Source organism: Streptomyces sp. NPDC004667 (genome assembly GCF_040609475.1).
Taxonomy (GTDB): Bacteria; Actinomycetota; Actinomycetes; order Streptomycetales; family Streptomycetaceae; genus Streptomyces.
In genome coordinates, this window is sequence record NZ_JBEXKC010000045.1 from 8230 (window position 1) to 65460 (window position 57231).

Annotated in this window: 45 protein-coding genes and 1 pseudogene (1 of these 46 only partly in view); 27 read left to right on the forward strand and 19 right to left on the reverse strand. The window is 75.0% G+C overall.

Features of this window, described 5'->3' with window-relative positions:
• Positions 1 to 152: 152 nt before the first annotated feature.
• Positions 153 to 584, reverse strand: coding sequence for a VOC family protein (locus ABZW32_RS23860; protein ID WP_356218997.1), 432 nt, complete (start codon positions 582 to 584; stop codon positions 153 to 155).
• A gap of 242 nt (positions 585 to 826) precedes the next feature.
• Between ABZW32_RS23860 and ABZW32_RS23865 the strand changes: the two genes are divergently transcribed.
• The 3 genes and pseudogenes from ABZW32_RS23865 (at position 827) to ABZW32_RS23875 (ending at position 3825) form a co-directional block, all read left to right on the forward strand.
• Positions 827 to 1363: a hypothetical protein gene (locus ABZW32_RS23865; RefSeq protein WP_356219000.1), complete on the forward strand. Its 537-nt coding sequence runs from the start codon at positions 827 to 829 to the stop codon at positions 1361 to 1363.
• A 120-nt stretch (positions 1364 to 1483) separates the two neighbouring features.
• A pseudogene (locus tag ABZW32_RS23870) lies at positions 1484 to 2136 on the forward strand (M15 family metallopeptidase).
• 180 nt (positions 2137 to 2316) lie between these two features.
• Positions 2317 to 3825 (forward strand): glutamate synthase subunit beta, encoded by a 1509-nt coding sequence (locus ABZW32_RS23875; protein WP_356219002.1) that lies wholly within the window; start codon positions 2317 to 2319, stop codon positions 3823 to 3825.
• A 155-nt stretch (positions 3826 to 3980) separates the two neighbouring features.
• On the opposite strand, the gene ABZW32_RS23880 is transcribed toward ABZW32_RS23875, so the two are convergent.
• The 4 genes from ABZW32_RS23880 to ABZW32_RS23895 all read right to left on the reverse strand — a co-directional run bounded on the left by ABZW32_RS23880 (position 3981) and on the right by ABZW32_RS23895 (position 8194).
• Positions 3981 to 4457 carry a hypothetical protein gene (locus tag ABZW32_RS23880; protein WP_356219004.1) on the reverse strand — a complete coding sequence of 159 codons (477 nt, stop codon included), beginning with the start codon at positions 4455 to 4457 and terminating at the stop codon, positions 3981 to 3983.
• A 113-nt stretch (positions 4458 to 4570) separates the two neighbouring features.
• The gene (locus ABZW32_RS23885) at positions 4571 to 5833 is read right to left on the reverse strand and encodes a phosphodiester glycosidase family protein (RefSeq protein ID WP_356219007.1); all 1263 of its coding nucleotides are present in this window, start codon (positions 5831 to 5833) and stop codon (positions 4571 to 4573) included.
• Between the two features lie 87 nt (positions 5834 to 5920).
• Positions 5921 to 6838 (reverse strand): PhzF family phenazine biosynthesis protein, encoded by a 918-nt coding sequence (locus ABZW32_RS23890; RefSeq protein WP_356219010.1) that lies wholly within the window; start codon positions 6836 to 6838, stop codon positions 5921 to 5923.
• A gap of 54 nt (positions 6839 to 6892) precedes the next feature.
• Positions 6893 to 8194, reverse strand: a complete 1302-nt coding sequence (locus tag ABZW32_RS23895) for an MFS transporter (protein ID WP_356219012.1) — start codon at positions 8192 to 8194, stop codon at positions 6893 to 6895.
• Positions 8195 to 8293: 99 nt separating this feature from the next.
• Between ABZW32_RS23895 and ABZW32_RS23900 the strand changes: the two genes are divergently transcribed.
• From ABZW32_RS23900 to ABZW32_RS23910, 3 genes are all read left to right on the forward strand, one after another.
• Positions 8294 to 9220: a winged helix-turn-helix domain-containing protein gene (locus ABZW32_RS23900; RefSeq protein WP_356219015.1), complete on the forward strand. Its 927-nt coding sequence runs from the start codon at positions 8294 to 8296 to the stop codon at positions 9218 to 9220.
• A 203-nt stretch (positions 9221 to 9423) separates the two neighbouring features.
• Positions 9424 to 10884 (forward strand): basic amino acid/polyamine antiporter, encoded by a 1461-nt coding sequence (locus ABZW32_RS23905; protein WP_356219018.1) that lies wholly within the window; start codon positions 9424 to 9426, stop codon positions 10882 to 10884.
• 38 nt (positions 10885 to 10922) lie between these two features.
• Complete coding sequence (locus tag ABZW32_RS23910; protein ID WP_356219021.1) at positions 10923 to 12188, forward strand: arginine deiminase; 1266 nt, start codon at positions 10923 to 10925, stop codon at positions 12186 to 12188.
• Here ABZW32_RS23910 and ABZW32_RS23915 read toward each other — a convergent pair.
• Complete coding sequence (locus ABZW32_RS23915) at positions 12178 to 12849, reverse strand: hypothetical protein (protein ID WP_356219024.1); 672 nt, start codon at positions 12847 to 12849, stop codon at positions 12178 to 12180. The two genes, ABZW32_RS23910 and ABZW32_RS23915, sit on opposite strands and share 11 nt — an antisense overlap.
• 127 nt (positions 12850 to 12976) lie before the next feature.
• Here ABZW32_RS23915 and ABZW32_RS23920 point away from each other — a divergent pair, with 127 nt between their 5' ends.
• Complete coding sequence (locus tag ABZW32_RS23920) at positions 12977 to 13366, forward strand: response regulator (protein ID WP_356219027.1); 390 nt, start codon at positions 12977 to 12979, stop codon at positions 13364 to 13366.
• A 35-nt stretch (positions 13367 to 13401) separates the two neighbouring features.
• Here the strand turns inward: ABZW32_RS23920 and ABZW32_RS23925 are convergent, their stop codons facing one another.
• On the reverse strand, positions 13402 to 15729 hold the full coding sequence (locus ABZW32_RS23925; RefSeq protein ID WP_356219030.1) for a family 20 glycosylhydrolase: 2328 nt from the start codon (positions 15727 to 15729) through the stop codon (positions 13402 to 13404).
• A 224-nt stretch (positions 15730 to 15953) separates the two neighbouring features.
• Here ABZW32_RS23925 and ABZW32_RS23930 point away from each other — a divergent pair, with 224 nt between their 5' ends.
• Positions 15954 to 16859, forward strand: coding sequence for an alpha/beta fold hydrolase (locus ABZW32_RS23930; protein ID WP_356219033.1), 906 nt, complete (start codon positions 15954 to 15956; stop codon positions 16857 to 16859).
• 21 nt (positions 16860 to 16880) lie between these two features.
• On the opposite strand, the gene ABZW32_RS23935 is transcribed toward ABZW32_RS23930, so the two are convergent.
• Entirely contained in the window at positions 16881 to 17279 is a 399-nt protein-coding gene (locus ABZW32_RS23935; RefSeq protein WP_356219036.1) for a nuclear transport factor 2 family protein, read from the reverse strand.
• Positions 17280 to 17337: 58 nt separating this feature from the next.
• Complete coding sequence (locus ABZW32_RS23940; protein WP_356219039.1) at positions 17338 to 18789, reverse strand: MFS transporter; 1452 nt, start codon at positions 18787 to 18789, stop codon at positions 17338 to 17340.
• 101 nt (positions 18790 to 18890) lie between these two features.
• Here ABZW32_RS23940 and ABZW32_RS23945 point away from each other — a divergent pair, with 101 nt between their 5' ends.
• The 3 genes from ABZW32_RS23945 to ABZW32_RS23955 all read left to right on the forward strand — a co-directional run bounded on the left by ABZW32_RS23945 (position 18891) and on the right by ABZW32_RS23955 (position 21321).
• A complete protein-coding gene (locus ABZW32_RS23945) occupies positions 18891 to 19778 on the forward strand; it encodes a helix-turn-helix domain-containing protein (protein ID WP_356219042.1) in 888 nt (295 codons plus the stop codon).
• A 122-nt stretch (positions 19779 to 19900) separates the two neighbouring features.
• On the forward strand, positions 19901 to 20479 hold the full coding sequence (locus ABZW32_RS23950; protein WP_356219045.1) for a YbaK/EbsC family protein: 579 nt from the start codon (positions 19901 to 19903) through the stop codon (positions 20477 to 20479).
• Positions 20480 to 20658: 179 nt separating this feature from the next.
• Positions 20659 to 21321 carry a hypothetical protein gene (locus ABZW32_RS23955; RefSeq protein ID WP_356219048.1) on the forward strand — a complete coding sequence of 221 codons (663 nt, stop codon included), beginning with the start codon at positions 20659 to 20661 and terminating at the stop codon, positions 21319 to 21321.
• On the opposite strand, the gene ABZW32_RS23960 is transcribed toward ABZW32_RS23955, so the two are convergent.
• Positions 21294 to 21959, reverse strand: coding sequence for a TetR/AcrR family transcriptional regulator (locus tag ABZW32_RS23960; RefSeq protein WP_356219050.1), 666 nt, complete (start codon positions 21957 to 21959; stop codon positions 21294 to 21296). The genes ABZW32_RS23955 and ABZW32_RS23960 overlap by 28 nt on opposite strands.
• Positions 21960 to 21978: 19 nt before the next feature.
• Here ABZW32_RS23960 and ABZW32_RS23965 point away from each other — a divergent pair, with 19 nt between their 5' ends.
• From ABZW32_RS23965 to ABZW32_RS23975, 3 genes are all read left to right on the forward strand, one after another.
• Positions 21979 to 22458, forward strand: a complete 480-nt coding sequence (locus ABZW32_RS23965; RefSeq protein ID WP_356219053.1) for a DUF6463 family protein — start codon at positions 21979 to 21981, stop codon at positions 22456 to 22458.
• Positions 22459 to 22499: 41 nt separating this feature from the next.
• Positions 22500 to 23042 carry an FABP family protein gene (locus ABZW32_RS23970; protein ID WP_356219107.1) on the forward strand — a complete coding sequence of 181 codons (543 nt, stop codon included), beginning with the start codon at positions 22500 to 22502 and terminating at the stop codon, positions 23040 to 23042.
• 123 nt (positions 23043 to 23165) lie between these two features.
• On the forward strand, positions 23166 to 24719 hold the full coding sequence (locus ABZW32_RS23975; protein ID WP_356219055.1) for an alpha/beta hydrolase: 1554 nt from the start codon (positions 23166 to 23168) through the stop codon (positions 24717 to 24719).
• Positions 24720 to 24792: 73 nt separating this feature from the next.
• On the opposite strand, the gene ABZW32_RS23980 is transcribed toward ABZW32_RS23975, so the two are convergent.
• Both ABZW32_RS23980 and ABZW32_RS23985 read right to left on the reverse strand, forming a co-directional pair.
• A complete protein-coding gene (locus ABZW32_RS23980) occupies positions 24793 to 25554 on the reverse strand; it encodes a glucose 1-dehydrogenase (RefSeq protein WP_356219057.1) in 762 nt (253 codons plus the stop codon).
• A 106-nt stretch (positions 25555 to 25660) separates the two neighbouring features.
• The gene (locus ABZW32_RS23985) at positions 25661 to 26245 is read right to left on the reverse strand and encodes a TetR family transcriptional regulator (protein ID WP_356219060.1); all 585 of its coding nucleotides are present in this window, start codon (positions 26243 to 26245) and stop codon (positions 25661 to 25663) included.
• A 157-nt stretch (positions 26246 to 26402) separates the two neighbouring features.
• On the opposite strand from ABZW32_RS23985, the gene ABZW32_RS23990 reads away from it, so the two are divergent.
• Positions 26403 to 26837, forward strand: coding sequence for a CBS domain-containing protein (locus ABZW32_RS23990; RefSeq protein WP_356219062.1), 435 nt, complete (start codon positions 26403 to 26405; stop codon positions 26835 to 26837).
• A gap of 55 nt (positions 26838 to 26892) precedes the next feature.
• Here ABZW32_RS23990 and ABZW32_RS23995 read toward each other — a convergent pair whose 3' ends face one another.
• From ABZW32_RS23995 to ABZW32_RS24010, 4 genes are all read right to left on the reverse strand, one after another.
• Positions 26893 to 27555, reverse strand: coding sequence for a DUF2278 family protein (locus ABZW32_RS23995; protein ID WP_356219065.1), 663 nt, complete (start codon positions 27553 to 27555; stop codon positions 26893 to 26895).
• Positions 27556 to 27682: 127 nt separating this feature from the next.
• A complete protein-coding gene (locus ABZW32_RS24000; RefSeq protein ID WP_356219067.1) occupies positions 27683 to 29206 on the reverse strand; it encodes an alpha/beta hydrolase in 1524 nt (507 codons plus the stop codon).
• A gap of 81 nt (positions 29207 to 29287) precedes the next feature.
• Positions 29288 to 32332, reverse strand: a complete 3045-nt coding sequence (locus ABZW32_RS24005; protein WP_356219110.1) for an amidohydrolase family protein — start codon at positions 32330 to 32332, stop codon at positions 29288 to 29290.
• A gap of 321 nt (positions 32333 to 32653) precedes the next feature.
• On the reverse strand, positions 32654 to 34093 hold the full coding sequence (locus ABZW32_RS24010; protein ID WP_356219070.1) for a multicopper oxidase domain-containing protein: 1440 nt from the start codon (positions 34091 to 34093) through the stop codon (positions 32654 to 32656).
• 393 nt (positions 34094 to 34486) lie between these two features.
• Here ABZW32_RS24010 and ABZW32_RS24015 point away from each other — a divergent pair, with 393 nt between their 5' ends.
• Complete coding sequence (locus ABZW32_RS24015; RefSeq protein WP_356219072.1) at positions 34487 to 36373, forward strand: hypothetical protein; 1887 nt, start codon at positions 34487 to 34489, stop codon at positions 36371 to 36373.
• On the opposite strand, the gene ABZW32_RS24020 is transcribed toward ABZW32_RS24015, so the two are convergent.
• From ABZW32_RS24020 to ABZW32_RS24030, 3 genes are all read right to left on the reverse strand, one after another.
• Positions 36321 to 37571: an anhydro-N-acetylmuramic acid kinase gene (locus tag ABZW32_RS24020; protein WP_356219075.1), complete on the reverse strand. Its 1251-nt coding sequence runs from the start codon at positions 37569 to 37571 to the stop codon at positions 36321 to 36323. The genes ABZW32_RS24015 and ABZW32_RS24020 overlap by 53 nt on opposite strands.
• Positions 37568 to 38953, reverse strand: a complete 1386-nt coding sequence (locus tag ABZW32_RS24025; protein WP_356219113.1) for an MFS transporter — start codon at positions 38951 to 38953, stop codon at positions 37568 to 37570. The genes ABZW32_RS24020 and ABZW32_RS24025 overlap by 4 nt, the downstream gene beginning before the upstream one ends.
• A gap of 89 nt (positions 38954 to 39042) precedes the next feature.
• On the reverse strand, positions 39043 to 40449 hold the full coding sequence (locus tag ABZW32_RS24030) for an Ig-like domain-containing protein (protein WP_356219078.1): 1407 nt from the start codon (positions 40447 to 40449) through the stop codon (positions 39043 to 39045).
• A gap of 307 nt (positions 40450 to 40756) precedes the next feature.
• Here ABZW32_RS24030 and ABZW32_RS24035 point away from each other — a divergent pair, with 307 nt between their 5' ends.
• From ABZW32_RS24035 to ABZW32_RS24085, 11 genes are all read left to right on the forward strand, one after another.
• Positions 40757 to 41377 (forward strand): L-threonylcarbamoyladenylate synthase, encoded by a 621-nt coding sequence (locus ABZW32_RS24035; RefSeq protein WP_266846185.1) that lies wholly within the window; start codon positions 40757 to 40759, stop codon positions 41375 to 41377.
• Positions 41378 to 41831: 454 nt separating this feature from the next.
• Positions 41832 to 43685 carry a BTAD domain-containing putative transcriptional regulator gene (locus tag ABZW32_RS24040; RefSeq protein ID WP_356219080.1) on the forward strand — a complete coding sequence of 618 codons (1854 nt, stop codon included), beginning with the start codon at positions 41832 to 41834 and terminating at the stop codon, positions 43683 to 43685.
• A 320-nt stretch (positions 43686 to 44005) separates the two neighbouring features.
• The gene (locus ABZW32_RS24045; RefSeq protein WP_356219083.1) at positions 44006 to 46201 is read left to right on the forward strand and encodes a TOMM precursor leader peptide-binding protein; all 2196 of its coding nucleotides are present in this window, start codon (positions 44006 to 44008) and stop codon (positions 46199 to 46201) included.
• On the forward strand, positions 46191 to 48122 hold the full coding sequence (locus ABZW32_RS24050) for a TOMM precursor leader peptide-binding protein (RefSeq protein WP_356219085.1): 1932 nt from the start codon (positions 46191 to 46193) through the stop codon (positions 48120 to 48122). Before ABZW32_RS24045 ends, ABZW32_RS24050 begins: the two co-directional genes overlap by 11 nt.
• A gap of 49 nt (positions 48123 to 48171) precedes the next feature.
• Entirely contained in the window at positions 48172 to 49728 is a 1557-nt protein-coding gene (locus ABZW32_RS24055) for a SagB family peptide dehydrogenase (protein WP_356219087.1), read from the forward strand.
• Between the two features lie 41 nt (positions 49729 to 49769).
• Positions 49770 to 52568 (forward strand): lantibiotic dehydratase, encoded by a 2799-nt coding sequence (locus ABZW32_RS24060; protein WP_356219090.1) that lies wholly within the window; start codon positions 49770 to 49772, stop codon positions 52566 to 52568.
• Positions 52556 to 53635 (forward strand): lantibiotic dehydratase C-terminal domain-containing protein, encoded by a 1080-nt coding sequence (locus ABZW32_RS24065; RefSeq protein WP_356219092.1) that lies wholly within the window; start codon positions 52556 to 52558, stop codon positions 53633 to 53635. The genes ABZW32_RS24060 and ABZW32_RS24065 overlap by 13 nt, the downstream gene beginning before the upstream one ends.
• Before the next feature lie 14 nt (positions 53636 to 53649).
• Complete coding sequence (locus ABZW32_RS24070; RefSeq protein ID WP_356219116.1) at positions 53650 to 54738, forward strand: M50 family metallopeptidase; 1089 nt, start codon at positions 53650 to 53652, stop codon at positions 54736 to 54738.
• Between the two features lie 70 nt (positions 54739 to 54808).
• Positions 54809 to 55795 carry an ABC transporter ATP-binding protein gene (locus ABZW32_RS24075; protein WP_356219094.1) on the forward strand — a complete coding sequence of 329 codons (987 nt, stop codon included), beginning with the start codon at positions 54809 to 54811 and terminating at the stop codon, positions 55793 to 55795.
• Positions 55792 to 56547 (forward strand): ABC transporter permease, encoded by a 756-nt coding sequence (locus ABZW32_RS24080; RefSeq protein WP_356219097.1) that lies wholly within the window; start codon positions 55792 to 55794, stop codon positions 56545 to 56547. Before ABZW32_RS24075 ends, ABZW32_RS24080 begins: the two co-directional genes overlap by 4 nt.
• On the forward strand, positions 56544 to 57231 hold the 5' end (the start) of the coding sequence (locus tag ABZW32_RS24085) for a TOMM precursor leader peptide-binding protein (RefSeq protein WP_356219100.1). The gene runs 1262 nt beyond the window's last position; only the first 688 of its 1950 coding nucleotides appear in the window; the start codon lies at positions 56544 to 56546; the stop codon falls past the right edge of the window. The genes ABZW32_RS24080 and ABZW32_RS24085 overlap by 4 nt, the downstream gene beginning before the upstream one ends.

Genomic DNA, 57231 nt, shown 5'->3' on the forward strand with positions numbered 1-57231 from the left:
CCCGCTCGTCGTAGTGGGCCGCGTCGGGGGCGGCCCCCCCGGCCCGCTTGCGCCCGGCCCCCGGCCCCGGGGGTACTCCCCCGGGGCCGGCGCCCGTGGCGGGGTCGGGGTGGTGCGGTGCCCCGGTACGGGGGCGTGGCCCGGGACGCGCTTCAGCGCTGCGACAGCTCCGAGGGTGCCTCCTGGACCGTCCAGCCGTTGCCGTCCGGGTCCTCGAACGACATGAAGGAGTTCCAGGTCTCGCCCTTGCCGTCCGCCCAGCCCGTCGCGCCGATGTGGCGGACCGGGGAGACGTCCACCCCCCGGGCCACGAGTTCCGCCCGGGCCGCCTCGATGTCCGTGACGCAGAGCTGCAGGCCCTGGAGCGTGCCCGGAGCCATCGCCTTCGTGCCGGGGGCGGCGGGCATGCCCTGGAGCATGGCGATCGAACAGCGGGAGCCCGGCGGGGTGAGCTGGATGACGCGCACCCCGGGCGCCACCTCACTGTCGAGGTCGACGGTGAAGCCGGCCTTGTCGGCGTAGAACTCCTTCGCCCGGTCCATGTCGGTCACGGGGACCGGAACCACTTCCAGCGTCCAGTTCACGGGGATCTCCTCACGCGCGTGTGTCGGTCGGCGCTGTCGCCGGGGGGCCGCATCGGGTCCAGCCTCGCGCAGCGGGCGGCGGACGCGCACGCCGCAACGCCCTTACCCGGGAGGGGAGAAGCGGGAGGGGAGGGACGCCGGTGGTCACGATTGGGTGGAGACCCCCACAGAACCGGATGTCCGTTCCTATGATGTTGCTCCTTTAACCAAATCCAGAGGGTCAACTTCGGGTGGGGGCACGGATGTACAGCGCGAACAGCGACCGGGACAGAGCAAAGACGACGGCGAACGGCCGCGGGGCGGGGCGGCGGGCTGGGAGGATCCGGCTCGCGTTCGTCGGCCTGTTGGCGGCGGGCGTCGCCGTCGCCTGCGGACCCGCGGAGGGCAGCGGTCCCGCCGTGAGACCGCCGGCCCCCGCCTCGGCGTCCCCGACGACGACCCCCTCCCCCACCGCGTCCCCGACGCCGACGCCGTCGATGACGGCGACGGCCCTGCCGAGCCCGTCCGCCACCACCGCCGGCCCGGACGCCAAGGCCCCCGTCGCCCCCACCCCGACCCGGGCCGCCACCCAGCCCGCACCGAAGCCGACGACGAAGGCGCCGACCACGGCCCCGGAGGAGCCCGCGAAGGCCGACTGCGAGATCGTCTCCAACGCGGGCAACTGCTACAACGCGGGCCAGTTCTGCCGCAAGGCCGACGTGGGACGCTCCACGCACGCCGGGAACGGCCGCATGATCCACTGCCGGCAGGACGGCAGCCAGCCGCGCTGGGGCTACTGAGCCCGGCCCCGGCGGCGGTCCGGCCCCGGACCGCCGCCGGGATGAGGACCCGTCAGAGCTGCCCGTGCACTCCGGGGAATCCGCTACCAGGCCCACCGGGTCCCGGGGGACGATCGGCCCATGAACGAGATCATCCTGATGTCCGACCCCAGGGTCGCGGCCGTCCCCGTGGCCGAATGCGGCGAACGGCTCGTGGACGTGCGCGCCGGGGGCTCCTTACTGGTCGATTCCCGCAAGCAGGACCCCGACGGGGCCTTCGCCCGGCTCCGCGAGGGCGTACTCGACCGCCTCCTCACGGCGCAGCGCGCCCTGCCCGAGGGAATCCGGCTGCTGTTCGTCGAGGGGTACCGGCCCCCCGCGCTCCAGCGCCGGTACTTCGAGGAGTACGCCGCCGCCCTGAGGTGGCAGCACCCCGACTGGTCCCCCGAGCGGGTCCACACCGCAGCGAGCCGCTACGTCTCCCCGCCCGGCATCGCCCCCCACAGCGCCGGCGCGGCGGTGGACCTGACCCTCGCCGACGACGGCGGACGGGAACTCGATCTCGGTACCCGGATGAACGCGAGTCCGGAGGAGAGCGGGGCGCCTGCTACACGGACGCCCCCGGCATCACGGCGGCCGCCCGCGCCCACCGCGCGATCCTCGGGGCCGCCCTGTCGGCGGCGGGCCTGGTGAACTATCCCACGGAGTGGTGGCACTGGTCGTACGGAGACCGCTACTGGGCCCTGGCCACGGGCGCCGCCTCGGCCCCCTACGGCCCCCACGGGCAGGCGTAGACCACCGGCGGGCTCCCGTCCGGGCGCAGCGGCCGGAGCGCCGCGGGTCCGCCGCTGCCGCCCGACCGGGTTCCGAATCGCCCGGACGGCGTAATCTGGTCGAAAGGTTGCATACGGCGCGCGCCCTGCGCGCCGTACCGCGCCTCGTACCCGCTCGCACGTGGGCCAGGGAGGCGGCGCGTGACCGATCCGTTCGGCTTCCTCAGGATCCCCCGCAAGGCCGTCGCGGCGCGGCCCGTCGAGGAGCGGCTCGGGGACTGGCGCGAGGTGTACGCGGGCCAGGCGCTGCTGCCGCTCGTCCGTGAGCAGGCCGACCGCTGCATGGACTGCGGCATCCCCTTCTGCCACACCGGCTGCCCCCTGGGGAACCTGATCCCCGAGTGGAACGCCTACGCGGCGCACGCGGACTGGAGCGCCGCGTACGAGCGGCTGCACGCCACGAACAACTTCCCGGAGTTCACCGGCCGGCTCTGCCCGGCGCCCTGCGAGGACGCCTGCGTCCTGACGATCAACGCCGATCCGGTGACCATCAAGAACGTCGAACAGACGATCGCCGACGAGGGCCTGCGGCGGGGCTACATGACCCCCCGCCCGCCGGAGCGGCACGGCGGGAACTCCGTGGGCGTGATCGGCTCCGGGCCGGCGGGACTCGCCGCGGCGCAGCAGCTGACCCGCGCCGGACACCGGGTCGTCGTCCACGAGCGGGCCGACCGGATCGGGGGCCTGCTCCGCTACGGCATTCCCGAGTTCAAGATGGAGAAGGCCCACCTCGACCGGCGGATCGAACAGATGCGGGCCGAGGGGACCACGTTCGTGACCGGAGCGGACGTCGGCGGCGCCGAACGGGCGGACGAGCTGCGCGGGCGCTACGACGCCCTCGTCGTCGCGGTCGGCGCCGGGGAGCGCAGGGAGCTGCCGGTCCCGGGGCGCGCACTGCTCGGCATACACCAGGCGATGGACTACCTGACCTGCGCAAACCGGGTACGTGAGGGCGACTGCGCGGTGTCCCCGGTGACGGCGGACGGCGCCCACGTCGTGATCGTCGGCGGTGGGGACACCGGCTCGGACTGTCTCGGCACGGCCCTGCGCCAGGGAGCGCTCTCGGTGGTCCAGCTCGACATCAACCCGGAACCGGGACCCGCGCGCCGCGACGGCGAGCCGTGGCCGGTGTACCCGAAGGTGTACCGGATCTCCCACGCCCACGAGGAGGCCCGCGGGCAGGCGGGGAGCGACCCCAGGCTCTTCTCCTGCGCCACCCTGCGGTTCGACGGGGACGCCGACGGCAGGGTACGGGCGCTGCGTTTGACCGCCGTCGAGCCCGAGGCGCGGCGGCCCCTGACGGGGACCGAGCGCGTGATCCCGGCCGGGCTCGTCCTGCTGGCGCTGGGATTCTCCGGTCCCGAGCGGGCGGGCGGACTGAGCGGGCAGCTGGGGCTGGAGTTCGACGAGCGCGGGAACTTCGCCCGGGACGCGGGCTTCGCCGCCGCGGGCGGGCGGGCTCCGGGTGTGTTCGTCGCCGGGGACGCGGGCCGGGGCCAGTCGCTGGTGGTGTGGGCCATCGCCGAGGGCCGGTCGGCCGCCTCGGCGGTGGACCGCTACCTGACCGGCTCCACGGCCCTGCCCGCGCCGGTGGCCGCGCACGACCAGCCCATGACGGCCCTGGGGCGGATGCGGTACGGGGACCTGTAGGACCGCCCCGGTCAGGTCCCCGACGTGGCACTCCCGGCCACCGGGGCACCGGGGCACGCGGTGAACCGGAATCCGGTTCCGGTTACCGGTGGGTCCGAGGTGCGTGCGGGAGTGGTCGGCTCGCCGACGTCCCCGGTACCGGGCGGGGGCGGGCCTCAGTCCGCGGTCGGGGGCTCCGCCGAAGGGGTCGCGGGGGTCTGGGACTTCGAGTGGGCGCCGTCACACAGCAGGGTGATGACGACCTGCGCGGTGGGGAACTCCGCCGCGGCGGAGCCGGTGAGCGAGGTGGTCGCGGTCCAGTTGGCCTTGCGGAGGCTGAGCGTCCCCTCCGCGGGGCTGCGGGAGTCCTTCCAGCCGTGGCCGGAGCGGGCGCGGGCGAACCCGGACCGCAGCGCCGCGTCCGCCGTCGCCGAGGGGTACTCGGCGCCCAGGATCTCGTGGCACTCGATCGGGCTCGTGTTCTGCGGCATCCGACGCACCGTCACCCCCTCCTCGGCCATCGCCGCCGTCAGATCGGCCACCGCCTCGTCCGCGGCCAGCGGCGGGCCCGAGTACCGCGGCGGCAACGGCCCCAGATCCTGGAGGGGAGTGCCGCAGGCCGTCACCGCCACCATGACCAGTACCGCAGGCACCCAGCGTCCTCGCCCCCGTCGCACGTTCCCGTCCGTCCTCTCCGCCGTTCCGGCCGACCAGTCTCGCACCGGTCCGCCTCCCCCGCCCCACCGGGTGCCCCGGCGCGGGGCGTTCACTTCCCGGCGGTGATCGCGATGCCGTTCGGCACGCGCCGTTCCTGGCCCTGCTGGAGGTGGTTGCGGACGGCGACCTTCCCGGTCGCGGGGTCGCGGACGGCGAGGGTGGAGGAGGCCCCGCCGTCCATGTAGAGGCCCTCGACGCAGCCGAGCGAGCGCAGCACGTCGGCGAGTTCACGCACGGTCAGGCCGGTGGAGGTGCCCTCCCGGCCGTCGGTGACCAGCAGGAACAGCGCGTCGCCGCCCTCGCCGATGCCCACCGCCGAACGGGGCTCCGCGGTCCGCGCGTCCAGGCCCGGCAACGGCCGGTGGTCGCGCAGCACGGAGTGCGCGCCCAGCGCGAAGCGGAAGGGGGCTCCCGGGCCGGAGTCCAGGTCGTACGCGATCCGGACGCGCGTGCCCGGGACCAGGGCGCGGAGCGCGTCCGCGCCCGCCTCCCGGCCCAGCAGGATCTGGGTGTCGGCGTCGACGGGCCCGCTGCCGGGGGTGTCGGAACCGGAGACCACCTCGCCCCGGCGGACCGTGACCTCGTAGACCTCTTCCGAGCAGGGCGCCGAGCGGCTCCTGTCGGTGCCGCACACCGCCCGCGCCCGGGATGCGGAGCCCCAGTGCGAGGTGAACAGGCCGACGGAACCGACGGGCAGGGCGTACTGGTTGTACCCGCCCAGGGCGAGCCGTCCCGCCGGGGTCTCCACGCGGCCGACCAGCTTCAGCCGGCCGCTGCGCGCCTTGCCGTCGGTGCCCACGCCGACCACGTCCCGGGCGCTGTCACCCGCCGGGGGCTTCCAGCCGAAGCGCTGCCCCTCGGGTACGGCGGCCTTGAGCGCGCGGCCGTCCTTCACTTCGGGGCCGGACGGAGAGCCGGTGGCGGCGATCCCGGGGTGCTGGCTCTCCACCATGTGGAAGAAGTCCCCGTTCACCGCGGCCACGGCGCCCTGCCGGCGGGCCATCTGCGACACCGGGGCCCGGCCGCTGACGGAGCCGGGGTACAGCAGGTCGGCCCGTACTCCGGGCGTACGCAGGTCGACTTCGACGAGGTGGAGGCGGGCGCTGCCGTGCGAGGTGGGGACGGTGAACTCCCGGTAGGTCACACCGGGTGCCGGATGCTCGGGGCGGGTCGCCTCCGGCCCGGCCCCTTGCGGGCGGGCGGCCTCCGGGCGGGCGGCCTCCGGGCGGGCCGCCGCCGGCCGGGCCGGGACGGCGGCGAGAGCGACTGCGGCCAGGACCGCGACGGCGGCGAGGCGCGGGAACCTCTTCATCGCGTCATCGTGGGTGATGGTCCGTGAGCAGGCCCGCAGACCCGCCGGGTTCGGGCCCGGTTCACACCGACGTGTGCCGGCGCGGGGTCAGGGGAGTTCGGCGAGCCGTCCCTCTCCGACGATGACCACGCCGCCGCCGACCTTCACCGTGCGGACGTGCGTCCCGTGACCGTGGGCGCTGATGGTCATCTCGCTCGGCCGGCCGGTGAAACGTCCCTGCCGCAGCACGGCCCGCTCCCCGTCGCCGAGCCGGCCGTGGCGGCGCAGGTACGCCGCCGCGCAGCCCGCTCCGCTGCCGGTGGCCGTGTCCTCCAGGAGGCCGTCGTTGGTCCAGTGCCTGCCTTCCATCGCGGTGACGTCGAGGAGGTACGCGTACGCGGCCCCCAGGCGGGCCAGGGGCGCGTCGAGCGGGGTGGCGACGCGGGCCCGGGCCAGCGCGTCACCCCGTACGGGGACGATCAGGTACCGCAGTCCGGTGGACACCGTCTCCGGCGGCAGCGCCGGGTCGAGGTCGTCGGCGTCGAGGGAGAACCAGGAGGCGATGGCGGCCCGGGTGGCCCCGTCCGGGCCGTGCGGGTGGCGGGTGAACCTGGCGGGACCCTGGTCCAGGACGCCCTCGTAGCGGCGCGGTCCGATGCGCCGGGTGACGGCCTCCACCCTGCGGGAGCGCAGCCGCAGGGTCCACGTGACGCGGTCCGCGGGACCGCCGTCCGCGGCGTCGGGGGCGTCGGGGGCGTGCAGGTCGTGCAGGTCGTGCAGCACGCCCGCGGCGCCGAGCAGGGGGTGGCCCGCGAAGTCGAGTTCCCCCGCCAGGTCGAAGACCCGGGCCCGGTGGGTGCGCGGACGCGCCGGGTCCCGCGTCAGGAAGACCGACTCGAAGTGGCGCAGTTCCCTGGTGATGCTCAGCATCCGCTCCCCCGTGAGGCCTTGGGCCTCGGGGAAGACCGCGAGGCTGTTGCCGCTGTAGGGGCGGCCGGTGAAGACGTCTACGTGGGTGTAGCGCACGAGGTGCTCCCTTGTGGGGATCGGGCGGGGCGGGCGGGGGTCGTGGGGGCGGGGTCAGGGGCGCGCGGCGGGCACGGGGTCGGACCGCTGCGCCCCGGACGGCAGTTCGCGCGCCGTGCGCAGCGGCGAGAGGAGGAGCGGGAGTACGGCCAGGAGTTCGCCCAGTGCCCCGGTCCACAGGGCCGGCCGGGCTCCGAAGTGCCGGCCCAGCAGCCCCCCGACGAGCGCACCGACCGGCATGGACCCCCAGACCACGAAGCGGAAGGTCGCGGTCATCCGGCCCAGGAGCGGTTCGGGGCACAGCCGCTGCCGGTAGGCGACCGAGGTCACCTTGAAGGTCATGAAGGCGGTCCAGCCCAGCCCCTGGAGGGCCACGGCCACGGCGAACCTCCAGTCGGCCCGGTAGAAGGGGAGCGCGAGCACCCACAGCAGTCCGCTGACGACCACCGACGCGCACATCGCGCGTCCCTGGCCCCACCGGGCGGCGATCCGACCGGTGAGCAGGCTGCCGATCAGGCCCCCCACGGCTTCGGCGGTGAACACCGCGCCGCAGAGCAGCGGGGGCAGCCCGAGGTCCCCGGCGAGCAGCACCAGCAGCATGGAGGCCCCGATCGTCCCGCACAGGTTGGAGACGGCGGCGGCGAGGGTCAGTGCGCGCAGGGCCGGGTTCCCGAAGACGAAGCGGAGTCCTTCCGCGATCTCGGCGCGCAGTGTCGTGCCGGGCCGCTCCCCGTCCGGCCGGCCGAGGGGGCTCACGCGCCGGAGGAACAGCGCGGAGACGCCGTAGGTGAGGGCGTCGGCGGCGAGGGCGAAGGGCGCGGTGAGGGCGCCGACGAGCGCACCGGCCAGGCCGGGTCCCCCGACCTGGGTGATGTTGCGGCTCGCTTCGAGCCGGACGTTCGCCCGCACCAGCGCCGCCCCGCCCACCAGGCGCGGCAGTGCGCTCTGGGCGGCCACGTCGAAGAAGACCGTGCACACCGACATCCCGAAGGCGACGGCGTACAGCTGGGGGAGCGTCAGCGCGTCGCACCACGCCGCGACCGGAACGGACAGCAGCAGGGCGGCGCGACCAAGGTCACCCGCGACCATGACGGCACGCAGCGGCAGCCGGTCCACCCAGGCACCGGCGGGCAGGCCGATCAGCAGGAAGGCGAGGTACTCGGAGACGAGGAGCAGGCCGACCTCGAACGGGGTGGCGCCGAGGGTGCCGATGGCCACGAGGGGCAGCGCGAGCAGGGTCACGGCCGATCCGCACTGGCTGACGGTGTCGGCGATCCACAGCGGGCGGAAGCCGGAGCCGGGGGCCGGACCGGTGCGGTGGGGGCGCGGGGCGGCGCCGGGGCTGGGGTGCGTCATGGATGCGAAGATCACCGGCGTGGGGGTGGCGCGGCCATTGTTTTAGCCTGGGCCGAAAGGTGGTGGCGGTCGGCCGTACCGCCGGACGGGGGCGCGGGCATGGGTGAGGTGCGGTTCGGGGTGCGGGACGTCGCGGGCGTCAGGTTCGCGATCTCACCGCTGTGGGAGACCGTCACCAGCTTCCGGGCCGTGGCGGATCCGGGCCGCTACGCCGTCCACCTGCCGTGGCTCACCTCGGTACGGGCGCTGCGGGCGGACCGGGCCCTGGCCGCGCGGACCGCCCCCTTGCGGGTCCTGACCGCCGTGGACGGTCCCGGGACGCGGCCGGCGGCGGACGCACCGGACTTCCTGACGCCCCCTCCGCGCTGCCCCCTGGCCGAGTTCGAGGAGGAGCTCGCGCTGCTGGCGGTCCCGCCGGCCGGGGCGGCCGGGGCGGCTCCGCCCGACCCGGCGGACGCCCTGCGCGCCTGGTGGGAGGCGGCGGTCCGGCCGTACTGGCCCCGTATCCGGGCGGTCCTGGAGGCGGACATCGCCTACCGGACCCGGCAGTTGGCCGAGGACGGCATCCAGGAGGTGCTCTCCCGGCTCCATCCCGCGCTGCGCTGGACGGGCGACCGCCTGGTCTCCGCGGAGCTGGGCCCGGCGGTCCTCGACCTGGACGGCAGGGGGATCACCCTGGCCCCGAGCGCCTTCGCGGTCCGCTGCCACCTGCTGACCGGGCCCGGCCCGACACCTCCGGCCCTCGTCTACCCGGCGCGGGCCGTGGGCACCCTGTGGGAGCGGCGCGGCGCCTCCGGCGAGGGGCTGGCCCGTCTGCTGGGGCGCAGCCGGGCCCTGCTCCTCGCGGGTACGAGCTCGCCCGCCACCACGACCCAGCTGGCGGCCCGGACGGGGCTCAGCCTCGCCGCGGTCTCGCAGCACCTCGGGGTGCTGCGGGACGCCGGTCTCGTCACGCGCCACCGCTACCGGCGCGAGGTGCACTACGCGACCAGCGAGCTGGGCGACGCCCTGCTGGAGCGGGCGTAGGGTCCCGGCCCTCCCCCGTCCCGGAAGGCGGCCGGTGCGGGAGCGGGCGCCGCCACGGGCGCCGCCACGCGCGGACTGCCTCCAGTACCGGCCCGTACACCCGGAATCGGCTATTTTCCCCCTGGATGTGCTGATGAGCCGTCGCCCTCCCCGTGTCTCGAGCGCCGGGACGTGCGGGCCGCGCGCGACGACGAGGTGCTTCGATGACGAACGCAGAGGGCCGGGCCGACAGCGACACGGCGGGCAACCCTCCCACGGCCAAACTCACGCTGCTGACACTGACCGCGATGGTCGTGGGCTCGATGGTCGGCGCGGGGGTCTTCTCCCTGCCGCGCCGCTTCGCGCAGGAGACCGGAGTCGCGGGGGCGCTGATCGCCTGGCTGGTCGCCGGGGTGGGCATGCTGATGCTCGCCCTCGTGTTCCAGACCCTCGCCGTGCGGCGGCCGGACCTGGACGCGGGCGTCTACGCCTACGCGAAGGCGGGCTTCGGCGAGTACCTGGGGTTCTTCTCGGCGTTCGGGTACTGGGCCAGCGCCTGCGTCGGCAACGTGACGTACTGGGTGCTGATCATGTCGACGGTCGGCGCGATCGCCCCCGCGCTGGGCGACGGGGACACGGCGCTCGCGCTGGCGTTGTCCTCGGTCGGCCTGTGGTCCTTCTTCCTCCTCATCCGGCGCGGGGTGAAGGAGGCGGCGGCGATCAACCGGATCGTCACCGTCGCCAAGCTCGTCCCCATCCTCGTCTTCATCGTCCTCGCGCTGTTCTGCTTCGATCCGTCCGTCTTCGCGGGCAACTTCGCCGGCGCGGACTACGCCGGCTCGCTGTTCAACCAGGTGCGGGGCACGATGCTGGCGACCGTCTTCGTGTTCCTGGGGGTCGAGGGCGCCAGCGTCTACTCCCGGCACGCCAAGCGGCGCGAGGACGTCGGCCGGGCCACCCTGCTCGGCTTCCTCAGCGTCTTCGCGGTCTTCGCCTCGGTCACGATCGTCTCCTACGGGATCCTCCCGATGGAGCAGATCGCCGAGCTGCGCCAGCCGTCCATGGCCGGAGTGCTGGAGGCGGCCGTCGGCACCTGGGGCGGCGTCTTCGTCAGCGTGGGCCTGATCGTGTCCGTCCTCGGCGCCTACCTCGCGTGGACGCTGATGGCGGCCGAGGTGCTCTTCGTCGCGGCGAAGGACGAGGACATGCCGCGCTTCCTCGGCCGGTCCAGCGGTGACGACGTGCCGGTCCCCGCGCTGCTGATGACCACGGCGCTGAGTCAGGTCATCCTGGTCGTCACGGGCTTCTCCGACGACGCCTTCAACTTCGCGCTCGACCTGACCAGCGCGCTCAGCCTCATTCCCTTCTTCCTGGCGGCGGCCTTCGCCGTGAAGATCGTGCTGCGGCCGGAGCCCGGGAAGGTGGCGGGGAGCAGCACCCGCACGGAACTCGTCGTCGCGCTCGTGGCCACCTGCTACACGGCGTTCCTGCTCTTCGCGGCCGGGCTGAAGTTCGTACTGGTCTCCTTCATCCTGTACGCGCCCGCCACCTTCCTGTTCGTCAAGGCCCGCCGCGAGCAGGGCCGTCGGCTGTTCTCGCCCCGGGAACTCGTCGTCCTCGCCGTGTCCGTCGCGGGAGCCGCTCTCGGGATCGTCGCCCTCGCCCTCGGCTGGATCAGCCTGTGACGCCCATCCGCCCCTCGACCGGGAAAGGCTCCACCACCGTGACCAGCACCGACCCCACCGCCCCTCGGCCCGCCCTCGGCGTCCACTCCGAGGTGGGCCGGCTCCGCAAGGTCCTCGTCTGCTCGCCGGGGCTCGCCCATCGGCGGCTGACCCCGAGCAACTCCGACAGCCTGCTGTTCGACGACGTCATGTGGGTCGAGAGCGCCCAGCGCGACCACGCGGACTTCGTGGCCGAACTGACCCGGCGCGGTGTGGAGGTGGTGGAACTGCACGACCTGCTGGCCGCGACGATGGCGATCCCGGGGGCCCGCGACTGGCTCCTCGACCGGAAGATCGTTCCCGATGAGGTGGGCCTCGGGCTGGTCGACGACACCCGGGCCTTCCTGGAGACGCTGAGCCCGCGCGCCCTGGCCGAGTACCTGATCGGCGGGCTCGCGTCGAACGACCTGCCCGAGGAGTTCCGGTCCGGGTACGTCGCCCTGCTGCGGGAGGGCACCGGGGCGCGCGAGTACCTCATGCCGCCGCTGCCGAACACCCTCTACACCCGGGACACGACCTGCTGGCTGTACGGGGGCGTCACCCTCAACCCGCTGTACTGGCCCGCGCGGCACGACGAGACCCTGCTCATGAAGGCCGTGTACACCTTCCACCCCGACTTCAAGGACGCCACCGTGTGGTGGGGCGACCCGGAACGCAGCTGGGGCCAGGCCACCCTGGAGGGCGGTGACATCATGCCGGTCGGCAACGGCGTGGTGCTCATGGGGATGAGCGAGCGGACCTCGCGGCAGGCGATCACCCAGGTGGCGCGGGCCCTGTTCGATCGGGGTGCGGCGCAGCACGTGGTCGTCGCGGGGATGCCGAAGCTGCGGGCGGCGATGCACCTGGACACGGTCCTCACCTTCGCCGACCGCGACATCGTCACCGTCTACCCGAAGATCGTGGAAGCGGTGCACGGCTTCTCGCTCCGTCCCTCGGACCGGGCGCCGGGCGTGGAGGTCACCGACGAGGGCGACACCCCCTTCGTCGAGGTGGTGGCGCGGAGCCTGGGCCTGCCGGGACTGCGGGTGATCGAGACCGGCGGTGACGTCTACGCCTCCGAGCGCCAGCAGTGGGACAGCGGCAACAACGCGGTCGCGCTCGAACCGGGGGTCGTGTTCACGTACGACCGGAACACGCAGACGAACGAGCTGCTGCGGAGGGCGGGCGTCGAGGTCCTCCCGATCGTGGGAGCGGAACTCGGCCGCGGCCGGGGCGGCGGCCACTGCATGACCTGCCCGCTGATCCGCGACGCGGTCACCTTCTGAGCACGGCGCCCCCACGCGTCCGGCCGCGGCCGACGGCCGCGCCGGACGGGCCCGTGGGCCCGTCGGGGATGCGGAGGGCCGGCGAGGCGAGGGAGGCGCAGTAGAAGGCTGCGGCGAGGGGCATCAGGTCGAGACCGCCGGCCGCCGCGGTGGCGGTGCCGGCCACCGCCGCCAGGGGGCTCCAGAGGCTGACGCGGCGCCGGGCTGAGAGCTGGACGAGGATCCAGATCAGGCCGACGTAGAAGAGCAGCGGACCCACTCCGTACACCGCCGGCACCACTCCGGGGTGGCTCCGCACCTGCTCGAACAGGTGCTCCATGCCGGGCCGGTCGGTGGCGCGGAAGCCGACGTGGAGGTCGATGCACGCCTGGACGGTCACGGCCAGGGTGCCGGCCAGCCCGAGGACCGTCGCGGCGCCGGCGCTCAGCCGCCCGGCGCGCCCCGCGTCGGGCCGGGCCAGCGCCCACAGCCGGGCGAAGACCGGCACGAACGACAGCATGGCGACGGTCAGCGCGAGGTGCCCCGTGGTCCAGACGGGGCCGGGGCCGTGGTCCGGGTCGGTGAGCCGGATGGCACCGTAGGCGAGGATGAGGAGCGGCGCCGCCACGAAGGCGGCCCGTGTCAGGGCCGTCCGGGCGCTGCGGCGGGGTCGACGAGTCATGAGTCGATCTTGTCCGTGGGGCCGGCCGCCGGACATCGGGCATCACCCCGACCCCACCCCGAACCGACCCTGAGCCCGCTCGGGGCTCACAGCCCAGGGCTCACCGCCCTGAGCGGAAGGAAGCACCATGAGCGGCGACATCCCCGCCAAGATCCTCCTGATCGTGAAGGACCGCAGGCTCTGGGGGCTGCTCGAACGGCTCCTCGTCTCCGCCGGCTACGTGGTCGTCGACGGCGGGAGCGGCCGGGAGACGCCGGCCCTGCTGGAGCGCGAGGGGCCCGTGGGCCTGGTGGTCTGCGAGCGCACCGGTCCGGGGCTCGACGAGGTGGCGCTGTTCGAGGAGATCCGGCGGGATCCCCGACACGGGCGGGTCCCGATCCTCGCGCTGCCCCCGGCCGATCCGGAGTGCACCGTCCAGGCACTGAAGGCGGGAGTGGACGAGGTCCTCGCGAAGCCCTTCCATCCGAACGACCTCCTCGACCGCGTGCACCGCCTCGCCCGGGGCGGGCGCGGCTGACCCCGCGCAGGACGGGGGCGCCGGGCGCCACGGGGTCAGGCGATCAGCCAGCTCTGGAACGCCGATCCGTTGGCGGCCTGCTGGGTGACGGCGGCCCCGTCCGTGCCGGAGGCGGTGGTGAGCAGGAGCCCGCTCCTCGCGTTCGTCACCGAGGAACCACCGCCCGGCTGTGCGGCGATCCTCCAGCGCTGGCCGTCGCCGCCGGTGCAGACGGCCTGGACGACGGCCGCGCCGGACGGGGCCGAGCCGCCCTCGATGTCCGCGCAGAGCCCGGAGGCCGCGTTGACCAGGGTGTGGGTGCCGTCGGCGCCGGGGGTGAGCCGCCACTGCTGGTTGGGGCCGCCGTGGGGTGTCCAGGTGATCAGCCGGGTGCCGGGGGTGGTGGAGCCGGCCGGGTCGTCGAGGGCCTTGCCGGCGGCCGTGAGGGTGCGGGGGGCCGGCGAGGGGTCGTCGTAGACCTCGAACTCGTGGAGGGAGTAGCCGTACGCGGTGCCGCGCCGGGTGCCGAGGACCCGGATGTACCGGCCGGTTCCGGTCAGGCCGGTGAGGTCCTGGACTCCCCCGGTGCCGGTGGTGGTGGAGTGGATGGTGCGCCAGGTGGTGGCGTCGTCGGAGAGCTGGATCTGGAAGGACTTCGCGTACGCCGCCTCCCAGCGCAGGACGACGCGGCCGACGGCGTGCGGGGCGCCGAGGTCCACCTGGAGCCACTGGGGGTCGGCGTAGGCGCTGGACCAGCGGGTGCCGGGGTCGCCGTCGGTGGCGGCGGCCGCCGGGAAGTCCGCGGTCTCGGTGCTGGAGGCGGTGGTCGGGCGGCCCAGGGCGAGGTTGCCGGGCTGCGCGGTGCCGGGCCAGGCCGGGTTGTGGCCGACGGCCGCCACGATCGGGGTGAAGGCGGCGTACGTGGGCACCGGCTTCGGGGAGCCCCAGGTCTGCTGGGCCAGTCCGCGCAGCGGGTACATGATCCCGGCCGCGATCTGGTCCTCGGTCTCGGCGGTGGGGTTGTCGCACCAGACGTGGAGCAGGGAGCCGGGGTTCCGGGCGGGGTCGGCGAGGGTGGCTCCGCCCTCGAAGCGGTCCGCGGTCCAGGTCTCGTACATCCACTTGGTGTCGGGTTTGGCTCCGCCCAGGACGTAGTAGGTCGGTGTCCAGGAGGCGTTGGCGACGGTGTGCCCGGCGGCGGCGAGCTGCTGCGGGGTGAGGCCGTAGGTGTACCAGTACTCGACGAGGATGCCGGGGTGCGGGGTGAGGGTGCCGTCGCCGGACTTGATCCCGTCGTTCCATATCCTGGTGGTCTTGCCGGCCGCCCGGACCAGGTCGTCCGCCCAGTTGACGAAACCGTAGTAGGTGTCCTTGGCGGTGGCGCCGGCGCCGTAGTGGGCGCGGGCGTAGGCGAGGAGCTGCGGGTACTTGGTGTAGTCGGTGACGTATTCGTCCGCGCCGATGTGCCAGTACGGGGCCGGGAAGAGCGGCAGGTACTCGGTGACGAGGTCCTTGACCAGCGCGTAGGAGCCGGGCAGCGAGAGGTCGATGAAGTCGGGACTGGAGACTCCGGAGGCGCTCTTGAGCCTGAGTTCGGGATGCGCGGCGAGGACGGCGTTCATGTGGCCCGGGGTGTCGATCTCCGGGACGATGGTGACGTGGTACTTGCGGCCCAGGGCGACGAGGTCGGCGATGTCCTGCTTGGAGTAGTGGTCGGTGGAGACGATCTCCGGGTGGGTGGAGCTCTCCAGCCGGAAGCCGTAGGTGTCCGAAAGGTGGAAGTGGAAGTAGTTGAGCTTGAGGTAGGCCAGTTCCCTGATGTGCCGTCGCAGCCATTCGACGGTGAAGAACTTGCGCCCCTGGTCGACCATGAGCCCGCGCTCGGCCTTGTCCGGCCAGTCGACGGCGGTGCCCGCCGGCACGGCGGCGGACCGGTGGAGCAGTTGCAGGACGGTGCGGGTGCCGTTGAAGGCGCCGCCGGCGGTGGCGGCCCGGAGGGTGAGGGCCGGTCCGACGGTCATCCGGTAGCCCTCGGGCGGCAGGGCGGGATCGTCGAGGCCGATCCCGATGTCCCCGGCGGCCGGAGTGCCGGTGACCACGGGGACCGGGTGCCCGGTCAGCGCCGTGAGGTCCTCGGCGAAGGTGGCGGCCTCTCCGGAGAGCCGGTCGGCCGCGGCGGGGTCGACGACGATCCGGGCGGCGGCGGTGAGGGTGTAGGGGTCGGCGGCCGACGCGGTCCACTGCCGCAGCGCGGGAACGGTCTGCGGGGTCGCCGCCACGGCGGCGACGGAAGCGGGAGCGGGAGCCCCGTGGGCCGCGGCGCCGGGCGCTGTCAGTACGGACACCGCGCAGGCGGTGGCGACCAGGAATCCGAGCAGGCGCATGGCTGCCTCCAGCCGGGTGGGGCCGCGGAAGACGGGTGCCCAGTGCAGCGCAGCGTCGCGTACATGTCAATAGGTGCTCGGAGCGGCGCCGAATCGAGCAGCCTCGCGCAGTTTCCCGCCGATCGCGCCGATCCCGCCGGCCCGGGCGGGCACGGCGACCCGCGCAGGGAAACGTCGGTTCCGCCTTCGGCCGGGGCGGCCACGCGCCGCTCTATGGTGGGCCCATGACGGAACAGAAGGCGTTCGGCGTGGGCCCCTCGAAGATCGAGATCGCCTACGAGCGTTTCGGTGATCCGCGCGATCCGGCGGTGCTGCTGGTCATGGGCATCGCCCTGCAGATGCTGGGCTGGCCCGAGGGATTCTGCGCCGAACTCACCTCGCGCGGGGTCCAGGTGATCCGGTTCGACAACCGCGACGTCGGACTGTCCTCGCACTTCCCGGACGCACCCGTCCCGGACGTCCGCGCGGCGCTCGCCGGGGACCTGTCCTCGGCCTCGTACACCCTCTCCGACATGGCGGCCGACAGCGTCGGTCTGCTCGACGCGCTGGAGATCGACGGCGCGCACGTCGTCGGCCTGTCCATGGGCGGCGCGATCGCCCAGACGATGGCGCTCGAACACCCGGGCCGGGTACGGTCGCTGACCTCGTTGATGTCCACGACGGGCGACCACTCCGTCGGACGGCCGAAGCCCGAGGCGCTGGGGGCCCTGGCGGCGCCGGTCGCCACGGCGCGCGAGGAGGTCGTCGAGCGGATGGTGAGGACCGTACGGGTCCTCGGGTCGCCCGGTTTCCCGTTCGACGAGGCGGCCGTGCGCGACCGGGCGGCCCGCGCCTACGACCGGTCCCACGACCCCCTCGGCGTCGCCCGCCAGGCGGTCGCCTCGATCGCGGCCGGGGACCGTACGGAGCGGCTGCGCGCGCTGGCGGTGCCCACCCTGGTCATCCACGGCGCCGACGACCCGATGTGCGACGTGAGCGGGGGGCGGGCCACCGCCGACGCCGTCCCCGGCGCCGAGTTCGTGACCTTCGAGGGGATGGGCCACGACCTGCCGCGCGCCCTGTGGCCGGAGATCGCATCGCTGATCACCGGGCTCGTCCGGCGCACGGAGGCGGTCGCACCGGTCCGCTGAGCGGGCCGGGGGGCGGCGGGGTCAGGGCCGGTCGCACCAGGAGAAGGCGGCGATCCGCCAGCCCTGCGGGGTGCGGACGAACTGGATCGTCTTGGTGCCGCCGCCCTCGAAGGGCTCGCCGTCCAGGGTCCCGGACTTGCGGTACTCGCCGAAGCGCGACGCGATGCCACCCTCGATCTCGGTGCGCTCCGAGACCTCCCACTCGCTGAACCCGACCAGCCGGCCGTCCTTCAGCAGGCGCTCGCGGGGCTCGATGAATTCCTCCACCGTGTAAGCCGTGAACTCCGGGCCGGCATGCACGATCACACCGCCGGGCAGGATCAGCCGGCGGAGCCGGGCCACATCGGCGCCCCCGCCGTCCCGGTTGTCGAAGGCGGCGAAGAACTCGGCGGTCAGCGCGTCTATTTCGGTCTTGGACATGGGCCCGACCGTAACACCGGGAGGCCCCGGGCCAGTGGGGAAAACCAGGGTTCCGCGCTCAGCGCAGCACGCGCGGCAGCCGGAGGCTGAGGAGCACGGTGAGCGCGATCATGCCCAGCTGGACGAGCAGGGTCACGGTCAGGGCCGTCCCCATGCCCGCCCCGGGCACCAGGGCGAGGAAGAGGCTGCCCAGGGTCGCCACGCCCAGGGCGAGCGCCGACTGCTGGGTGGTGACCATGACCCCGCCGCCCACTCCGGCCCGGTCGGCCGGGACGTCCGACAGCATCATCCGCATCAGCACGGGCAGTTGCAGACCCTGGCCGAGGCCCGCCACGGCGACCGCGGGAGCGAGGGCGGCGAGGCCGACGTCCGGCCAGTCGGCACGGACGGTCAGCAGGAGCAGGCCGATGCCCAGGCCCTGGAGCAGCCCGCCCGCGGTGACGACCCGGCTGCCGAAACGGCCGACCAGCTTCGGGCCGGCCAGGGACGCGGCGAAGAAGGCCACGGCCATCGGCACCAGCGCCAGCCCGGCGGAGACCGGCCCCATCCGCAGGCCCTGCTGCAGGGCGACGGCCACGACGAACATGAAGCCGCTGAAGCCCATCGAGAAGGGCACCATCAGCACCAGGCCGCGCCGCAGCGACTCCAGCCGCAGCAGGCTCGGCGGCACGAGCGGGGTACGGCCCAGGCGGTCGGCGCGCCGCTCCGTGAGGTAGAAGGCCGTGGCCGCGAACGGGAACACGGCGAGCGAGAGCCAGGTCCACAGCGGCCAGCCGGTCGCCCTGCCCTCGGTCAGCGGCAGCAGCAGGGACACCAGCGACAGGCCGAGCAGCAGGGTGCCCGGTACGTCGACCGAGGCCGGACGGTCCGAGCGGGTCTCGGGTACGGCCCGCACCGCGAGCACCAGACCGAGGATCACGACGGGCACGTTCACCAGGAACACCGAGCGCCAGCCGGACCCGGCGACGTCCGCGGCGACCAGCACCCCGCCGAGGATCTGCCCGGTGACCATGGACAGCCCGGCGGTGGCCCCGTAGAGGCTCATCGCGCGGGCCCGGCGCGGGCCCTGGGTGGTGGCCTGGATGGTGGCGAGCACCTGCGGCAGCATCAGCGCCGCGGCCGCTCCCTGGGCCACCCGGGCGCCGACCAGGGTCCAGGCGGTGGGGGCCAGACCGCAGGCCAGCGAGGTGAGGCCGAAGGCGGCCATGCCGATGAGGAAGAGCCTGCGCCGGCCGGCGGTGTCGCCGAGACGGCCGCCGAGCACCAGCAGGACGGCGTACGCGACGCCGTAGCCGCCGACGATCAGTTCCAGCATCGCGGGGCCGGCGGCCAGGTCGCTGTCGATGGCCGGCAGCGCCACGTTGACGATGAAGAAGTCGATCAGGGGCAGCGCCGCGCCCAGCAGTACGGTGAACAGGCCCAGCGGGTTCAGCGCCGCGCCCGTCCCGGCGGCCGGGTCCGTGGGGCGGGAGGGGGACGGATGGTTCGTACGTACGGTCGTTTCGCTCACACCCAGGACGATCCTCCGGCGCCCAGTCTGGTACCAGAGTCTCCTTATCCTGGTACTGGCACTACCTGGCACCCGGATGCCGGCTGCGGCACCCTGGAGTCATGACCACAGTGGCCCCCGAGAGCGACGTACGCCGGCACGAGCTGGCCGATTTCCTGCGCAGCCGCCGCGAGCGGATCACTCCCGAGCAGGTCGGGCTGGTGCGCGGCCGCCGCCGGCGCACGCCGGGGCTGCGCCGCGAGGAGGTGGCCCAGCTCTCCGCGGTGGGCGTCACCTGGTACACCTGGCTGGAGCAGGCCCGCGCGATCCAGGTGTCGCCGCAGGTGCTGGACGCCCTGGCGCGCGCCCTGCTGCTGGACCCCAGCGAGCGGGCGCACCTGTTCGCGCTGGCCGACAGCACCGATCCGGCGTCGCACACGCCCTGCACCAGTGTGACCCCGGCGCTGCGCGCGATGCTCGACCAGCTGGACCCGATCCCGGCCTGCGTCCAGAACAGCCGGTACGACATCCTCGCGTACAACACCACGTACGGGCGGCTGCTGTGCGATCTGGACCGGCTGAAGCCCGAGGAACGCAACTGCATGTGGCTCGCCTTCACGAACCCGGACTGGCGGGCGGCCGTCGTCGACCTGCCCGAGGTGAACCGGACGATGGCGGCCAAGTTCCGGGCCTCGATGGCGGAACACCTGGCCGAGCCGACGTGGAAGGCGCTGCTGGCCAGGCTGGAGGCGGCCTCGGCCGAGTTCCGGGAGATCTGGGCGCGGCACGAGGTGGTCGGGCCGGGCGGGAAGGCGAAGTACATCTTCAACGCCCAGGTGGGTCTGCTGCACCTGGAGCACACCAACCTCTGGCTGGGTCCGGCGGCCGGACCGCGGCTGGTGACGTACGTCCCGCTGGACGAGGAGAGCCGCGAGCGCCTCGTACGCCTCGGTTCCCTCCGGTCCCCGGACACCACCGCCCCGGCCGTGGAAGGCGCCCTCGCCTCCTGAAGCCTCCTGCCCCGAGGCCGACTTGCCAGCGGGCGGCCGTCGCGGCGGCAGCCTCCGGCGCCCGGCTGCCGGCCGTCGAGGCCGTCGCGGCGTGGGGGCGCGGGCGCTGTTACCGTGCGGCCATGCGCGCTCCCATCGGCTCCTTCGAACTCGCCCGGCCCGCCCCCGACTGCCTGGAGGAACTCGTCCCGCCGGTGGCGGCGGCGCTCCGCGCCCTCGCGGCGGACCTGCCCGTCGAGCGGATCGTCTACGTCGACACGGATCCGGCGGTCGCCGACACGGCCGCCTTCGTGGAGCACTACGGGCACGACCTGCTGGCCCGGTCGGCGAACTGCGTGGTGGTGGCCGCGCGGCGCGGCGGCGGAACCGCGCTCGCCGCCTGCCTGGTGCCCTCGGCGTCCCGGGCCGACGTCAACGGGGTGGTCCGGCGGCACCTGGGGGCCCGGAAGGTGTCCTTCGCGGCGATGGAGACGGCCGTGGAGCTGACCGGGATGGAGTACGGCGGCATCACCCCGCTGGGCCTCCCGTCCGACTGGCCCCTGCTGGTGGACCCCGCCATCGCGGACATGCCGCACTGCCTGGTGGGCAGCGGCCGCCGGCGCGGCAAACTCATCGCCCCTGGCGACCTCTTCGCCCGGCTGCCCGGCGCCGAGGTGATCGAGGGCCTGTCGGCCGGGAACCCCGGGGCCCGGTCCCGCTGACATCCCCACCGACACCCCGGCCGGCGGTCGACGCCCCCGGGCGACCCCGGCAGACGCCACCGTCCGCCATCCGCCATCCGGGGGCGTCGGCGCCACCCGGGTGTCCGGGGCGCTCCTAGGATGGGGCGCGCCGCGGCTCCGGGAGCCGCGTTTCGCGTTCACGAGCGGGGAGTCGAGGCATGAAGCGGTTACGGGTGCTGGTGGCGATCGGGGTCCTGGCACTGGGTTCGGCGGGTGCGGGGACCGCGCAGGCCGCTCCGGTGTCCGGGGGCTCCGGCTGCCCGACGGCGGAGGTCTTCGCGACGGACAACACGGCGGTCATCACGGATCCGGCCGACCCCCGGCTGCGGACGCGGCTGACGCGCTTCGACCACGAGGTGCGGGACATCGTCCGCGCGCACGGCGCGCGGACGGCCGACTCGACCCTGCTGGACGGGGTGTTCTGGTCCGGCGAGCAGCAGCAGACCACGTACGAGCGGTCGCGGGAGTTCGACGTCGAACGCGTGGGGCGGGACGGTCTGCACCACATCGCCGACGTCATCCGCAAGCAGTACGACCAGGAGTCGGTGCTGACGTTCCGCTGTCTGCCGCGCACCGCGCCGGAGACCGACGCCGTGGAGGTGCGGGCCCCCGGGGTCAGCCCCACCCGGCTGCGTGAGGCGCTGGTCGCGGACCCGGAGGCCCGCGAGCGGCTCGGCGGTGGTTCGGTCACCCTGGGCGGGGAGTTGATCCTCATCGCCCCGGTGTCCGACCTGCCGCTGGCGCGCAGGTTCACGGCCGCCCTCGGGGTCGACTGGAGCCGCGCGGAAGTCCGTTACGGCGACGAGGAGTTCGTGGCCTGACCCGTCGGCCCGTCCTGGAGTCCGCCCCGTCCGGGGGCGGGCGCCTGCGGGGGGCCGGCCGTCGCGGCCGCGACGGCCAGGGCGGCGATGGCCGGGGCGAGGGACGGGACGGGGGTCCGACCCAGGAGGAACACCCAGGCGAAGGCCGTGCCGAGGAGCGCGGAGTGGACCAGCGCCGGGTCGGCCCGCTCGGCCAGCTCGCCGCGGGCGAGGGCCCGGTCGAGCAGGTTCGTCACCGCCCCACGCTCCCCGGCGATGAAGGTGTCCCGGAAGCGCGCGGCGGTGTCGGGGTGCTGCTTGAGGTCCGCGAGCAGACCGGGGGTGGCGGCCTCGACGACGGGGTCGGAGAAGATCCCCAGGATCAGGCGGGCGAGCGCGGTGAGGTCCCCGTGCAGCGATCCCGCGTCCGGGAGCGGCTGCGGTTCCCGCCCGTGGACGAGTGCGGCGAAGACCAGTTCACCGCGTGAGGCGTGGCGGCGGTAGATGGCGGCCTTGCCCACGCGCGCCCGGGCCGCCACGGCGTCCATGGTCAGTGCCGCGTAGCCGTTCTCCCGCACCAGTGCGCGCACCGCTTCGCGGATGGCGTCGTCCACCCGGCCGTCCCGGGGCCGGCCGGGGGGTTGCTTCGAAGGCTCCATGCGCCCATCATACGGAACCATGAGTATCGAAACTCCTCGTATCGTAAATCGATCCTCCGACGGCGCCGCCCGTGCCCGCACCCTGGCCGTCTGGGCGGGGCGCAGCACCGTCGTCATCGGTGTCGCGCACCTCGTGTACTTCGCGGTCAAGACCCGGCCGCACTGGGGCGGCTGGGCCGACGGGACCCTGCACGGCAGGACCGCGATCGACGACCCCGCCAACGCCGTTTCGCTGAGCGGGTTCTGGTCCCTGCCCGGCAGCTTCGCCGTGCCGCTGATCCTGCTGGGGCTCCTCGTCTCGCGGACGGCACGCGCCGGCCAGGAACTCCCCGGGTACCTGGCGTGGTCGCTGGCGGCCTGGGTCCTGCTCTGCTCGCTGGTCCTCGAACCGTCCGGATTCCCCCTCGGCATCGTCCCCGTGACCCTGCTGCTGCTCTCCCGGCGGCACCGCGGGTCCGCGACCCGGACGACTCCCGGGGCGGCGTCCGCGTCCGGCTAGGCTGCGCGCGACGGGGGAATCCACAGACAGGCAGGGTGAACATGTTCGAGTCGGTCCAGGACAATCCGTACCCCGACACCCACGTCCTCGGCGAGGGCCCCGAACCGCACCCGCTGCTGCGGCCGGTGCTGCCGCTGATCGGGCGCTGGCACGGGCGCGGGGAGGGCGAGTACCCGACGCTGGAGCAGGACTTCCGGTACGAGCAGGAGCTCACCTTCAGCCACGACGGCCGCCCGTTCCTGCGCTACGAGGCGCGCGCCTGGCTGATCGACGGGTCCGGGGCGCCGGTGCGGCCGGCGGGGCGGGAGGCCGGGTGGTGGCGGGTGACCCCCGACGCCTCCCTGGAGGTGGTGCTCGCGCACCCGACCGGCATCGTCGAGACCTACGTCGGCCGGGCGTCCGGGACCGAGGTGGAGATCGAGACCAAGGACGTGGCGCTGACCCCGCTGGCCAAGGAGGTCACCGCCACCCGCCGTCACTACACGCTCGACGGCGACCGGATGACGGTCGTTCACGACATGGCGGCCGTGGGCCGGCCCCTGCAGCACCACCTCACCGCGCACCTGCGCCGCCGCCCCGCCTGACCGGCACGTCCCCGGGGGTGGCACCAGCACCACCCCCGGGACGGATGCCAGGGGGATCGCCGCGGGACCCCCGGTTCGAGGAGGGTGGGGTGACCGATCCACTCCACCGGGGGGAACCCGACCGTGCACCTCTTCCGCAAGCCCGTGCGCTGGGCCGCAACCGCCGCGTGCGGGCTGCTCGCCCTCGCCGCCCTGCCCGCCTCGCCCGCCGCCGCCGCTCCGCCGGCCGGCGCTGCGGCGGCCGTTCCCGGGCGGTACGCCCACCAGCGGCTCGACTGGCGGCCCTGTCCGTCCGGTTCGCTCGAATGCGCCTCCATGACGGTGCCGCGCGACTGGTTCCACCCCGGTGCCGGAGCGGACCTCACGGTCACGGTGTCCCGTCACCGGGCCACCGGTCCCGCCGCCCGGCGCGGTGTGCTGATGATGGCCGCGGGCGGGCCCGGCGCCTCGGGGCTGGGCCGGCCCGAGGGGCTGGCCTCCTACGCCCCGAAGCTGGCGGCGGCGTACGACATCGTCGGCTTCGACCAGCGCGGGGTCGGGGCCAGTACCAACGTGGTCTGCTCGGACCAGGACACCGTCGACGCCATGTTCGGCGGCGGCGACCTGCGCGACCGCTCGCCGGAGGCGGTGAACGGCACGCTGGATGGGGCGCGGCGGTTCGTCGAGGACTGCCGGAAGAACTCGGGCGGTCTGCTGCCCTTCATCACCACCGATCAGGCCGTGCGCGACATGGACCTGTACCGCGCGCTGCTGGGGACCGAGCGGATCTCCTACTACGGCCCCTCGTACGCCACCTTCCTCGGCGCCCAGTACGCGCGGACGTTCCCGCGCCGGGTCGAGCGCATGGTCCTCGACAGCGCCATCGACGCCACCGGCGGCTGGCAGGAGTTCATGACGGGGCAGCCGCTGAGCTTCCAGCGGCGCTTCGAGGAGGACTTCCTGCCGTGGCTGGCACTCCACGACGACGTCTACCACCTGGGGCGGACCCCGCAGGAGGCCAAGGCCGGCTACGAGCGGCTGCGCGCCGCGCTCCGCGACCGCCCGCTGGACCTGGAGGGGACGCAGATCACCCCCGACCGCCTCGACGCGGCCGCGACGTCGCTCATCTACAGCGGCAGCCGCTTCCCCGACCTCGCGGCCGTGCTCGGCCTGCTCCGGAACCCGGACGCCGCGCCGCCCGCCGCCCGGCAGGCCCTCGCCGCGAAGCTCGGGCATCCGCTGGGGGCGGCGTTCGCCGCGGACTTCTTCTCGGTCGTCTGCCAGGACTCCCCGTGGGACCGTGACCTCGACCGCTGGGTGGCGCGCAGCGAGGCCGACGCCCGCACCCACCCCATGATCGGGGCCCGGGAGCTGTCCTACGCGGCGGTCTGCGCCCAGTGGCCGCGCTCGCGCGCGCCCCGGCCCGCGGGGAACGGCCGGGAGCTGCCGCCCATCCTGATGCTGGGCTCGACGCACGACCCGGCGACCTACTACGAGGGTGCGGTGCGGGCCCACCAGCGACTGGCGGGCTCGCGCATGATCACCGTGCACGGCGGCGACCATGGCGTGTACCAGGCGGGCAACGCCTGCGTCGACGGGTACGTGGAGGGCTTCCTGGCCGACGGCCGGCTGCCGGCCGCGGACGCCGCCTGCGAGGGGAATCCGCTGCCGGTCCCCACGGCGCCGGCACGGGGCTGATCCGGCAGGGGGCTGATCCGGCACGGGCCCGGCGCGCACGGCGCACCGGGCCCGTCCGCCCCGTCCCGGAGCCTCAGGCCGAGGAGCCGCTGTCCACGACGAGGTCGGAGCCGACGACCGCGCCGGCGGCCGGCGAGGCGAGGTAGAGGACGGCCGCGGCCACCTCCTCGGCCTCCGCGGCCCGCCCGAGCGGGGTCTGCGTCTTCATCCGCTCGGTGCGCTCCGCCTCCGTCTCGCCCGGCAGCAAGGACATGGGCGCGACGGAGGCACCCGGGCTGACGGCGTTGATGCGGACGCCCTCCTGGACGTGGTCGAGGGCTGCGGCGCGGGTGAGGGCGGAGACGGCGGCCTTCGAGGTGATGTACGCGGCGGCGCCGGGGATGCGCAGGTGGGCGCCGAGGTTGGAGGAGATGTTGACGATGGCGCCGCCGCCGTTCTCCCTCATGTGCGCGATCTCGTGCTTCATCGCCAGCCAGACGCCGGTGACGTTGGTGCGCAGCACGGCGTCCCAGTCCTCCTCGTCCACGTCGGCGACGGGGCCGCCACCCCGCAGTATCCCCGCGTTGTTGACGGCGACGTCCAGGCCGCCGAAGCGGGTGACGCTCGCCCGGACGAGCTCGCGCAGGCTGTCGGAGTCGGTGACGTCCGCGGTGACGGCGGCCGCGGCGCCGCCGGCCGCCCCGATGAGGGCGACCGTCTCCTCCAGCGGGGCCGCGGTGCGTCCGGCGGCGACCACGGACGCACCCTCGGCGGCGAAGGCGAGGGCGATCGCCCGGCCGAGGCCGGAGCCCGCGCCGGTCACCAGGACGGTCTTGCCGGTGAAGCGGTGCTGCATGTCGATGACTCCTTCGAGGGAGGGGCACCCGCCCCATATTTAACTGATCGGTTCAGAATTCGGCGCTGCGGAAGGGGAGCCCGAAGGCTCCCCTTCCGCGTGGTCTTCAGTCCAGCAGGGTCAGGGCCTGCTCGGCCGCGTCCCGCACCCTGGCGGGGTCCGCGCAGGCCTTGCCCACGACCCGTACTCCCTGGAGCAGCACCAGCAGCATGCGGGCCAGCGCTCTGGGATCGCGGTCCGGGGCCAGCTCGCCCTGCCCCTGGGCCCGTACGAGGGCGGAGTGGAGCAGGGTTTCCAGGCGGTCCCAGCCCGCCTCGACCCGGCGGGCCGCGGCCGTGTCGCGCGAGGCCAGTTCGGCGGCGGTGTTGGTGACGAAGCAGCCGTTCAGCCGCTCCTGCGGCGCGCCGGCCTCGGCGGCGAAGCGGCGCACCACCGCCCTGACCGCGGGCAGTGCGGGCCCCGGCCGCGACAGCTCCGCGAGGAGCAGCAGGTCACGGGATTCGGCGTAGCGGTCGAGCGCCTTCAGGTAGAGCTCGTGCTTGCTGCCGAAGGTCGCGTAGATGCTCGCGCGGCCGATGCCGAGGCACTCGACGAGGTCGGCCACCGACGTCGCCTCGTAGCCGCGCCGCCAGAACAGCTCGAGGGCCGACTGCAGCACGGCGTCCGGATCGAATTCCTTGGTCCTGGCCATGCCCAAGATCATAGAAGATTCTGGAACGAGCAGTCAACAAAAGGGGTCAGGGGATCGCCGTCCCGCCCCGGCGCGCCCCGGCGGCCCATCCGTGCTGTGCTCGTAGAGGAGGGGCAACGGGAGGAAGGCACGCAGTCACCGACCCAGAGGAGGAACCATGACCAGGAACCTGCGGGCCCGGGACATCATGACCGGGGACGTGCAGTGCGTACGGGAGGACCAGTCCCTGCTGGACGCGTCGCGCATGATGCGCGACCTGAACGTCGGCGCCCTGCCCATCTGCGGGAACGACGGGCGCCTCCAGGGAATGATCACCGACCGCGACATCGTCGTGAAGTGCTGCGCCGAGGGCCGGGAGCCCGCCGGGGTCAGTGCCGGTGAGCTGGGCGGGGTCCTGCACTGGGTGGACGGCGAGACCACCGCCCAGGAGGCCCTGGACACCATGGAGGTCCACCAGATCAAGCGGCTGCCGGTGATCGACATGGCCGGGGGCCATCGGCTCGTGGGCATGATCACCGAGGCCAATCTCGCGAAGAACCTCTCCGACGCGGACATCGCGGAGTTCGCGGTGCGCGTCTACGCCGCCAACTGACGACCGCGTCCGGTGCCACCGGGCGGCCGTCCCCGAGGGCCGTCGCCAGGGCCTGCTAAAGGGGATGGCCGTCCGGGCCGGTGTGGTCGGCCTGGCTGGTGAACTTGTTGAGGAAGACGTCGTAGAGGCCGTCGGGGCGGCGGGTGAAGGTGGCCCCGTCCTGCCAGGTGCCGTTGTCGGGCCACCACTGGCTGCCGTAGGGGTCGCCCTGGTTCTGGTGGATGTTGTGCATGCCCAGGCCGCCGTGGTCGAAGGGCTCGCCGAGGATCAGGATCGGCCGGCCGGGAACGAGGATCGGTTCCAGGGCCCCCGCGGCGTCCAGGTTGGAGCCGGAGATCCATGGGCGGGGCGGGTGCAGCCGGTCCAGCAGGCGCTGGATCCACGCGGGCGGGTGGCGGACGAAGAGGCAGCCGGGGCGGTCCACCAGGGCCGGGTGGCGCAGGTAGTCGACGGCGCCCGAGCCGGACGACATCGACAGGTCGTGGTAGCCGGCGGCCATGGCGGGCAGCGGGTCGAGCTGCGAGGCGGACAGGGTGAAGGTCTTCCACTGGACGCCGGTGGCCGACTCCTTGCTGTCCACGTCGACGGCGCACCGGTAGCGCCCGGCGGGCGCGTCGACCTCCAGGTTGACGTGGAACCAGTGCCCCTGGGTGTCGGGCTGGTCGCGGAAGTGGCTGTGCAGCGTCCCTGACAGCACGCCGTAGGAATCGAGCGGCATGACCGTCAGTCAACCACCGCCGGCCCGTCGGCGGGGGTGACTCGCTCGGGTTCCGCCGCCCGTGGCCCCGGGCGGCACGACCCGGTCACCCGCGCGGGCGCGCCCGGGGCGGGCGGCCCGGCGGGCCTCAGTTGGCGCAGTCGGTGTCGTGCGCCGGGCGGCGGCCGGTGGTGAGGAAGGTGGTGACGGTGCGGTCCGTACAGGCGTTGCCGTTGCCGAGGTAGAGGCCGTGGCCGCCCTGCTCGACGGTGACGAGGACCGCCCGGTCCCCCAGGGCCTCGCGCATCTTCAGGCCCTTGGAGTGGGGCGTGGAGGGGTCCCGGCGGCTCTGCACCATCAGGATGTCGGACGGTCCGTTCGCGGTGATCCGGGTCGGCTTCTGCTCCGGGGCGTCCTTCCAGTACGCGCAGGGCAGCACGTTGACGGGCATGCCGGCGGTGAGGGGGTGGCGGGCGCGGTCCTCGTCCACGGCGCGCTGGCCCGCGGCGGCGCCCTCGCGCGGCCAGGCCACGTCGTTGCAGAGCACGGCGACCAGCTGGGCGGCGTCCTCGTCGCGCAGCGGCTGGGCCAGCTCCGGCGGGAGGACGGGAGTGGCCGCCGGGTCCCGCAGGGAGACGAGGAGCTTGGCGAGGGCGGGGAAGGCGGAGTCTCCGTACAGGGCGTTCTGCACGGCCTGGCGCAGGCCGTTGCCGGTCAGGGGCACGCCCGGGGTGGTCGACGGCCGCGGCACGCGGTCCAGGGAAGCGGCGAGGGCGAGCAGTTGCGGCTCCACGTCCCGGGGGTCGGCGGCCAGCCGCAGGCCGTCGCGGTCCCGGTCGGGGTGGGCCGCCCAGGCGGCGAAGTCGGGGAAGCGGTCGTCGGCGCCCTGGCCCATGTTGGCCAGCCAGCCCCGGGCGAGGCGGGTGGGGTCGGGGTCGCCGCTGCTGTCCAGGACCCAGCGGTCGGTGCGCTCCGGGTGCTTCTGCGCGTACACGGCGCCGACGTAGGTCCCGTACGAGACGCCCCAGGCGGAGATCTTGCGTTCGCCGAGGACCTCGCGGAGCCGGTCCATGTCGGCGACCTCGTTGGCGGTGGTGAAACTGCGCAGTACGGGGCCGCCGTTGCGGGCGCAGGCCTCGGCGACGCGCTCGGAGCGGGTGATGTTCTCGGAGATGTCGCCGTTCGGGGCGGGCCAGGCGCGCAGGCTGGTGAGGTAGCGGTCGCCGGGGGCCAGGCCGCAGGAGGCGGTGGTGCTGCCGCCGACGCCGCGGGGGTCGAAGGCGACGAGGTCGTAGGCGCCGGCGAGCTGCTTCTGGAGCGCGGCGCCCTTCTGCGTGAGGCGCTGGACGCCCGAGCCGCCGGGGCCTCCGGGGATGACGACCAGGGTGCCGCGGCGGGCCGCGGGGCGCTCGCTGCGGACGCGGGAGACGGCGACGGTGATCTGCGGGCCGGCCGGGTTCGCGTAGTCGAGGGGGACGGGCAGGTCGGCGCACTCCTGGGTGGCGGGGCCGCCGGGCTTCGCGCAGGGGTGCCAGGCGAGCCGGGGAAGCGGCGCTCCCGCTCCGGGCGCCGTGGCCGCCGCCGGGACGACGGCGCTCAGGGTGGTGGCGGCGGTGGCGGCGCAGAGGGCGAGGAGGAGGGCCTTGTTCCTGCGGTTCCTGGAATTCGTCATGGGGCAAGCCTCGTGGTCCGCGGCCCCGGCCCCCATCCGGCAGCCCGGTCGCCCCGGGGTGGGGATAACCCCCCTTGCCGGTCAGGCGTGGTGGCCGTGGGGCCGGTGGGTGCAGCAGCCGTCCCCGAGCATCTGGCGCAGGACCGGCTGCCAGTCGGGGCCGGGCCCGGTGCTCCGGGGGTGGGCGGCTTCGAGTGCGGCGCGTTCGTGGAGGGTTCCGGCGCGCACGGCCGCCCGGACGCGGACGAGGTCGGCGAAGTCGGTGAAGGGGTCGCCGTCGACGAGGGTGAGGTCGGCGAGCCTGCCCGGTTCCACGGTGCCGAGGTGGTCGGCGACGCCGAAGACGCGGGCCGGGGTGCGGGTGGCGGTGGTGAGGGCCTCGGCCGGGGAGAAGCCGTACCGGTGCAGGGCGCGCAGGGCGAGGTGGAGGTGCAGGCCGACCGGGGTGAGGGGTGCGTCGGTGCCGAGGGCGATGCGGCCGCCGCCCGCGAGGACCCGCCGGTAGACGTCGGTCTCCCGTTCCAGGGCGGTGAGTTGTTCGGCGGTGGGTGGCAGGGCGGCGGCGGCCCGGACGGCGCTCGCGTCCCAGGGGGGCATCAGGGCGGTGACGCGGGGGTCGTCGGCGAGGGACGGGTCGGCGCCGATCAGCGGCAGGGCCGCGAAGGGGGTGGCGATGAGGTCGAAGCCGCCGTGGGTGTAGAGCGCGAGGGTGTCCTCGTAGGTGTGGCCGGCCGGGGTGGCGCCGTGGCCGTGTTCGGCGCGTTCGGTGGCGACGAGGTGGGTGGTGAGGTCCTGGCCGGAGGCGATGCCCTGGGCGCACAGGTGGGAGCCGGCCAGGACGCCGAGCCGCTCGTGCGCGAAGCGGGCGGCCTGCTCCATGAAGGCGTAGGGGGCGCGGACGTAGGTTTTGACGAAGTCCCAGTCCAGTGCCTGCGCCCGGGCCAGGGAGCGGGCGAGGCCCTCGGCGGTGCGGTGGGCGCGGCCCATGCTGTAGGCGACGCGGGAGCCGTCGAGGAGTTCGCCGCCCGCCAGCAGGCGGGGGGCGGTGAGCCGGCCGGCGTGGATGTCGTCGCGCAGGCGGGCCTGTTCGTGGGCGGAGCCGCCGAGGGAGACGGTGGTGGTGACGCCGTAGGCGAGGTGCAGGAGGCCCTGGCGGGCGCCGTAGGTGTACGGGTACGGGTGGACGTGGGCGTCCCACAGCCCCGGCAGGACGGTGTCCCCGGAGGCGTCGACGGTGCGGGCCGCGCGGCGGCCGGGCCGGTGCGCTTCGACGGCGGTGACGCGCCCGCCGCTGATCAGGACGTCGACGTCGGCGCGGGGCGGGGCTCCGGTGCCGTCCCAGAGCAGGCCGGCGTGCACGACGGTGTCGACGGGGGCGGGGCGGCGGTGGGTCAGGGCGACCGGGACGGTGCGGGGCGGCCGGGCGGGGGCGCCGTCGGCGTCGAGGGTGAGCAGGCGCAGCCGGTCGCCCGACTGGTAGAGCAGGGTGCGGGAGTCGGCGGCCCAGGAGGGGTGGTCGGCGCTCTCGTCGGTGAGGCGGCGGGCGGGTCCGGTGGGGGTTCCGTCGGGGGTGACGGGCAGCAGCCACAGGGCGGATTCGCAGACGCAGGCGAGGAAGCGGCCGTCGGGCGACCAGACGGGGCCGCTCGCGTAGCCGTCGGAGAGGGAGGCGTGCGGGGCGAGGGCGTGCAGGCGGGCGGCGCCGGTGGTGGTGTCGACGATCCGGATGAGGTTGTGGCCCTCGCGGAAGCGGTGGCTGATCCGGTTGCGGTCGCAGAGGGCGATGTGGCGGCCGTCGGGCGACCAGCTGGGCGGGCTCGGCAGTCCGCCGCCGCCGAGGGCCGCCACGAGGGGGGTTTCGGCGGCGGTGGCGAGGTCGCGGACGAGGAGGCGTCCGGCGAGGTCGAGGCAGGCGAGGCGGGTGCCGTCCGGGGAGAGCGAGCCGTAGACGCGGCCGCCTGCGGCGAGGACGCTCTCGTGGCCGCCGGCGAGTTCGCGGCGCCGTACGGTGTTGAGTCCGTCGCGGTCGTCGGTGTAGATCAGCGCCCGGCCGTCGGGGGTCCACACCGGTCCCTGGAGGTAGGCGGTCGCGGGGGCCTGGGCGATCCTGCGCGGGGCTCCCCCGGCGACGGGCACGGTCCACAGGGCGTTCAGGGCGACGAGGGCGACGGTGCGGCCGTCGGGCGAGAGGCTGGGCAGGTGGACCGCGCGTACGGGGCGTCCGGGCTCGGCCTCCAGCGCGTACTCCTTGACGCGGTAGCGGGGGCGGGGCACTTCGAGGGTGGCGTCGAGGGGGATCTCGCGGCCGGTGGTGTCGTGGTGCGGGCGGATCACCCGGAAGCGGCCGTCGAGGGTGACGAGGAGGTGGTCGTCGCCGATCCAGCGCGGGGGCGCGGGGGCGAGGTCTCCGTCGAGGGGGACGGGGCGGCCGTCGGCGTGCAGGGTGAGGAACTGGGCCTTGCGGGGTCCGGGGGCGGCGGACAGCCAGGCGGTGCGGCCGCCCGGCGAGACGGCGGGGGTCAGCAGGCTGCCGTCGGCGACGGTGTGGTCGGCGCGTACGGGGCCCCGTCCGTCGGCGGCGACGGAGGCGAGGGTGCGGGCGGTCAGGGTCTCCCCGTCGACGGTGGCGCGGACGAAGAGCACGCGGGCGCCGTCCGGGGTCCACACGGGGTCGAAGTCCTCCCAGGCGCCCTCCTGTCCGGGGCCCGGCTGCCCGGGGAGACCGGTGAGGGGGACGGGGCGGCCGCCCGTGAGGGGGACGGTCCAGATCCGGTACGGGGCGCCGGTGACGGGGTCCCCGCCGCGTTCGGAGCAGAAGGCGAGGCGGCGGCCGTCGGGCGACCAGGCGGGCGCACGGTGGTCGAAGGGGCCGTCGGTGAGCCTGCGCAGGCCGGATCCGTCGGCGTCCATCACCCAGATGTGGAAGGCGCCGCCCCGGTAGGCGCTCATGGCGATCCGGTGGCCGTCCGGGGAGAACACCGGGCGGCCGGGCTCCAGGTCGGGCGGGGTGAGGCGGGTGGCGGGGGCGCCGTCGGGGGGCAGCGACCACAGGACTCCCTGTACCTCGGCGACGACGCGCTCCCCGGTGGCGGTGGCGGCGCCGTTGGTCGCGCGGGTGAGGCGGATCCGGGCGGTCTCCCCGGCCGCGACCGCGCCGGCGGCGGCCGGAGCGGTCGCGGTCGCGGGGGCCGGGTCCGCGCCGGTGGGGTCGGGGCCGGCCGGGCCCGTGGCCGCCGCGGCCGGCGGGCGGCCGACCAGCGCCGCCAGCGCTCCCGCCGAGCCCGCCCGTAGGACCGTCCTGCGCGCCACCCGCACCCCGACCACCCGTTCCGTGTCTCGCCGTCCGTCCGACTGCCCGTCAGGCAGCCAAACGATCAAGACCGGGTTCCGGCAACGGCCTCGCCCCGGCGGGCCGTACGTCCGCCGGGGCGAGGGATCCGTGGTGCGTCAGGAGATGCGCATGTTCGCCATCATGCCCATGGCCCCGTGGTCGAACAGGTGGCAGTGGTAGACGTAGGTGCCACGGTAGCCGGTGAAGGTGGCCTGGAGCTTCACCGTTTCGCCCGGCTTGAGCGGGACGGTGTCCTTCAGGCCCGTCTCGGAGCCGGCGGTGACCGGCTGCCCGTTCCGCTCCAGCACCCTGAACTGCACGAGGTGCATGTGGAAGTTGTGCGGGGCGAACTGGTTGGAGTTCTTCACGGTCCAGATCTCGGTGGCACCGTAGGCGATCTCGGTGTCGATCCGGTCCATGTCGTACGTCTTGCCGTTGATGTACGCCTGGCTGCCCGGGCTGCCGGTCTCGTCCATCTTCATGTCGAAGCTGCGGTTGACGCTCGCGGCGGGCAGCGGCGGGAGGGTGCGCAGGGTGTCCGGGACGACGCTCTCGTCCCGTGCGGTGCGGGTGACCCGGAACTGGATCACCTTGCCGACCACGTCGGCCGATTCGAAGGGGGCGACGTCCTTGTTGACCAGTTCGACGGTGGTGCCGACCGGGTAGCGGGAGAAGTCGATGACGACGTCGGCGCGCTCGCCCGGGCTGATCGCGACGGTGTCGGTGCGGTGCGGGGCGGGGAGCAGGCCGCCGTCCGTGCCGATCTGGACGATCTCGGAGCCGTCGGCGAGGCGGAGGGCGAAGAACCGCTGGTTGGCCGTGTTGGTGAGGCGGAAGCGGTACTTGCGGGCCGCCACCTCGAAGTACGGCCAGGCCTTTCCGTTGGCGAGGATGACGTTGCGGTGCTTGAAGTCGCCCATCTCGTAGATGAGTTCGCCGTTCTGCGCGAAGCGGGCGTCGCGCAGCGAGACCGGGACGTCGTAGGCGCCGGAGGGCAGGCGCAGGCGGCGCTCGATGTCGTCGGTGAGGACGTAGGTGCCCGTCATGCCGCGGAAGACGTTCTCCGACTCCATGTGGTGGGCGTGGTCGTGGAACCACAGGTTCGCGTGCGGCTGGGTGTTGGGGTAGGTGTACGTCTTGGTGCCGCCGTCCGGCTCGATGAGGTCCATCGGGGAGCCGTCGCTGTCCTGCGGCACGTGGGCGCCGTGCAGGTGGATCGAGGTGGGGACGGAGAGGGAGTTGGTCTGGCGGACCACGACCCGGCGGCCGGACTCGGCCTTGATGACGGGGCCGGGGAAGGATCCGTTGAAGGTGCGCAGCCGGGTGGTCAGGCCGGGCACGATCTCCTTCGAAGCCTCCTTCAGGTTCATCCGGTAGTAGCTGGTGGTGCTCGTCGTCAGGTACGGCTGGAGGACCGGGGCGAGCGGCATCCTCTGGGTGAACTTGGCTATGCCCGCGGCGTCGAGCTCGGCCGCGGGGGCGGGGGGCTCGGTGGCGACCGCGTTCACGACCGGCAGCAGCATCCCGCCCGTGCCGACGATGCTGGTGGCGGCCACGCCCGCCCTGAGTGCGGTCCGTCGAGTGATCACTGTTCCCCCGTGGGTGGTTGCCCGGCGGCTCCCTGCCGCGCGGCCGGCCGCGTGGGTACGCGGTTGTGGACGCGGGAAGCATGTTCGATCACGGTTGTGCCGCGCTCGTGCGGCCGTGGGGCCCCCGCCCGGTTCCGCTGGAGCCGCGGAGCACGGGCCGGGCGCGGGGGTCCGGGCGGGCCGGGTACGGGGTCCGGGCCGCGGACCGTTGGGCCGTTCGGGCGACAGTGCGGGTGTCCTGCGCGGCAGGAGCGGTAGCGTCCACGCCGTGGCGCCCCGGCCGGGTCATATTGACTGAACGGCGCGCCGAGTGCGCGACGCGACCTGCTTCATGACGCTTCATCACTGTGGAGGCCATGCGTGATGCGTATCCGGTCCGTTCTGGTGGCCACCGCCCTGCTGGCGACCCTGTCGCCCGCCGCGTACGGGCGGGCCGCCACGGGCGGGCCCCTCTCCTTCGACGGGCAACCGGCTCACGACGTGGCCCTGTACGGAATCGAGGGGTCCGGGACGACGGGGCGCGCGGGGGCCCAGGAGTTCGTCTCCGACGGCTCCCGGCTGACCCGGGTGAGCCTGTACCTGAGCAGCCGTGCCGGGACGGGGACGGTGGACGTACAGGTCCGCGGCGTCCGCGACGACCCCGCCTCCGCGGTCGCGTCCGCCCGGGTCGACCTCTCGGGGCTGGGCGGACCGGGTGCCGGCTGGGTGGAGGTCCCGCTGGAGGCCGCACTGCGGCCGGGCGCCACGTACTACCTCTTCGCGCAGGCCGCCACGGCCGGGGGGCGACCGGTCGTCTGGCACGGCACCCGCGCGGCGCCGCCGGGCGCTCCGGCCGCCTCGCGGTACGACGAGGAGCTGGGCGGCTGGCAGGAGGACGAGGGGCGGCTCGCGTTCTACGTGAACCCGGAGGGCGGCGAACGGTGCGGGGAGACCGAGGCCTGCTACGTACCGGACACGATGCGGCGCGCGCGGACCGCCGGGCTGCTCACCGACGGGAAGGCGGTGGAGGCCGTCGACCCGGCCTTCGCGGTCGGCGCCCACTACGTGGAGGGCAGCAACGTGCTGGTGCTGCCGTCGGGCCGGTGGCGCTACCTCCCGTCGGGCGCGGCGGCGTCGCGCGTCGTGGCGGCGGACGACCCGGGCGCCCTGGCCCAGATCGCCGAGTCCCGGCGCTGGCTGGCCTCCGGTGTGGTCCCGGGTTCGGCCGGGGCGCGGCGGGCGGGCGCGGAGCGGGCGCTGCTGTCGATGCGGGCCCTGCTGCGTTCCAACGGGGCCTTCGCGGCGGCCTGGTCCCCCTTCTGGGACTTCTCCTGGCCGCGTGACTCGGCCTTCGCCGCGGCCGCCTTCGCGCACACCGGCCATGACGAGGAGGCGTACCGGATCCTGCTGTACAACGCGGCCACGCAGCGGGCGGACGGCACCTGGGAGGCCCGCACCCGCCTGGACGGCTCCGGGCCGCCCGACACCCGGACCTGGCAGCTCGACGCCAACGGCTGGGTGCCCTGGGCCACCTGGCAGTGGTACCGGGCGGCTCCGCCGGCGGACCGCGACGAGCGGCTGCGCGCGCTCTACCCGGCGATCTCCAGGGCCGCCGACCACACCGCCGGGTCCCTGGACGCGGAGGGGCTGCCGCCGGCCTCCCCCGACTACTGGGAACTGTCCACCGACACCGCCAACATCGGTACGGCCGCTCCCCTGCTGGCGGGGCTGAACGCCGCGGCCGACCTGGCGGCCGGCCTCGGGCGGGGGGAGGACGCGCGGCGGTGGGCGCAGGCCGCCGGACGGCTGGAGGCGGGGATCGCGAAGCGGTTCGCACCGCTCGGCTACCCGCGCACCGTCGACGGGCTCCACGGCCGCGACAGCGCCGCCGCGTTCATGGCTCCGCCCTTCAACACCGCCCCCGCCGATCTGCCCGCCGCCCTCGACGACACCTACCGGGCCCTGCTGCGCCCCAACGGCGGTCTGGTCCCGGGGAACGACCCCGACGCGCCGTGGGGGAACGTCTCCTGGACGGCGAGCACCTCCTTCTTCGCGCTGGCCTGGTCGGCCACGGGCCGGCGGGACAAGGGCGGCGCGGTGCTGGACTGGGTGCTGTCGCGGCGCAACCTGCTCGGCGAGCTGCCCGAGACGGTGGACGAGCAGGGCCTGCCGAAGGCCGTGGTGCCGCTGGGCTGGACGGACGCGCTGGTGCTGCTCACCCTCCTGCAGCAGGACGGCACGACGCTGCCGACCCCGCCGCGGCGCTGACGGCACGGCCGCCGCCCGCGCGCCGGTCCCCGATGATGAGGACGCCCGGCGGGCGGGTGACCGCGGGCGGGAGCGTCAGGGGGCGGCGGCCGGGGGTGAGGGACCCGAGGACGCGGGGGCCGCGGGCCCCGGTGCAGTCGGGTGCGTTGCCGGGGAGGCCGTGGACGGTGAGGAAGCCGAGGACGGCGAAGGCGTACGCCTCCTTCGCGGCGGCGGGCAGACCGAGCGCGTCCGAGGTGAGCAGGGCGGTGCCCGGGGGCAGTTCCCCGCGCAGGGCCGCCATCAGGGCGGGGTTGCGGGTGCCGCCGCCGGAGGCGATGACCTCGGTGGCGCCCAGGGGCCGCAGGGCGTCGGCGACGGTCCGGGCGGTGAGCCGGGTGAGGGTGGCGAGGACGTCCTGCGGCGGGAGGCCGGGGTGGGGGGCCAGGGCGGCGCGCAGGTGGCCGGGGTGGAAGAGCTCCTTGCCGGTGGTCTTGGGGGCGGGCAGCCGGTAGTAAGGCTCGTCGAGGAGCCGGCGCAGCAGGGGCGCGTGGACCCGGCCGGCGGCGGCGAGGGCGCCGTCCGCGTCGTGGTCGAGCCGCCCGGCGGTGAGCTCGCGTACGGCGGCGTCGAGGAGGGCGTTGCCGGGGCCGGTGTCGAAGGCCACGGGCGGGCCGGTCGGCGGGAGGACGGTGAGGTTGGCGATCCCCCCGATGTTCAGGGCGGCGGGGACGCCGGGGCGGCCGCGCAGCAGCATCAGGTCGACGAGGCTGACCAGCGGGGCGCCCTGGCCGCCGGTGGCGACGTCGCGGGGCCGGAAGTCGCTGACGACGGGGCAGCCGGTGGCCTCGGCGATCCAGGCCGGGCTGCCGATCTGCAGGGTGCCGTGCACCCGGCCGGCGTCCGCCCAGTGGAAGACGGTCTGCCCGTGCGAGGCCATCAGCTCGGCGCGTCCTGCGCACAGTTCGCGGTCGGCGCGGACGGCCAGCGCGGCGAAGGCCTGTCCGATGCGGGTGTCGAGGCGGCACACGTCGGCCAGGGTGGTGGGGGCGGGCGGCAGGGCGGCGGCGAGGGCGGTCCGCAGGGGGTCCTCATAGGGGGCGCTGACCATGCCGAGCGGGACCAGGCGCAGGGTGCCGTCCTCGTCGAGGGCGATGTCGGCGGCGGCGGCGTCGACGGCGTCGTACGAGGTGCCGGACATCAGGCCGACGACCCTCACCGCAGCGGTCCCCGGTGGTCGTCGCCGCGCAGGCCGGCCAGGGCGAGGGCACTGAGGGCGCAGAGGCCGCCGGCGTAGTAGGCGGGGACGTCGGGGTCGCCCGTGGCGGCGGTCAGGGCGGTGACGATCAGGCCCGCGCAGCCGGAGAAGACGGCGTTGGCGAGGGCGTAGGCGAGTCCGAGCCCGGTGCAGCGCACGGCGGAGGGGAACATCTCGGCGAGCATGGCGGGGCCGGGGCCGGCGAGCAGCCCGACCGTGGCGCCCGCGGCGAGCAGGGCGGCCGCCTTGGCGGGTGCGGCGGTGGCCGGGTCCCGCAGGAGGTGCAGGAGCGGGAGCGCGCACAGGGCCACGGCGAGGGCGCCGGCGAGCATGACGGGGCGGCGGCCGACGCGGTCGCTGAGCCGGCCGGCGGGGAGGATCGAGGCGGCGAAGCCGAGGTTGGCGAGGGTGGTGGCGATCAGTGCCTCCCGGAAGGACGCGCCGAGGGTGGACTGGAGGTAGGACGGGAGGACGACGAGGAAGGTGTACCCGGCCGCCGACCAGCCCATGATCCGCCCGACACCGAGCACCACGGCCCGCGCCGTGCCGATGCTCGGGGCGGGTGCGGGGTCGACGGCGGATGCGGGGTCCGGGACGGGTGGGGGGTCCGGGACGGGTAGGGGGGCCAGGGCTGGTACGGGGGCCGGGGCGGGTGCGATGGCCGGGGCAGGCGCGGTGGCCGGAGCAGGTTCCGCGGCGGGTTCCGGGGCGGGTTCCGGGGCGGGAGTGCGGCGGCGGGGTTCGGGGAGGGTGGTGCGCAGGGCGAGGGCGGTCAGGCCGAGCGGGAGGGCCAGCAGGAACGGGATCCGCCAGCCCCACCCGTACAGGGCCGCCGGGGGGAGCAGCGAGGCCGTCAGGGCGGCGGCCGCGGCTCCGGCGAGCAGGCCCAGGGCGACGGTCAAGGACTGCCAGGCCCCGTACCGGCCGCGTCTGCCCGGGGGCGCGTGCTCGGTCATCAGGGCCACCGCGCCGCCGAACTCCCCTCCGGCGCACAGGCCTTGCACCGCGCGCAGCAGGACGAGCAGCCAGGGGGCGGCGGCGCCCGCCGTCGCCCGGTCCGGGAGCAGGCCGATCAGGGTGGTGGCGAGGGTCATCAGGGCGATCACGAGGACCAGCGCGGGGCGGCGCCCGTCCCGGTCGGCGAGGCGGCCGAAGAGGAGGGCTCCGGCGGGCCGGAAGAAGAAGGCCACGGCCAAGGAGGCGTAGGCGGCCAGGAGCGGCGCGACCGGGTCCGTGCCCGCCGTGCCCGGGGTGAAGAAGCGGTCGGCGATGACGGTGGCGAAGCAGCCGTACACGCCGAACTCGTACCACTCGACGAAGTTCCCGGCCGCGCCGGCCAGCAGCGCCCGGCGCGGCGGGACGGCCCGGCCGGTGGGCCCGGTGGCGGGTGGAGCGGCGGGCGGGCCGGGCGCGGCCGCTCCCGGCGGGCCGGTCACGTCGTCGGGTGCAGCCGGGAGGGGGTGTGCGCGGCGGGGGGTGCCGGGCGGGCGGCGGCGGGGGTCAGGGCGCTGCCCGACAGCCAGGTGCGCCAGTCCATGTTCCAGTCGCCGAAGCCGTTGTCGAAGGGGGCCATCGGGGCGCCGCCGCTGTTGACCACCTCGACGATGTCGCCCTCGCGGACCGTCTCGAAGAACCAGGCGGCGTCCTCGGTGGACATGCCGGTGCAGCCGTGGCTGACGTTCTCCTCGCCCTGCGCCTCGACCGACCAGGGTGCGGCGTGGACGTACTCGCCGCTCCAGGTGACCCGGGTCGCGTAGAGGACGGGGAGGTCGTAGAACTCCTTGGTGCCCTTCTGGATGCCGACGGTGTCCCCGCGCATGCGGACCTTGGCCTCCTTGCCGAGGACGACCTTGATGCCGCTGCGGGTCAGGAAGCCCGCCTTGCCGGTGGTGACCGGGATGGTCCGGATGACCCGGCCGTTGCGGCGTACGGTCATCTCGTGGGCGGCGGAGTCGGTGACGGCCTCGATCCGGTCGGCGACGGTGAACTCCAGGGACTCGGAGGGGCCTCCGTACCCGTGGCCGCCGAGCTCGACGCCGTCGAGGCCGCTGCGGACGCGGACCACGGTGTGGGCGGGCCAGTAGGTGCGGGGCCGGAAGTGCAGGGTGGTGTCGTCGACCCAGTGCCAGGCGCCCTCGACGTGGGGCTCCGAGGTGACCTGGAGGCCCTGTTCGACGCGGGCCCGCGCGTCGGCGTCCTCGGCGGGGACCGGGCGGCTCAGAACGGCCGTCACGATCTCTCCGGCCCCGTACGTGCCCGGGCGGGGTCCGAACTCGGCGGTGAGCCTGCCCCCGTCGGCCACCGGGGGCGCGGTCCGGAAGGCCATGGTGACGCCGACCGGGGTGCCGTCCCCGTCCTGGGCGCCGACCCGCAGGGTGTAGGTCTCCCCCGCCCGCAGCGGTTCGGTGTTGCGCCAGTGGCCGCCGCCCGGGGCGAGGGCGCCGGCCAGGTGGCGGCCGTGGCCGTCGTGGACGGTGACGTCGGTGAGGCTGCCGGCCTGCGAGCGGGCCAGGGCGATCTCCAGGGGTCCGCCCGCGTCCGTGGGGAGGGCTTCGGGGCGGCGGAACGCCGGATCGGGCAGCAGGGACGCCGCTCCGTGGGCGGTGGCCAGAACCCGCTGTTCCCGCCAGGCACCGCACGGCCCTCCCCGGAAGGCTCCGGCCTCGCACCAGCCGGCGGCGACGGGGCCGCGGTCGCCGTCCTCCCCGTCGACGGCGCGGCCGACCAGCAGGGTGACCGCCGCGTCCCGGGCCGCGCCCGCGGCCGTCCGGTCCAAGGGGCCGTTCCCCGCGGACGGTTGGCCGGGGGCGGCGGCGACGGCCAGCAGGGCGCCCGTCACGGCAGCCGCCGCACTCCACGCTTGAGTCCGTGACTTCGCCACGCAGCCCTCCCAGGTCGCACACGCCGGATGGCAGCATCAAAACGACCGGAGCACGAAACGATGATCATAAACTCGGTCCTGGGGCCGAACGGGCGCGCCAAGAGAACCCGGACGGAGCAGAGCACGCCGTCCGCCGCCCCTCACGGTCCGCCCGGCCCCGTCCTATCGGACGGCGGTTTCCGGACACCCCCTATGGGGTCGCGGGAGGCCGTTCTGGGGTTCGCAGGTGGCGGAGGGCGCCGGTCCGGTCCCGTACGCTCGACGAATGGCGAAGTATTTCGACGTGCACCCGGAGAACCCCCAGCGGCGCACCATCAGCGGCGTGGCCGACAGCATCCGTTCGGGCGCGCTCATCGCGTATCCGACGGACTCGTGTTTCGCGTTGGGGTGTCGGCTCGGCAACCGCGACGGCCTCACCCGGATCCGTACGATCCGCGACCTGGACGACCGCCACCACTTCACCCTGGTGTGCCAGAACTTCGCCCAGCTGGGGCAGTTCGTACAGGTCGACAACGACGTCTTCCGCGCGATCAAGGCGGCGACACCCGGCCCGTACACCTTCATCCTGAAGGCCACCTCGGAGGTGCCCCGCCAGCTCATGCACCCGAAGAAGAAGACGGTCGGCGTCCGGATCCCCGACCACCTCGTCACCCAGGCCCTCCTGGCCGAGCTGGGCGAGCCCCTGGTGTCCAGCACGCTGCTCCTGCCGGACGAGGAGGAGCCGCTGACGCAGGGCTGGGAGATCAAGGAGCGGCTCGACCACGTGGTGGACGCCGTGCTCGACTCCGGGGACTGCGGGACCCGGCCCACGACGGTCATCGACTTCTCCGGCGGCGAGGCCGAAATCATTCGCCGCGGTGCGGGCGACACGGACCGTTTCGAGTAACGGCGCAGGACGCACCTTCTCGTACGAGGGCGGATTCCGTTACTGGAAACGGAATCCGCCATCCCGGACGACCGGATCCGGCCACGGGGAGGATCTCGCCCCATCCGGTTTCGACCCGCGGGTAATGCGCACTCAATTCGGACTCGAGCGGGCCGACCATCGGGACTCGTCCACTCGTGAACAGCATTGACGCGCCGACAGTAACTCCACGGGGCGTCCGGGTGACGGAGAGGAGAAGGCGGGCCGGTACGCCGGAAATCTTGCGGTCGACGCCTCGACTTTCACAAGATCCGTTATGTAGGGTTCCAGATATTCACCGCCCGACGGGGAGCGGCGAGCATCCTCAGGCTATGGTCCGGACTATTTCCGGAGTATGTCCGGCACGGAAGCTCCGCAGATCACCGCACCCGTCACACCCGTCTGCGAAACACGTGACCCGACACGGGGGACCATCATGCGGTTCCAGCTATTGGGGCCCCTGAGTATTGCGCACGGCCCCGAGACAGTGGTTCTCAAACCGTCCAAGCCCACCAGTCTGCTCGCGGCGCTTCTCCTCCATCCCGGCGCCGTGGTTTCCACCGGCTATCTCCTGCGCGCCGTTTGGGACGAGGAGCCTCCCGCGACCGCGCGGGCCGCGCTCCAGACGTGCGTACTGCGTCTGCGCAGGTTATTCGCGAAATACGGCATATCCGCGACGACCATAGAGGCCGTGCCGGGCGGTTACCGGATGCGCAACGACACCGAGACCCTGGACCTGGTGCTGTTCCGGTTGCTGACGGCGCAGGCACGCGCCGCCGCCGGCACGGAAGAGGAGCTGTACCGGCTGCGCGAGGCGCTCTCGCTCTGGCACGGCCAGCCCCTGGCCAACGTGGCCTCGCGGATGCTCCAGCGCGACGCGGTGCCCGCGCTCGAACAGGAGCGGCTGCGAGTGCTGGAGCGGGTCTGCGACCTCGAACTCGCCGCCGGCAACTGCCATCAGGTGCTGGTCGACCTCTACGAGAGCGCCCGCCGGTACCCGGTGCGCGAGCGGTTCACCGAGCAGCTGGTCGAGGCCCTCTACCGCACCGGACGGCAGGCCGAGGCGCTGGCCGAGTACCGCACGGTGCGGGACCGGCTGCGCGAGGAACTCGGCGTGGACCCGGGACCCGGACTGCGCCGCCTGGAGCTCGCGATCCTGCGGGCCGAGGAGCTGGGGCCGGCCGGCCGGGGCGAAGGGGTGGTCGAACTCCCGCCGCGGCAGGAGCCGTCGGCGGTCACCGGTCCGGTTCCGCCCCGGGGCCCCGGCGCGGAACCGGGGCACCCCGGCGGCGCGGGCACGGCCCACACCGGCGGCACGGCCCACAGCGGCCGCACGGCCCACCCCGGCCGCGCGGGCGCCCCGGTCGGCGGCGCGACGCCGGTACGCGGCTTCGCGGGACGCGAGGCGGACCTGCGGGCGATGGCCCTGAGGCTCACCGACGCGGACGGGCCCCGGCTCGTGGTCGTCTCCGGAGCTCCCGGCATCGGCAAGTCGGCGCTGGCCCGTCAGAGCGCGCACGAGGTCCGGGACGCCTTCCCCGGCGGGGTGTCCGTCGTCGACCTGGCCCACCCGGACGGCAGCGGCCTCGGCGTCGACGAGGCCCGCGAGCTGCTGCCCGAGCCGGACGGCGGCGGGCGGCGGCTGGTCCTCCTCGACAACGCGGCCGGCGCCGGACAGGTGCTTCCCCTGCTGTCCGGGACGGGCGACGCCTCGGTGCTGGTGACCAGCCGGCGCGGGCTCGCCGCGGTCGTCGCCACCCACGGCGGGGCCGTGCACCGGCTCGACGTGCTCGGGCCGGGCGAGGCCCGCCGGCTGCTCGCCGGGCTGGTCGGAGCCGAGCGGATCGGCGCCGAGGAGGCGGCCGTGCGGGAACTGGCCGCGGTGTGCGGCCACTTCCCGCTCGCGCTGAGGATCGCCGCCGGACGGCTGCTGACCCGGCCGGGCCTGTCCGTCGCGGACTGCACGGCCTGGCTGGCGGAGGATCCCCCGGCCCGGCTGGCGCTGGCCGAGGACCCCAGGCTGTCGGTGCCGGAGGTGTTCGGTCAGGCCGTGAGCGCGCTCCCGCCCCCGTTGCGCGAAACGTTTCTGCGGGTGGGCTCGCTCGATCCCGCCGAGGGGCTGTGCGCGGCCGGGAGCGAAACCGTCCTCGAACAGCTCGTGGAGGCGGGGATGCTGGAGGACGGGCCGCCCGGCCAGCCGTACCGGATCCACGCCTTCCTCCAGGTCTACGCGCGGTGGCTGGCCCGGGACGGCGAGGACGCGGCGGCGGAGACGTCCCTCACGCGCTGACGCGCCGCCCCGCGGCGACCCCGTACCGCACCGACCGCCCCAGGGCCCACGCCCCGTCCCGGCAGCCCCGTTCGTCCCGGAAGCCCCGGAAGCCCCGGAAGCCCCACCCATCCCGGTAGCACCGCTCCTCCCGTCCACGCCGCTCCTCCCACACGCGCGCCGTCGCACACCCCCACCCGCCCGCGACCCGCTCCTCCCCGGCCCCGCCCACCCCGGGGGGGGGCCCCGGCCGCGCACCCCCACGGTCCACCGCCCCTCCCGTCCCCGGCATTTCCCACCTCACGTCTCCGACCCCACCAGACCGCAAGCAGAGGTGTTCCATGTCCCAAGCCAGCTTCGACGACGTCGCCGCCACCCGGCCCCGGATCCGCCGGGACGTGCTCTTCACCGAGACGCCGGACGGCGTGCTGTTCCACAACTCCGACGGCGGGTTCCGCCTCACCGCCCGCGCGGCGTACCGCTTCGCGACGCTGATCGTCCCGCACCTGACCGGCGAGCATTCCGTGGCCGAGCTCTGTCGGGGGCTGGGCGCACCCCAGCGCGCGATGGTCGGCGAACTCGTCAGAACCCTGTACGAACGGGACTTCGCCCGTCCCGTGGCCGAGCCGGAGTCCGCTTCCCCGGCCGCGGTCCCCGAGCCCGACGTCGCACGGCGGTACGCGCCGCAGATCGCCTACGCCGACCACTACGCCGACGACGCCGAGGCCCGCTTCCTGCGCTTCCGCGGCACCCGGGTGGCCGTCCTCGGCGAGGACCCCGTCGCCCGCTGGTGCGCGGTCTCCCTGGTGCGCAACGGCTGTGCGGCCGTGGCGCTGCCGCCGGGGCCGGCGGTGGCCGAGGTGGAGGCCGAGGCCGCGGAGGCGGTCGCGGACGGCTGCCCGGTGGAGGTCCGCACGCTGGCCTGCCTCCCGTCGGGGTGGGAGGAACTGGCGGACTACGACTTCGTGGTGGTGACCGGCGGGACCGACGCCCCGGCCCGGCTGCTCCCGCTGCTGCGCGCCGGGATACCCGAGGGCCGCACGCTGCTGCCCGCCTGGACGTACGGCGGCGACGCCGTCGTGGGCCCCCTGATGACGCACGGCACCGTCGGCTGCTGGTCCTGTGCCGCCCTGCGGCTGGGCGCGGCGCGCGGGGGCGCCGGCGCGGCCGAGCTGTGGAGCGCTCTGGCACTGCCCGGGAGCCCCCCGGCCGCGGGGCCGGTACCGGGGCGGCCGCTGGCCGCGATGATCGGCAACCTGCTGGGGTACGAGGTGTTCCGCGCGACCTCGGGGACCCTGCCGGCCGAGACCGCCGGGCGGCTGCTCGTCCAGGACATGGCCTCGCTCGACGTGACGGCCGAGCCGCTGTTCCCGCACCCGCGCTGCCCGTTCTGCGCTCAGGAGGAACCGTCCGCGGTGCCCGTGGACCTCGCCGCCGCCGGCCGCTCGGGCACGCCCGCGCTGCCCACGCTGGAGACGGCCCGGGAGGCGGAGGAGCTGGTCGAGGAGCTGAACCGGCGTTCCGCGGTGGTGCGGCCGTACGCGGGGGTGTTCACCCGGTACGCGGACGAGGAGCTGACGCAGATCCCGCTGAAGCTGGGCGTGGTGGAGCTGGGCATCGGGCATGCCGGACCGCGCGCGGTGGCCGCCTTCGACGTCCACCACGTGGCCGGGGCGCGGATGCGGGCGCTGGACGCGGCGGCCCTGGTGTACGCGGAGCACGTGGTGCCGGCGCGCGGGCTGACCACGGGCGGCTGGGGCGACGCGGTGACGGCGGCCCGGCTGACGACGGCCTCCGGGATACCGGGCGAGGTGTCCGCGTACCAGCGGGCGGTGTCCCTGCTGACGAAGGAGTCGGCGCTGGTCCCCGCGGGCGCGGTGCGGCCGTTCGGCCCGCACAACGCCGACCGGCTCTTCGAGCGCACCCGTGCCGGGGCGGGGGCCGGCCCCTCCCCCGCCGACGCGGCCGCCGCCGGTCTGCTGTCGGCGCTCGGGCACGGCGCGCTGCTGCGGGCCGTGCGGGGCGCCGCGGCGGCCCCGGTGGCACTGCCGGAGCCGCGGGAGGGGGAGGACGGCGAACTCGTCTTCCTCGTGCGGTCGGCGGAACGGCTCGGGCTGGAGCCGCAGGTGCTGGACCTCGGCGAGGGCGCGCGCAGCGGGGTGGAGGTGCTGCTGGCCCGGTCCGGGGTGCACTGGGCGCTGGGCGAGGGGCTGGACCGGCGCTCCGCGGCGGTCGCGGCGCTGCGGGAGCTGCTGGGCGCGGTCCAGTACGCCGCCGATCCGGCGGCCGGGGGCCCGGCCGACACGGGCGATCCGCTGCTGCGGGACCTGGATCCGCGGGCGCTGACGGTCTCGGGCGCGGCCCCCGTTCCGGCGGCGGGCCCGGGCACGTCCTGGGACGCGGTGCTGGAGCGGCTGGGCGCCGGCGGGCGGGACGCGTACGTGGTGGCGACCGGGGCGCCGGAGCTGGCGGGTGCCGGGATCCACACCGTGCGGGTGCTGCTCACGGCGGAGCGGGAGCCCGGCGATGACGCGTGACGCCCCCGCCCGCCGGGTGACGGCCGCCGCCACGGTGGCCGAGGGGCTCGGCGAGGAGGCCGCCGGTCGGTTCACGGCCCTGCTGGAACGCGCCCTGACGGCGCTGGACGCTCCCCCGGTGACCCTGACGGCCCTCGGCCTGCGCGATGCCTTCCACGCCCCGGCCCCCGACGCGGCGCCGGGCGGGGCCGGGGTGCCCGTGAGCCTGTACGGACAACAGGCCGTCGTCGGGCCCGTGGCCGTGGCGGGGCCGGGGTGCGCGCGGTGCCTGGAGCGGCGCTGGCAGGCCGTGCGGTCCGTCGCGCTGCGGGACGCGCTGGAGCTGGGGACCGGGACGCGGGCGGTGGGCGGGTGGCCGTACGCGCACCCCTTCGCCGCCGACGCCGTCGCCGCGCTGGTGGCGGCGGCCGCCGGGGCCGGTCCGGCGGCGGGCCCGTTCCCCGAGGTGCGGGCGCTGGACCTGCGCACCGGCGCGGTCCGGCGCTACCCGCTGGTGCCCGATCCCGAGTGCCCGGTGTGCGCCACGCCCGTCGTGGACGGGCCCGCGCCGCTGGACCTGGCGCCGGCGCCCAAGTACCGGCCGGGCGCCTTCCGCACCCGTCCCGTGGAGGAGTACGCCATCGAGGTGGCTGCCTTCGCCAATCCGCTGTGCGGGGCGCTGGGTCCCTCCCTGGTGCAGGACGTCTCCTCGACGTCCACCTCGGCCACCATCGGCTGCTTCTCGATGCGTTCGGGAGAGTACCTGCGCGAGACCTTCTGGGGCGGGCACACCGACACCTTCGACCGCAGCGCGCGCGTCGGGGTGCTGGAGGGGCTGGAGCGGTACGCGGGGATGCGCGCCCGCTCGCGTACGACCAGCGTCAGCGGCTCGCTCGGGTCCTTCGGCTCCGAGGCCGTAGATCCGCGGGAAGTCGGCCTGTACGGGGCGGAGTTCTACCGGGACAACCCCCGGGTGCGGCCCTTCGACCCGGACCGGGAGATCCCGTGGGTGTGGGGCTGGTCCCTGCGCGACCGGGAGCCCCGGCTGGTGCCCGAGGTCCTGACGTACTACCACGCGCCCGGATTGGAGAACCGGTTCGTCCAGGAGAGCTCGAACGGCTGCGCCTCCGGCGGGAGCCTGGCCGAGGCCTGCTACTTCGGGCTGATGGAGGTCGTGGAGCGGGACGCCTTCCTGCTCGCCTGGTACGGGCGCCAGCCGCTGCCCGAGATCGATCCGGCGACCAGCGCCCGGCCCTCCACCCGGGCGATGGTGGACCGGCTGGCCCTGTACGGGTACCGGGCGCGGTTCTTCGACACCCGGATCAGCTTCCCGATCCCGGTGGTGACCGCCGTCGCGGAGCGCTTCGACGGGGGCACGGGCCGGATGTGCTTCGGGGCGGGGGCCGGGCTGGATCCGGAGTCCGCGCTGGACTCGGCGCTGTGCGAAATCGCCACGGACGCGGTGAACCTGCCCGGCCGCACCGAGCGGGACGCCGACCGGCTGCGGGCGATGGCGGCCGACTTCGACCTGGTCACCGCCCTGCACGACCACCCGCTGGTGTACGGGGTGCCGGAGATGGGACGGCACGCCGACTTCCTGCTGCGCGCGCCCTCCCCGGGGCCGCTGCGTCCGGTGTCGGCGCTACTCGATCCCGAGGGGGTGGCGGACGACGTCCGCGAGGACCTGGCGCGGTGCGTCGACGCCGTCGCCGCCCGGGGGTTCGACGTGGTGGTGGTCGACCAGACGATGCCCGAGCAGCGGGCGCTGGGACTGCACACCGTGAGCGTGCTGGTACCCGGGCTGCTGCCGATCGACTTCGGCTGGTCGCGGCAGCGCGCCCTGGGCATGCCGCGGCTGCGCACCGCCCTGCGCGCCGCCGGGCTGCGCGAGCGGGACCTTGAGGACTCCGACCTCAACCCGGCCCCGCACCCCTTCCCCTGACCCGGCCGCCGGCCCGCTCCGGCACGACCCGACCGACCGAGGAGGACCCGTGGGCTACGCCCATGACTACGCCAGCGCCATCATGCACCGGGGCCGGATCCCCATGGAGCCCGTGGACTTCGTGCCCGACTGGGCCGACCGCCCCCGCAAGGCCAAGTTCTACCCGGAGGCGGAGACCCTGCCGCTGCCGGATCCGGCGGACGGGCCGCGGCCCGCGCCGGGGTTCACCCTGCCGCTGCTCTCCGGCATGCTCCAGGACTCGTACGGGCTGACCGGCCGGCGCCTGGGGGTGCAGGCCAACACCGACCTGGCGGCGCTCCCCCACTACACGCAGGCCAACTGGTCCCGGGGCACGGCCTCCGGCGGCGGGCTCTACCCCGTCGGCGTGTACTGGGCCGCCGGGGCGGGCGGCCCCCTCGCCCCGGGGGTGTACCACTACGCCCCGCACCAGCACGGGTTGCGCCGGCTGCTGACCGGCGACGTCACCGGTGAGGTCCGCGAGGCGCTCGGGGCGGGCCCGGACGGCTGCACCCAGTACCTGGTGCTGGGCGTCAAGTACTGGCAGAACGCCTTCAAGTACAACAGCTTCTCCTTCCACGCGGTGAGCATGGACGTGGGCGCGCTGATCCAGACCTGGCGGCTGTGGGCGCGGGCGTACGGGCTGCGGATCGCGCCCGCGCTGTGGTTCGACGAGGAGCGGCTGGCGCGGCTGCTCGGCGTGGTCCCCGAGGAGGAGGGGATCTTCGCGGTGCTCCCGCTGGAGTGGGAGGGCGACGGGTACCGAGCGATCGCCGCGCCCTCCACGGCGCCCCTGGCCGCACCCCCCGCCGTCCGGCTCCGGGACAGCGAGCGCTCCCGGACCGTGCTCGGCTTCGAGACGCTGCGCCGGATCCACGGCGCCACCCTGGGCCGGGTGGGCGACCGCCCGGCTCCGGGCGCGCTGGACGCGGCCGCCGCGTACCCGCCCCGGGGCGGTCAGGGGATCCCGCTGCCCCCGCCGGACACCGCCCCGTTGGAGCCCGCGGCCGCGCTGCGGGCGCGGCGCAGCAGCTTCGGCCGGTTCGACGCGGGCCGGCCGGTGACGGCGGGGCAGCTGGCGGCGGCGCTGGCCGACTGCGCCGCCACCCGGGTGGGCAGCGAGGCGGAACGGCCCGAGGGGCCGCCGCTCACCTCCCTGTACGCCTTCGTCAACCACGTCGAGGGGATCGCCCCGGGCAGTTACGCCTACGACCCGGCGGCGCACGCGTTGCGCCTGGTGGTGGCCGGTCCGCCCGGCCCCTTCCTCCAGGCCAACTACTTCCTGTCCAACTACAACCTGGAGCAGGCGGCGGCCGTGCTCGTGCCGACCGTACGGACCACCGCGGTCCTCGACGCGGTCGGCGACCGCGGCTACCGCCTCGTCGGCGCGGCCGTCGGCGCCGTCGCGCAGACCTTCTACGCCACCGCCGCGGCCCACGGGCTCGGCGCGGGCGTGGCGCTCGGCTTCGACAACGTGTCGTACGCCGAGCGGCTGGGGCTGGAGGACACCGACGAGGCGCCGCTGCTGATCATGCTGCTCGGTCACGAGCGGCCGCGGCCCGCCGACTTCCGCCACGAGATCGCCTGACCGGACGCGAAGTGCCCACCGAGAGAAGCGGAACGATCAGGATGAACACCACCACCCAATGGCGAGCGGGCGACCGCTTCATGCTGCGCGTGGCCGGCCTGCCCCTGACCGCGGCCGACGCGCTGCGCTGCGCGGACACCCGCCGCTGGGCGGCCGACGTGCTGACGGCCGAGGACGGGCTGCGGGCGGACGCCCAGTGGCTGAGCGAGGCGCTGCACCGGGCGGTCGGCGCGACCGACCCGGATCCGGGCGGCCCGGACGCGGCCGCGCGCCGCGCGCTGCTGGGGCTGCGGCGGCAGATCCACAACGGCCGGCCGCCCGCCGACCCCGAGGACGCGCTGCGCACCCTCGCGGAGTTCGGCGGTCCGGGGGCGGACGCCGCCGTGGAGCGGCTCGGCGGCTGGCTGCGGCGCGCGGACGAACTGGGGAAGCTGCTGGCCGAGGGCGAGGCCCTGCTGGCCGCCGATCTGGGCCGGGGCCGGGCCGCGCTGCGCGGTCTGCTGGCGGACGAGCGGCTGCGGCACGGGCTGCTGCTGGCCTCGCCGGTCCTGGAGGGGCAGCTCGACGCGTACGCGCGGGCCACCGCGGACGGTTCGGTGCCGCAGGGCCGGGCCCGCAAGGCCGAGCGCTCGGTGCTCTCGTACCTCTTCCGCACCGCCTGCAAGACCAGCCCCTTCAGCACCTTCACGGGGGTGGCGACCGGCCGGTTCACCGAGCAGGACGCGCCGGAGGGGATCCGGGTGGCGGACCACTGGAGCAGCCACGTCCGGCTGAACGTGGTGGTCCTGGCCCGGCTCGCGGAGCTGGTCCTGGCCGATCCGGTGCGCCGCCGGGACCTGCCGCTGCGCCCGGCGCCGGGCTGGGGGCGCGAGGAGGACCGGATCCGCTACGTGCGCCGCTCGGTCACGGCCGGGGACGACTCGGCCGCGGTCACCTTCGACGCGGTCAAGGACCGGCTGTTCTTCCTGCGCCGCAGCGGCACCCTCGACCGGCTGCTCGCCCTCTTCGCGGAGCGGGAGGAGGCGGCCGGGCAGCCGGAGCTGCGCCACCGGGAGCTGGCCGACTGGCTGGCGGCGGAGCACGGGGCGCCGGCGGCGGAGTGCGAGGCGTACATCGCCGCCCTGCTGGAGCTCGGCATGGTGCGGGTGCCGTGCCTGGACACGCAGGTGCACAGCGGGGATCCCGTACGGTCCTTCCAGGGTGCGCTGCGCGCGCTGGAGCGGCCCTGGGCGCAGGCGCTCGCCGGGCTGCTGGAGGAGCCGGCCCGGGTGCTGGAGCGCTATCCGCACGCGGACCGGGCGGAGCGCGCGGAGCTGCTGCGCGCCCTGCGCGGCGGGCTGCGCCGGGCGCAGGAGGAGCTGGGCGCGCCCGCGGACGCGCCGCTGCCGCAGACCCTGGTCTACGAGGACGTCAGCGCCGGCCGTGAACTGGCCGCTCCGGCGCCCGGGTGGGCGCGGGAGGGTGCGGGCGGGGGCGCGCTGCGGTCGGTGGAGCGGATCCTGCCGGCCTTCGACCTGACGCTCGCCCAGCGGATCACCTTCGAGGGGTTCTTCACCGCCCGCTACGGGCGGGGCGGGCGCTGCGAGGACCTCCTGGGCCTGGTGCACGACTTCCACGAGGACTTCTTCGACCAGTACCTGTCCTTCACCGCGCGGCGCACCCCCTTCGACGCGCGCGGCGAGTACGTCCCGGAGGAGAACTGGCTCGGCCTGCCCGGCATCCGGGCCCTGGACGCGGCCCGGCGCGCCTTCACCGGGCGGATGCGGGAGCACTGGGCGGCGTACGAGGAGCGGGGCGGCGGCGCCGAGCTGCGCCTGACGGAGGACGACGTCGAGGCGGTGGCGGGGGAACTGGAGCCGGTGGTGCCCGGTTTCGCGCCGCGCTGCCATCACGTGCAGCTGGCCCGCGACCCGGCCACGGGCGCGGAGCTGACCGTGCTGAACCGCTCCTACGGCGGGCTGTCCTTCCCCTTCAGCCGCTTCACCCACGTCTACGGCGACGACGACGGCCGGCCGTCCCTCGACGGGCAGTCGCGCGCCACGGCCGCCGCGGTCACCCCACCGGGCGCGGTGTTCGCCGAGGTCACCGGCGGGCCGGTGACCACGAACCTGAACCTGCACGGGCGGCTCACCGAGTACGAGATCGTCTGTCCGGGCGAGAGCGGCACACTGCCGCAGGAGCGGCTGCTGCGCCTGGACGACCTGTACGCGCAGCACGTGCCGGAGACCGGCCGGGTGGTGCTGCGCTCGCGGCGTCTGGGCGTGGAGGTGATCCCGGTGTACCTCGGGTACCTGGTGCCGCTCGCGCTGCCCGCCGTACCGCGGACGCTGCTGCTGCTCTCGCCGTCCTCGATGTCCCCGCTGGACGTGTGGGCGGGGGTGCCGGACGCGGTCCCGCACGGCGGGGTGAGCGCGCGTCCCCGGGTGGTGCACGGGGACGTGGTGCTGAGCCGGCGCAGCTGGACCACCACGGCGGCGGAACTGCCCGCGCACGGGGCGCGGGAGGCCGCGCACTTCCTGGAGTGGCAGCGCTGGCGACGGGCCCACGGGCTGCCGGAGCGGGTGTTCGCGACGGTGTCGGCGGGTCCGTCGGCGCTGGGGGCGAAACCGCAGTACGTGGACTTCGCGAGCCTGCTGTCGCTGGCGGCCTTCGAGCCGCTGCTGCGGGAGGGCGGCCACCGGGTGGTCTTCCGCGAGATGCTGCCGGACCCCGGCGCGCTGCACACCTTCTCGGAGCGCGGGGCGCACGTCGCCGAACTCGCCGTCGAGACCTTCACCACGACCACCGTGTCGTCCTCGAACTCCCCGGATCCGGAAGGCGTTGCCAGATGTCAGAGCTGACCCCGACGCGTGGCGCGTGGCAGGCCGTGCACGTCTTCTACGCCGCCAACCCGCAGCCCCTGCTGGTGCGGTGCGTGCGCCCGCTGATCGCCTCGCTCCAGGAGGACGGCCTGCTGGCGGGCCACTTCTTCATCAACTACTGGCTGGAGGGGCCGCACGTGCGGCTGCGGCTGCGCCCGGTGACCCCGGCGGCGGAGGCCGAGGTGCGGCGGCGCACCGAGGAGGCGGTGGCCGCCTTCCTGAAGACCCGGCCGGCGCTGTACGAGGTGGACTCCGGATTCCTCAACGAGTTCTACAACACGCTCTTCGACATCGAGTTCCCCGAGGGGGACAGGGCCGCCTTCATGGGCGCCGACGGCCGGATGAACCTGCGCCCCAACAACTCCTTCTCCTGGGAGCCGTACGAGCCGGAGTTCGGCAAGTACGGCGGTCCGGCCGGGGTCGAGCTCGCCGAGTGGCACTTCGCCCGCTCCAGCGATCTGGTCATGGAGGCCCTGGGTTCGATGAACCTGCACCTGCGGACGGTGCTGCTGGGCACGTCGGCGCAGCTGATGATGGTGATGGCGGGGGTGTTCCTGCCCGACCGGGAGGAGCTCGGCAGCTACCTCGACCGTTACTACGAGTTCTGGCACCGGGCCTTCCCCGGCACGGGGTTCATCGGCTCCTCCGAGTACGACCGCACGTACGAGCAGACCGCCCCCGGGCTCGCGCGCCGCTTCGCGGGGGTGCGGGCGGCACTGGGCTCCGGGGAGACCGGCCGGCTGCCCGCCTTCCTCGCCGGCTGGGCCGGGCACTGCCGGGAGCTGCGGCGGCGGGCCGAGGCGCTCGCCGTCGGCGGGGAGCTGGTGTTCCGCTCGTGGGACGGGACCCGCGACGAGCGGGTGACGGATCCGGCGGTGGCGCTGCCGCTGCTCCTCTCCCCCTACATGCACATGACGAACAACCGGCTGCACGTGACCATCCGGGACGAGGCCTACCTCGCGCACCTGCTGGGCCGGGTGCTGCGGGAGGGCGTGCCCGGGGAGGCCTCGCCGGACCCGGCCGGGGCGGAGGTGGTCGGGCCGTGAGCACGCCCTCGGGGATGCTGGAGCACCGGCCGGCGCTGCGGCCGGGGATCCTGCTGTCGCCGCCGCTGCTGAACGGCCCGGCCGTGGTGCACCTGGTGAAGGACCCGGTGTCCGGGTCCTCCTTCGAGATCGGGCCGAAGGAGTACTTCCTGGTCTCGCGGCTGGACGGCTCGCGCAGCCTCGCGGAGATCGGCGAGGCCTACGGCCGGGCCTTCGGGCGCCGGCTGGGCGAGCGGAACTGGCAGCAGCTGCTCGGGCTGCTGGGGAGCCGGCGGCTGCTGGCGGGCGGTCCGCTCCCGGAGCCCGCGGCCGGACCGGGGCCGCAGCGCACCGGGACGCTGCTGCGCGGGACCCTGCGTCTGGTGGCGGACGCCGACGCGACGACGGCGCGGCTGCACCGGTTCCTGCGGCCGGTCCTGCGGCCGGTGGCGGTGGGGGTGCTGATCCTCGTATGCCTGGGCATGGAAGGGGTGTTGGCGCTCGCGTCCGGGGAACTCCTGGAGGACCTGTGGTGGTTGCTGTCGCGCCCGGTGCCGCTGCTGGCGGTGGCCACGCTGCTGTGGCTGAGCACCGCGCTGCACGAGTTCGCGCACGGGATCGCCGCCCGGCACGTCGGGGGTACGGTCGGGGAGATCGGGCTGCGCTGGCGGCTGCCGGTCGCGATCATGTACTGCACCGTCGACAACTACCGCTACCTGCGCCGCCGCCGCCAGCAGCTGGCGGTCGCCGGGGCGGGCGCCTTCGCCAACCTGGTGTTCCTGCTGCCCTTCTTCGGCTGGTGGGCCGCCCTGCCCGCCGGCGACCCCACCGGGCGGGTGCTGGGCGCGCTGCTGCTGCTCGGCAGCGCCCAGGCCCTGGTCAACCTCGTCCCGCTGCCGCCGCTCGACGGCTACACGCTGCTCGGGCACGCCCTGCGCGTGACCCGGCTGGCGCCCGCCACCTCGGCCTACCTGCGGCTGAGGATGCGCGACCGCGCCGCCGCGGACGCCTACCCGATCCGGGCCCGGCGGCTCTACGTCGGCTACGGGATCGGCTCGGCCGTGCTGGTCCTGCTCCTGGCCGGGGCCGCGGCGGCCGCCGTGGTCCTCACCGTCCGCTCCTGAACCCGATCCCCTGCCTTCCACCCGCTCCGTCTCCGATACCGATACCGATACCGAGGGAACCGCACCGCCCATGACAACTGACCGCACCCCACCGCCCGAGGCACCCGTCACGGGTCCCGTCGCCGTCTCCGTCCAGGAGGTCCGCAAGCGCTACGGCGACCGCCAGGCCGTGGACGGCATCTCCCTCGACGTGCGCCGCGGCGAGTTCTTCGGCCTGCTCGGCCCCAACGGCGCGGGCAAGACCACCCTGATCGAGATCGTCGAGGGCCTGCGCCAGGCGGACTCCGGCACCGTGGAGGTCCTGGGCGAGCGCCCCTGGCCCCGCAACACCGCGCTGCTGCCGCGGATCGGCGTCCAGACGCAGGCGTCGGCCTTCTTCGTGCGCCAGACGGCGCGCGAGCACCTGGCGACCGTCGCCGGGCTGTACCGCAAGGACGCGGCCGCCGCGGACCGCACGCTGGAGACGGTCGCCCTGACCGAGCAGCGCGACGTCCTCGTCGAGAACCTCTCGGGCGGGCAGCGCCAGCGGCTCGCCATCGCCTCGGCGCTGGTCCACGACCCCGAACTGATCTTCCTGGACGAGCCGACGGCCGCGTTGGACCCGCAGGCCCGCCGCGACCTGTGGGAGGTGCTGCGCGCCCTGAAGGGCGAGGGCCGCACCATCGTCTACACCACCCATCACCTGGACGAGGCCGAGGCCCTGTGCGACCGGGTGGCGATCCTCGTCGCGGGCCGGATCGCCGCCCTCGACTCCCCGCACCGGCTGGTCGCCTCCGCAGGCGCCCCGGCCCGGCTGCTGGTGCCGGCCGGGCGGCTGGGCATCGCGCAGGCCGCCGCCCTGGAGGGGGTGGACCGGGTGAGCGAGCAGGGCGGCTCCCTGGTGCTGGAGACCTCGGCCCCCGGCCGGGTCCTGCAGGCCGTCGACGCCCTCACCGGGCTCGACGGGGTGATGACCCGGACGGCGACCCTGGAGGACGTCTACCTGGAACTCACCGGCCACCACCACGGGCCGGACGCCGGCCGCACCCCCGCACACACCACGGAGTCCCGGGCATGAGCGCATACACGGCACTGACCTCGTCGGGCTACCGGGCCCAGGTCCGGGACAAGGCCACCCTCTTCTTCACCTTCGCCTTCCCGCTCCTCTTCCTCGTGGTCTTCGGCCTGATCTTCAGCGGCCAGGACGTGGAGGAGAGCGGGCGCCCCTACATCTCGTACATCGCCCCCGGGGTGATGTCCTGGGGCGTCGCCAACGCCGCCGTCTTCGGGATCGCCTTCACCCTGATGCAGTGGCGGCGCGACGACCTGCTGCGGCTGATCCGGCTCACGCCGACCCCGCTGACCACGGTGCTGGCCTCCCGCTACGTGCTGGCCGTGGTCGTGGGCGTGGTGCAGGCGGCGGTGTTCATAGCCGTGGCCATGCTGCCCGGCTTCGGGCTGGTGCTGGACGGACGCTGGCCGCTGGTGCTGCCGGCGCTGGTGGCCGGGATCACCGCCTTCATGGCGATCGGCGTGATCGTCGGGAACTTCGCCAACACCCCCGAGGCCGTCGCCGCGATCGCCAACTGCCTGATGGTGCCGATGGCGTTCCTGTCCGGCTCCTTCCTGCCGCTCGACATGATGCCGGGCTGGCTGCGGTCGGTCTCCCGGGTGCTGCCGCTGCGCTACCTCAACGACGCGGCCACGGGCGCGCTGACCGGTTCGGGCTCGCTCGCCGGCATCGGGATCGGGTGCGCCGCGCTGTGCGGGTTCGCCCTGCTGTTCGGCGGGATCGGGCTCAAGACCTTCCGCTGGAGCAACCAGTCATGACCTCGACGAGAGCCGTACGGGCCGGGGCCCCGGCGGGCGCCCCGATGGAAGCGGCCCGGCGCGCGCTGGAGGAGGCCCTCGGCGGCGCGGGCAGCGGGAGCGCCGTCGTCACCCTGGGGGTGCACGACGCCCTCGGGCCGCGCGCCGCCGACCCGTTCGCGACGGTCCGGCCGGGCGCCGCCGTCCACCTCAGTGCCCGGGCCGTACTGGTCGGCCCGTGGGGCGGCGACGGCACCGCGCCCGCCTGCGGGCAGTGCCTGGCGATGCGCTGGCAGCGGCTGCGCAGCCGCAGCGAACGGGACGCGCTGGAGACCGGCACCGGGCCGGTCACCACCGCGGCGGCGCACTGGCCGCGGCTGTCCCCGTACGTGCTCGACGCGGTCGCCGCCCTGCACGCCGCCGTGGCGGGCGGCGAGGCGGGCGCTCCCGGCCCGTCGCCGGCCGACCGGGCGCTGCCCCAGGTCTCCCGGCTGGACCTGGAGACCCTCCAGGTGCGCACGTACCCGCTGGCCGCCGACCCGCTCTGCCCGGACTGCGGCCCGCGCGGTACCGACGCCCCGCGGCCCTTCACCCCCCGCTCCCTGCCCAAACCCCACCCGGGGGCGCAGCGGCTGCGCGCGGCGTCCTCGTACCCGGTGCCGCACGAGGCGCTGGCCAACCCGGTGACGGGGGTGCTGGGCGCGG

Coding starts and splice junctions, on each gene's coding strand:
- ABZW32_RS23865 (WP_356219000.1), top strand. CDS start 827: ATGTACAGCGCGAACAGCGACCGGGACAGAGCAAAGACGACGGCGAAC.
- ABZW32_RS23885 (WP_356219007.1), bottom strand. CDS start 5,833: ATGAAGAGGTTCCCGCGCCTCGCCGCCGTCGCGGTCCTGGCCGCAGTC.
- ABZW32_RS23895 (WP_356219012.1), bottom strand. CDS start 8,194: ATGACGCACCCCAGCCCCGGCGCCGCCCCGCGCCCCCACCGCACCGGT.
- ABZW32_RS23900 (WP_356219015.1), top strand. CDS start 8,294: ATGGGTGAGGTGCGGTTCGGGGTGCGGGACGTCGCGGGCGTCAGGTTC.
- ABZW32_RS23905 (WP_356219018.1), top strand. CDS start 9,424: ATGACGAACGCAGAGGGCCGGGCCGACAGCGACACGGCGGGCAACCCT.
- ABZW32_RS23915 (WP_356219024.1), bottom strand. CDS start 12,849: ATGACTCGTCGACCCCGCCGCAGCGCCCGGACGGCCCTGACACGGGCC.
- ABZW32_RS23920 (WP_356219027.1), top strand. CDS start 12,977: ATGAGCGGCGACATCCCCGCCAAGATCCTCCTGATCGTGAAGGACCGC.
- ABZW32_RS23925 (WP_356219030.1), bottom strand. CDS start 15,729: ATGCGCCTGCTCGGATTCCTGGTCGCCACCGCCTGCGCGGTGTCCGTA.
- ABZW32_RS23930 (WP_356219033.1), top strand. CDS start 15,954: ATGACGGAACAGAAGGCGTTCGGCGTGGGCCCCTCGAAGATCGAGATC.
- ABZW32_RS23935 (WP_356219036.1), bottom strand. CDS start 17,279: ATGTCCAAGACCGAAATAGACGCGCTGACCGCCGAGTTCTTCGCCGCC.
- ABZW32_RS23945 (WP_356219042.1), top strand. CDS start 18,891: ATGACCACAGTGGCCCCCGAGAGCGACGTACGCCGGCACGAGCTGGCC.
- ABZW32_RS23950 (WP_356219045.1), top strand. CDS start 19,901: ATGCGCGCTCCCATCGGCTCCTTCGAACTCGCCCGGCCCGCCCCCGAC.
- ABZW32_RS23955 (WP_356219048.1), top strand. CDS start 20,659: ATGAAGCGGTTACGGGTGCTGGTGGCGATCGGGGTCCTGGCACTGGGT.
- ABZW32_RS23960 (WP_356219050.1), bottom strand. CDS start 21,959: ATGGAGCCTTCGAAGCAACCCCCCGGCCGGCCCCGGGACGGCCGGGTG.
- ABZW32_RS23965 (WP_356219053.1), top strand. CDS start 21,979: ATGAGTATCGAAACTCCTCGTATCGTAAATCGATCCTCCGACGGCGCC.
- ABZW32_RS23970 (WP_356219107.1), top strand. CDS start 22,500: ATGTTCGAGTCGGTCCAGGACAATCCGTACCCCGACACCCACGTCCTC.
- ABZW32_RS23980 (WP_356219057.1), bottom strand. CDS start 25,554: ATGCAGCACCGCTTCACCGGCAAGACCGTCCTGGTGACCGGCGCGGGC.
- ABZW32_RS23985 (WP_356219060.1), bottom strand. CDS start 26,245: ATGGCCAGGACCAAGGAATTCGATCCGGACGCCGTGCTGCAGTCGGCC.
- ABZW32_RS23990 (WP_356219062.1), top strand. CDS start 26,403: ATGACCAGGAACCTGCGGGCCCGGGACATCATGACCGGGGACGTGCAG.
- ABZW32_RS23995 (WP_356219065.1), bottom strand. CDS start 27,555: ATGCCGCTCGATTCCTACGGCGTGCTGTCAGGGACGCTGCACAGCCAC.
- ABZW32_RS24000 (WP_356219067.1), bottom strand. CDS start 29,206: ATGACGAATTCCAGGAACCGCAGGAACAAGGCCCTCCTCCTCGCCCTC.
- ABZW32_RS24035 (WP_266846185.1), top strand. CDS start 40,757: ATGGCGAAGTATTTCGACGTGCACCCGGAGAACCCCCAGCGGCGCACC.
- ABZW32_RS24040 (WP_356219080.1), top strand. CDS start 41,832: ATGCGGTTCCAGCTATTGGGGCCCCTGAGTATTGCGCACGGCCCCGAG.
- ABZW32_RS24045 (WP_356219083.1), top strand. CDS start 44,006: ATGTCCCAAGCCAGCTTCGACGACGTCGCCGCCACCCGGCCCCGGATC.
- ABZW32_RS24050 (WP_356219085.1), top strand. CDS start 46,191: ATGACGCGTGACGCCCCCGCCCGCCGGGTGACGGCCGCCGCCACGGTG.
- ABZW32_RS24060 (WP_356219090.1), top strand. CDS start 49,770: ATGAACACCACCACCCAATGGCGAGCGGGCGACCGCTTCATGCTGCGC.
- ABZW32_RS24065 (WP_356219092.1), top strand. CDS start 52,556: ATGTCAGAGCTGACCCCGACGCGTGGCGCGTGGCAGGCCGTGCACGTC.
- ABZW32_RS24070 (WP_356219116.1), top strand. CDS start 53,650: ATGCTGGAGCACCGGCCGGCGCTGCGGCCGGGGATCCTGCTGTCGCCG.
- ABZW32_RS24075 (WP_356219094.1), top strand. CDS start 54,809: ATGACAACTGACCGCACCCCACCGCCCGAGGCACCCGTCACGGGTCCC.
- ABZW32_RS24080 (WP_356219097.1), top strand. CDS start 55,792: ATGAGCGCATACACGGCACTGACCTCGTCGGGCTACCGGGCCCAGGTC.